At 36.1% G+C, this 57,671-nt stretch carries 53 protein-coding genes and 1 other RNA gene (1 of these 54 running past the window's edge); 37 read left to right on the forward strand and 17 right to left on the reverse strand.

Going from position 1 to position 57,671, the window contains the following annotated elements; genetic code table 11:
- Positions 1 to 156: 156 nt before the first annotated feature.
- The 3 genes from AC13DP_RS03440 to AC13DP_RS03450 all read right to left on the reverse strand — a co-directional run bounded on the left by AC13DP_RS03440 (position 157) and on the right by AC13DP_RS03450 (position 1,420).
- Complete coding sequence (locus tag AC13DP_RS03440) at positions 157 to 357, reverse strand: hypothetical protein (protein ID WP_013070688.1); 201 nt, start codon at positions 355 to 357, stop codon at positions 157 to 159.
- Entirely contained in the window at positions 350 to 598 is a 249-nt protein-coding gene (locus AC13DP_RS03445) for a DUF2007 domain-containing protein (protein ID WP_041578714.1), read from the reverse strand. The genes AC13DP_RS03440 and AC13DP_RS03445 overlap by 8 nt, the downstream gene beginning before the upstream one ends.
- 84 nt (positions 599 to 682) lie before the next feature.
- Positions 683 to 1,420: a hypothetical protein gene (locus AC13DP_RS03450; RefSeq protein WP_347406653.1), complete on the reverse strand. Its 738-nt coding sequence runs from the start codon at positions 1,418 to 1,420 to the stop codon at positions 683 to 685.
- Positions 1,421 to 1,737: 317 nt separating this feature from the next.
- On the opposite strand from AC13DP_RS03450, the gene AC13DP_RS03455 reads away from it, so the two are divergent.
- On the forward strand, positions 1,738 to 2,322 hold the full coding sequence (locus AC13DP_RS03455; protein WP_083759741.1) for a DUF4136 domain-containing protein: 585 nt from the start codon (positions 1,738 to 1,740) through the stop codon (positions 2,320 to 2,322).
- Between the two features lie 77 nt (positions 2,323 to 2,399).
- Here the strand turns inward: AC13DP_RS03455 and pheT are convergent, their stop codons facing one another.
- Together pheT and recG are read right to left on the reverse strand one after the other, a co-directional pair.
- Positions 2,400 to 4,826: a phenylalanine--tRNA ligase subunit beta gene (pheT, locus tag AC13DP_RS03460; protein ID WP_483067311.1), complete on the reverse strand. Its 2,427-nt coding sequence runs from the start codon at positions 4,824 to 4,826 to the stop codon at positions 2,400 to 2,402.
- A gap of 98 nt (positions 4,827 to 4,924) precedes the next feature.
- The gene (gene recG / locus AC13DP_RS03465) at positions 4,925 to 7,024 is read right to left on the reverse strand and encodes an ATP-dependent DNA helicase RecG (protein ID WP_483067312.1); all 2,100 of its coding nucleotides are present in this window, start codon (positions 7,022 to 7,024) and stop codon (positions 4,925 to 4,927) included.
- Between the two features lie 164 nt (positions 7,025 to 7,188).
- Here recG and AC13DP_RS03470 point away from each other — a divergent pair, with 164 nt between their 5' ends.
- Genes AC13DP_RS03470 through AC13DP_RS03480 form a run of 3 tightly spaced genes read left to right on the forward strand, consistent with a single transcriptional unit; the run spans position 7,189 to position 11,141 of the window.
- Complete coding sequence (locus tag AC13DP_RS03470) at positions 7,189 to 9,306, forward strand: M1 family metallopeptidase (protein ID WP_483067313.1); 2,118 nt, start codon at positions 7,189 to 7,191, stop codon at positions 9,304 to 9,306.
- A gap of 12 nt (positions 9,307 to 9,318) precedes the next feature.
- Entirely contained in the window at positions 9,319 to 10,221 is a 903-nt protein-coding gene (locus AC13DP_RS03475; RefSeq protein WP_013070697.1) for a patatin-like phospholipase family protein, read from the forward strand.
- Complete coding sequence (locus tag AC13DP_RS03480; protein ID WP_347406649.1) at positions 10,221 to 11,141, forward strand: patatin-like phospholipase family protein; 921 nt, start codon at positions 10,221 to 10,223, stop codon at positions 11,139 to 11,141. The genes AC13DP_RS03475 and AC13DP_RS03480 overlap by 1 nt, the downstream gene beginning before the upstream one ends.
- Positions 11,142 to 11,725: 584 nt before the next feature.
- Here AC13DP_RS03480 and AC13DP_RS03485 read toward each other — a convergent pair.
- The 3 genes from AC13DP_RS03485 to AC13DP_RS03495 all read right to left on the reverse strand — a co-directional run bounded on the left by AC13DP_RS03485 (position 11,726) and on the right by AC13DP_RS03495 (position 13,934).
- Positions 11,726 to 11,956, reverse strand: a complete 231-nt coding sequence (locus AC13DP_RS03485; RefSeq protein ID WP_013070699.1) for a PLD nuclease N-terminal domain-containing protein — start codon at positions 11,954 to 11,956, stop codon at positions 11,726 to 11,728.
- A gap of 134 nt (positions 11,957 to 12,090) precedes the next feature.
- Positions 12,091 to 12,612, reverse strand: a complete 522-nt coding sequence (locus AC13DP_RS03490; protein ID WP_272959390.1) for a DUF7935 family protein — start codon at positions 12,610 to 12,612, stop codon at positions 12,091 to 12,093.
- A gap of 95 nt (positions 12,613 to 12,707) precedes the next feature.
- Complete coding sequence (locus AC13DP_RS03495; RefSeq protein WP_233421406.1) at positions 12,708 to 13,934, reverse strand: amidohydrolase; 1,227 nt, start codon at positions 13,932 to 13,934, stop codon at positions 12,708 to 12,710.
- 231 nt (positions 13,935 to 14,165) lie between these two features.
- On the opposite strand from AC13DP_RS03495, the gene AC13DP_RS03500 reads away from it, so the two are divergent.
- The 4 genes from AC13DP_RS03500 to AC13DP_RS03515 all read left to right on the forward strand — a co-directional run bounded on the left by AC13DP_RS03500 (position 14,166) and on the right by AC13DP_RS03515 (position 18,163).
- Positions 14,166 to 16,487: an ATP-dependent helicase gene (locus AC13DP_RS03500; RefSeq protein WP_013070702.1), complete on the forward strand. Its 2,322-nt coding sequence runs from the start codon at positions 14,166 to 14,168 to the stop codon at positions 16,485 to 16,487.
- A 3-nt stretch (positions 16,488 to 16,490) separates the two neighbouring features.
- Positions 16,491 to 17,105, forward strand: a complete 615-nt coding sequence (locus tag AC13DP_RS03505) for a potassium channel family protein (RefSeq protein ID WP_013070703.1) — start codon at positions 16,491 to 16,493, stop codon at positions 17,103 to 17,105.
- A 222-nt stretch (positions 17,106 to 17,327) separates the two neighbouring features.
- Complete coding sequence (locus AC13DP_RS03510; RefSeq protein ID WP_041579685.1) at positions 17,328 to 17,540, forward strand: hypervirulence associated TUDOR domain-containing protein; 213 nt, start codon at positions 17,328 to 17,330, stop codon at positions 17,538 to 17,540.
- Positions 17,541 to 17,542: 2 nt separating this feature from the next.
- Positions 17,543 to 18,163: an L-threonylcarbamoyladenylate synthase gene (locus AC13DP_RS03515; RefSeq protein ID WP_272959543.1), complete on the forward strand. Its 621-nt coding sequence runs from the start codon at positions 17,543 to 17,545 to the stop codon at positions 18,161 to 18,163.
- A 278-nt stretch (positions 18,164 to 18,441) separates the two neighbouring features.
- Here AC13DP_RS03515 and clpB read toward each other — a convergent pair whose 3' ends face one another.
- Positions 18,442 to 21,048, reverse strand: coding sequence for an ATP-dependent chaperone ClpB (gene clpB, locus AC13DP_RS03520; RefSeq protein WP_013070706.1), 2,607 nt, complete (start codon positions 21,046 to 21,048; stop codon positions 18,442 to 18,444).
- Positions 21,049 to 21,230: 182 nt separating this feature from the next.
- Between clpB and ytxJ the strand changes: the two genes are divergently transcribed.
- Positions 21,231 to 21,623 (forward strand): bacillithiol system redox-active protein YtxJ, encoded by a 393-nt coding sequence (gene ytxJ / locus AC13DP_RS03525; RefSeq protein WP_347406647.1) that lies wholly within the window; start codon positions 21,231 to 21,233, stop codon positions 21,621 to 21,623.
- 121 nt (positions 21,624 to 21,744) lie between these two features.
- Entirely contained in the window at positions 21,745 to 21,957 is a 213-nt protein-coding gene (locus AC13DP_RS03530) for a hypothetical protein (protein WP_347406646.1), read from the forward strand.
- 56 nt (positions 21,958 to 22,013) lie between these two features.
- Here the strand turns inward: AC13DP_RS03530 and fahA are convergent, their stop codons facing one another.
- On the reverse strand, positions 22,014 to 23,303 hold the full coding sequence (gene fahA / locus AC13DP_RS03535) for a fumarylacetoacetase (protein WP_347406645.1): 1,290 nt from the start codon (positions 23,301 to 23,303) through the stop codon (positions 22,014 to 22,016).
- A gap of 108 nt (positions 23,304 to 23,411) precedes the next feature.
- Between fahA and glyA the strand changes: the two genes are divergently transcribed.
- A complete protein-coding gene (glyA, locus tag AC13DP_RS03540) occupies positions 23,412 to 24,686 on the forward strand; it encodes a serine hydroxymethyltransferase (protein WP_228252404.1) in 1,275 nt (424 codons plus the stop codon).
- 69 nt (positions 24,687 to 24,755) lie between these two features.
- Here the strand turns inward: glyA and AC13DP_RS03545 are convergent, their stop codons facing one another.
- On the reverse strand, positions 24,756 to 25,100 hold the full coding sequence (locus tag AC13DP_RS03545) for a DUF6249 domain-containing protein (protein ID WP_228252405.1): 345 nt from the start codon (positions 25,098 to 25,100) through the stop codon (positions 24,756 to 24,758).
- A 148-nt stretch (positions 25,101 to 25,248) separates the two neighbouring features.
- Here AC13DP_RS03545 and AC13DP_RS03550 point away from each other — a divergent pair, with 148 nt between their 5' ends.
- Together AC13DP_RS03550 and AC13DP_RS03555 are read left to right on the forward strand one after the other, a co-directional pair.
- Entirely contained in the window at positions 25,249 to 25,830 is a 582-nt protein-coding gene (locus tag AC13DP_RS03550) for an RNA polymerase sigma factor (RefSeq protein WP_483067314.1), read from the forward strand.
- Positions 25,820 to 26,263: a hypothetical protein gene (locus tag AC13DP_RS03555; RefSeq protein WP_483067315.1), complete on the forward strand. Its 444-nt coding sequence runs from the start codon at positions 25,820 to 25,822 to the stop codon at positions 26,261 to 26,263. The genes AC13DP_RS03550 and AC13DP_RS03555 overlap by 11 nt, the downstream gene beginning before the upstream one ends.
- Here AC13DP_RS03555 and AC13DP_RS03560 read toward each other — a convergent pair.
- The gene (locus AC13DP_RS03560; protein WP_347406642.1) at positions 26,260 to 26,673 is read right to left on the reverse strand and encodes an acyl-CoA thioesterase; all 414 of its coding nucleotides are present in this window, start codon (positions 26,671 to 26,673) and stop codon (positions 26,260 to 26,262) included. The two genes, AC13DP_RS03555 and AC13DP_RS03560, sit on opposite strands and share 4 nt — an antisense overlap.
- Positions 26,674 to 27,741 carry a glutaminyl-peptide cyclotransferase gene (locus AC13DP_RS03565; protein ID WP_483067316.1) on the reverse strand — a complete coding sequence of 356 codons (1,068 nt, stop codon included), beginning with the start codon at positions 27,739 to 27,741 and terminating at the stop codon, positions 26,674 to 26,676.
- An 88-nt stretch (positions 27,742 to 27,829) separates the two neighbouring features.
- On the opposite strand from AC13DP_RS03565, the gene ffs reads away from it, so the two are divergent.
- The 3 genes from ffs (at position 27,830) to fsa (ending at position 29,511) form a co-directional block, all read left to right on the forward strand.
- Positions 27,830 to 27,928, forward strand: an RNA gene (gene ffs / locus AC13DP_RS03570) — signal recognition particle sRNA small type.
- A gap of 42 nt (positions 27,929 to 27,970) precedes the next feature.
- Positions 27,971 to 28,789 (forward strand): SDR family oxidoreductase, encoded by an 819-nt coding sequence (locus AC13DP_RS03575; RefSeq protein ID WP_347406640.1) that lies wholly within the window; start codon positions 27,971 to 27,973, stop codon positions 28,787 to 28,789.
- A 65-nt stretch (positions 28,790 to 28,854) separates the two neighbouring features.
- On the forward strand, positions 28,855 to 29,511 hold the full coding sequence (fsa, locus tag AC13DP_RS03580) for a fructose-6-phosphate aldolase (protein WP_013070718.1): 657 nt from the start codon (positions 28,855 to 28,857) through the stop codon (positions 29,509 to 29,511).
- Between the two features lie 148 nt (positions 29,512 to 29,659).
- On the opposite strand, the gene AC13DP_RS03585 is transcribed toward fsa, so the two are convergent.
- Positions 29,660 to 31,075: a TlpA family protein disulfide reductase gene (locus tag AC13DP_RS03585; protein ID WP_483067317.1), complete on the reverse strand. Its 1,416-nt coding sequence runs from the start codon at positions 31,073 to 31,075 to the stop codon at positions 29,660 to 29,662.
- A gap of 168 nt (positions 31,076 to 31,243) precedes the next feature.
- On the opposite strand from AC13DP_RS03585, the gene AC13DP_RS03590 reads away from it, so the two are divergent.
- A complete protein-coding gene (locus tag AC13DP_RS03590) occupies positions 31,244 to 32,860 on the forward strand; it encodes an ABC-F family ATP-binding cassette domain-containing protein (protein WP_483067318.1) in 1,617 nt (538 codons plus the stop codon).
- A gap of 108 nt (positions 32,861 to 32,968) precedes the next feature.
- On the opposite strand, the gene AC13DP_RS03595 is transcribed toward AC13DP_RS03590, so the two are convergent.
- Positions 32,969 to 35,323, reverse strand: a complete 2,355-nt coding sequence (locus tag AC13DP_RS03595) for a TonB-dependent receptor (protein WP_483067319.1) — start codon at positions 35,321 to 35,323, stop codon at positions 32,969 to 32,971.
- Positions 35,324 to 35,726: 403 nt separating this feature from the next.
- Here AC13DP_RS03595 and AC13DP_RS03600 point away from each other — a divergent pair, with 403 nt between their 5' ends.
- Positions 35,727 to 36,089 carry a CoA-binding protein gene (locus AC13DP_RS03600; RefSeq protein ID WP_013070722.1) on the forward strand — a complete coding sequence of 121 codons (363 nt, stop codon included), beginning with the start codon at positions 35,727 to 35,729 and terminating at the stop codon, positions 36,087 to 36,089.
- On the opposite strand, the gene AC13DP_RS03605 is transcribed toward AC13DP_RS03600, so the two are convergent.
- Complete coding sequence (locus tag AC13DP_RS03605) at positions 36,060 to 37,523, reverse strand: sodium:solute symporter (RefSeq protein ID WP_013070723.1); 1,464 nt, start codon at positions 37,521 to 37,523, stop codon at positions 36,060 to 36,062. The two genes, AC13DP_RS03600 and AC13DP_RS03605, sit on opposite strands and share 30 nt — an antisense overlap.
- Before the next feature lie 83 nt (positions 37,524 to 37,606).
- Here AC13DP_RS03605 and recR point away from each other — a divergent pair, with 83 nt between their 5' ends.
- The 16 genes from recR (at position 37,607) to AC13DP_RS03685 (ending at position 54,443) form a co-directional block, all read left to right on the forward strand.
- Positions 37,607 to 38,224, forward strand: coding sequence for a recombination mediator RecR (gene recR / locus AC13DP_RS03610; protein ID WP_013070724.1), 618 nt, complete (start codon positions 37,607 to 37,609; stop codon positions 38,222 to 38,224).
- A gap of 184 nt (positions 38,225 to 38,408) precedes the next feature.
- Complete coding sequence (locus tag AC13DP_RS03615; protein WP_347406637.1) at positions 38,409 to 39,749, forward strand: dihydrolipoamide acetyltransferase family protein; 1,341 nt, start codon at positions 38,409 to 38,411, stop codon at positions 39,747 to 39,749.
- Positions 39,750 to 39,844: 95 nt separating this feature from the next.
- Entirely contained in the window at positions 39,845 to 40,618 is a 774-nt protein-coding gene (locus AC13DP_RS03620) for a 3'-5' exonuclease (protein WP_228249988.1), read from the forward strand.
- A gap of 3 nt (positions 40,619 to 40,621) precedes the next feature.
- Complete coding sequence (locus tag AC13DP_RS03625; protein ID WP_272957204.1) at positions 40,622 to 41,566, forward strand: carboxypeptidase-like regulatory domain-containing protein; 945 nt, start codon at positions 40,622 to 40,624, stop codon at positions 41,564 to 41,566.
- A gap of 10 nt (positions 41,567 to 41,576) precedes the next feature.
- Positions 41,577 to 42,191: a fumarylacetoacetate hydrolase family protein gene (locus AC13DP_RS03630; protein ID WP_013070729.1), complete on the forward strand. Its 615-nt coding sequence runs from the start codon at positions 41,577 to 41,579 to the stop codon at positions 42,189 to 42,191.
- Positions 42,192 to 42,196: 5 nt separating this feature from the next.
- On the forward strand, positions 42,197 to 42,535 hold the full coding sequence (locus tag AC13DP_RS03635) for an Hpt domain-containing protein (RefSeq protein WP_013070730.1): 339 nt from the start codon (positions 42,197 to 42,199) through the stop codon (positions 42,533 to 42,535).
- Positions 42,535 to 43,785: a competence/damage-inducible protein A gene (locus AC13DP_RS03640; RefSeq protein WP_272957196.1), complete on the forward strand. Its 1,251-nt coding sequence runs from the start codon at positions 42,535 to 42,537 to the stop codon at positions 43,783 to 43,785. Before AC13DP_RS03635 ends, AC13DP_RS03640 begins: the two co-directional genes overlap by 1 nt.
- Positions 43,786 to 43,925: 140 nt before the next feature.
- Positions 43,926 to 44,165, forward strand: a complete 240-nt coding sequence (rpmB, locus tag AC13DP_RS03645; protein ID WP_013070732.1) for a 50S ribosomal protein L28 — start codon at positions 43,926 to 43,928, stop codon at positions 44,163 to 44,165.
- 26 nt (positions 44,166 to 44,191) lie between these two features.
- The gene (gene rpmG / locus AC13DP_RS03650) at positions 44,192 to 44,374 is read left to right on the forward strand and encodes a 50S ribosomal protein L33 (protein WP_013070733.1); all 183 of its coding nucleotides are present in this window, start codon (positions 44,192 to 44,194) and stop codon (positions 44,372 to 44,374) included.
- An 8-nt stretch (positions 44,375 to 44,382) separates the two neighbouring features.
- Positions 44,383 to 44,532, forward strand: a complete 150-nt coding sequence (locus AC13DP_RS03655; RefSeq protein ID WP_013070734.1) for a DUF4295 domain-containing protein — start codon at positions 44,383 to 44,385, stop codon at positions 44,530 to 44,532.
- Between the two features lie 139 nt (positions 44,533 to 44,671).
- Positions 44,672 to 45,622: a signal recognition particle-docking protein FtsY gene (gene ftsY, locus AC13DP_RS03660; protein WP_013070735.1), complete on the forward strand. Its 951-nt coding sequence runs from the start codon at positions 44,672 to 44,674 to the stop codon at positions 45,620 to 45,622.
- Positions 45,623 to 45,793: 171 nt separating this feature from the next.
- Complete coding sequence (locus AC13DP_RS03665) at positions 45,794 to 47,452, forward strand: amidase family protein (RefSeq protein WP_483067320.1); 1,659 nt, start codon at positions 45,794 to 45,796, stop codon at positions 47,450 to 47,452.
- Entirely contained in the window at positions 47,452 to 47,730 is a 279-nt protein-coding gene (locus AC13DP_RS03670; protein WP_228249992.1) for a hypothetical protein, read from the forward strand. The genes AC13DP_RS03665 and AC13DP_RS03670 overlap by 1 nt, the downstream gene beginning before the upstream one ends.
- Positions 47,731 to 47,867: 137 nt before the next feature.
- A complete protein-coding gene (locus AC13DP_RS03675) occupies positions 47,868 to 51,104 on the forward strand; it encodes a S41 family peptidase (RefSeq protein WP_347406635.1) in 3,237 nt (1,078 codons plus the stop codon).
- A gap of 20 nt (positions 51,105 to 51,124) precedes the next feature.
- On the forward strand, positions 51,125 to 53,392 hold the full coding sequence (locus AC13DP_RS03680) for a GH92 family glycosyl hydrolase (RefSeq protein ID WP_347406634.1): 2,268 nt from the start codon (positions 51,125 to 51,127) through the stop codon (positions 53,390 to 53,392).
- Between the two features lie 172 nt (positions 53,393 to 53,564).
- Positions 53,565 to 54,443, forward strand: a complete 879-nt coding sequence (locus AC13DP_RS03685; RefSeq protein WP_483067321.1) for an aminotransferase class IV — start codon at positions 53,565 to 53,567, stop codon at positions 54,441 to 54,443.
- Between the two features lie 181 nt (positions 54,444 to 54,624).
- Here AC13DP_RS03685 and AC13DP_RS03690 read toward each other — a convergent pair whose 3' ends face one another.
- Complete coding sequence (locus AC13DP_RS03690; protein ID WP_483067322.1) at positions 54,625 to 55,755, reverse strand: P1 family peptidase; 1,131 nt, start codon at positions 55,753 to 55,755, stop codon at positions 54,625 to 54,627.
- A 113-nt stretch (positions 55,756 to 55,868) separates the two neighbouring features.
- Here AC13DP_RS03690 and AC13DP_RS03695 point away from each other — a divergent pair, with 113 nt between their 5' ends.
- The 3 genes from AC13DP_RS03695 to AC13DP_RS03705 all read left to right on the forward strand — a co-directional run.
- A complete protein-coding gene (locus AC13DP_RS03695) occupies positions 55,869 to 56,120 on the forward strand; it encodes a hypothetical protein (protein ID WP_228249997.1) in 252 nt (83 codons plus the stop codon).
- A gap of 95 nt (positions 56,121 to 56,215) precedes the next feature.
- Complete coding sequence (gene rimO / locus AC13DP_RS03700; protein WP_483067323.1) at positions 56,216 to 57,565, forward strand: 30S ribosomal protein S12 methylthiotransferase RimO; 1,350 nt, start codon at positions 56,216 to 56,218, stop codon at positions 57,563 to 57,565.
- Between the two features lie 61 nt (positions 57,566 to 57,626).
- A protein-coding gene (locus tag AC13DP_RS03705; RefSeq protein WP_483067324.1) for a hypothetical protein crosses the window boundary here: on the forward strand, positions 57,627 to 57,671 show its 5' end (the start). Its footprint extends 372 nt past the window's final position; the window shows 45 of its 417 coding nt (coding positions 1–45); the start codon lies at positions 57,627 to 57,629; its stop codon lies beyond the right edge, outside the window.

Consider the following 57,671-nt stretch of genomic DNA (forward strand, 5'->3'; position numbering starts at 1 on the left):
AAGATACAAAAAACAAAGAATAAAAGCAAGTTATTTATCTGATAACCAGTAGGTTATTCATATATTTCCTTCGGTATTATAATTAAGAAAAAAGTCTTTATAACAAAAAAGTCGGAAGAATAATCTTCCGACCATGACTGGATTTGGGCCGCTTTTTTATTTCAAAGATTTAAAGAATCTATACATGCAAATTATACCAGCAGTAATAAAACCTATGGCTAGGGCAAATTGCAGTTCGTACTTTTGATAATTGTCGTATAAGCTAATTACACGATATGCGCCATAGCCCAGAGAGAAAATCCCTACGGCTAAATACGCATAATTTCTTCCTTTAGAAGGTGAATTTTGTTTACTCATATTCGGCAACGTCACTAGGGAATGCCGATTTTACTATAGCAACAGCTTCATCAAAATGACTTTTAATTACAAAAAGCTGAACCTGTCCTGGTACACCTCCACCAAATCCTGCTCTTAGCCCAGATTCCATATCGTTTCTAACGCGATTAGAAATTCCAGATTTATTAAATAATTCCTGTAAATATTGCACATTTACATCGCTTCCAGTGTATACTCTTTCGTATGTTTCGTCGGTACTCATAATAATAGTTTATGATACTAAAATACGAAGATAAGATATTTTAAAAGCTTTATTTAATTAGAGTTTAACGTTATCAAATCCTTACTAAGCATTATAATATTTGCTGTTCCAAATCGATTCGCTAAAGTTTTTGCCCTTTTTGAAGCCATAAAAAATCGCAAGACCGCCAATCCATTTAAATACAAAAAATAAAATCATAAAAAACTCTGTGGTGGTTTGCTGTCCCCCATGCGCAAACATACCCTTTGGTATTAAATAAGTGATGGCAAGGCTAAGTAAAAACATAGAGAAGATAAAGTTCTCTAATTGCTTAAATGGCCACATTAATAGTTTTCTTAGGGGATGAAGATCGTTCCCCCACTTGTGTACCAAATAATAATAATCGTTGCCCATGGGTGCCATTAATAATGGATCATCGGCATTTTCTAATTTAAATAATCGTGCAGGAGCGATAATTTTAAACCCGGATAGTTTAGTATTTTGGTTGTTTTCCAACTTTCGGATAGCCATAACCGCCTCGTAAGGAATTTCAGCTTTAAAATAGGAAGAACTTAAAAATCGTAAACGATAATCAATGCATATTTTCTGGATATCACTAATATGAAAAATTCGATTAGATTCTAACAGTTCGAAGTTGAAAGAATTTGAGATATTTTCCCCATCAGCAGTATTTTTTAATTGCTGCATAATATTCTGATCTCTATGCTCATTTTCCTTAAAAATCGCATTGATTTCTTTTAGGAAAAGATGTTCAGATTTACGCTTATTTCTGGATTTTAAAAGTTGGATTTCAACGTTGGTGCGGGGAAAGTTCTTCATCATCAGTCACTTTGCATGAGCTACTAAAATATATAATATCCATGTAATTCGCAATTCTGTAAACGTTAATCATTTAAGGGATAATAGAGATTAAATGCTTGGCTTCCGTTTTCAGGAGTAGGAAACATCCCGAAATAAAATAAAACTGCCTCATGTGTTTGCTATGAGCTAGATTACAACTAGAATTTTTATTGATAAAAAAATCTATCTGAACGCAATTATACATTTCTAAATGGCTGTTAAATTTATCTCTAAACTTTGCTAAATCATTTTGTTTTGCCGTGCAAAGCTATTAATATGCGGCAAAAATTTAAAATATTATGAAATTACTTAATTGGAGTGCACTATTATCAATTTTTATCCTCCTTACAAGTTGTGGTGGGAGTAAGTCTACACAAGTGGGTGAAAATCCGAAAGATTTAAAGAATTATACAACGTATGCCTTTCTACCTAATAAAAATAAAATTACCACTCCGGGTTATAATAATCTGGAAATTAATACCGAGATTGTGAATACGATTAACGAAAATATGAAAGATGAGCGTTATCGCTATGTCGAAGATCAGCCGGAAGTTTTAATCTATGTTCATACCATGTTTGACGATAAAGCAGAGGTAAACGCCGATCCTGTATACACCAGCTATTCTTATTATCGTCCAGATTTTTATATTGGAGATTATTATAAGCCCTATATGTATAAGGATTATTACACGATTCAGCGTATTACAGGAGAGAATATAGATCAGGTTCCTTATAAATCAAAATCTATAGTGATTGATTTCATCAATCGTAAAAACAATAAAATTATTTGGCGGGGTACTACAGATAAAGTAGAAATAGACAATCGTCGTACAGCTCGTGATGTAAGAAAATATGTAGATGAAATTTTTAAACAATTTCCATAATACTCAAATAATATTTAAAACAACAAAGGCTGAAATTCTAAAATTTCAGCCTTTGTTGTTTATGAAAATTTCAAGGACTATCGTAATTCAGCTTTCAGTTCGTTTTCGAATCTATACTGAAGTTTACTCATGATTTTATCTATTTGCTTATCGGTCATGGTTTTGTTTTCATCCTGAAAGGTAAAACTCACCGCATAACTTTTCTTACCTTCGGGCAGGTTGTCCCCTTGGTATACATCAAAAAGATTCACTTCTTTAAGTAATTTCTTTTCTGTTTGGGCAGCAATTGTCTCAATTTCAGCATAAGATACCGTTTCATCTAAGAGTAATGCAAAATCACGTCTTACTTCGGGGTATTTTGGAATTCCAACAAATTTATTCGACCGTGTTTTAGTAATTTCTATCACTGCATCCCAGTTGAAATCTGCAAATAAAACTTCCTGATCCACGGCAAAATGTTTTAATATCGATTTTTTAACTACTCCAAATTCTACCAATTTCGCTTTTGCAGAACTCAACATTAAACCTTCAGCAAAAACATCGTTTTTAGAAGCAGCGGCTTTTAAATTCTTGATGCCTAATCTTTGAAAAATCACCTCTATAACTCCTTTTAGATAAAAGAAGGTTCCTTTTTGTCCAGCTGAATTCCAGCTTTCTCCAGATTGATTACCACTTACAAAAATAGAAAGATGTTTATTTTCAACGCGACCACTTACATAGCTGTGATAAGTTTTACCAAATTCAAAAAGCTTAAGATCTCTTCTTTTGCGATTTAAATTATAGCGAATACTTTCTAGACCACTAAATAACATAGATTGCCTCATTACCGAAAGATCACTACTAAGTGGGTTCAGCATTTCAACATTATATTCGCTTTTTAATTGCTCGCTGAGTTCTATATGCGATGGCATGGTAAGAGAATTAGCCATGGTTTCATAGAATCCTTGTCCAACCAGCTGATTAGCAATTATATTTTGAAGTTTGTAATCTTCGAATTTCGATGAAATTGAAACCGAAGCATTAAACTTTTCATTGATTTTTATATTGTTATACCCATACACTCTAAGAATCTCTTCGATCACATCAGACTCTCGCTGTACATCCACACGATAAGAAGGAATTGTTAATCCCATTCCCGTTTCGGTAACATTATTTACACGGATTTCTAAAGAAGCCAGGATTGATTTTATGGTTTCTTCTTCAAGGTTTTCACCAATTAATTTATTTACCTTCTCGAAGGTTAAGAATACCTGGAAATCTTCAATTTTCTTAGGATAAAGATCGTCGATATCACTGGTGATTTCCCCTCCGGCCAGTTCAGTAATTAAAAGTGCGGCGCGTTTTAGGGCATATTCAGTAATGCTAGGATCTATACCACGCTCAAAACGAAAAGAAGCATCGGTATTTAAGCCATGCCTTTTAGCAGTTTTACGAACACTTACCGGGTTAAAATATGCGCTTTCAAGGAAGACCTGATTGGTGTTTTGGGAAACACCGCTATTTAAGCCGCCAAAAACTCCGGCAATGCATAGTGGCTTTTCTTTATCGCAAATCATAAGGTCTTCTTCGTGAAGTTCTCTTTCTACTTCATCTAAAGTGGTAAATTTGGTACCGGTCTCTAGCGTCTTTACATGAATCTCGTTCCCTGTTATTTTTGCAGCATCAAAAGCATGTAGCGGTTGTCCCAGTTCATGCATTACATAATTGGTCACATCTACAATGTTATTTTTTGGAGTTAGCCCAATTGCTTTTAAACGATTCTGCAGCCATTTTGGAGATTCCTGAACTTTTACATCACTAAGGGTAATGCCGCAATAGCGAGGTGCTAAAGAAGAGTCTTCTACAAAAATGGGTATTCTTAAACTACGGCTGTCTACATGAAAATTACTTACCGATGGAGTGATTAGTTCTAAACTTTTACTTTGTTGCTGGTAACCCGCTTTTAAGTCTCTGGCGACTCCCCAATGTCCCATCGCATCTGCACGGTTTGGGGTTAAACCAATTTCAAAAACTTTATCATTTTCAACTTCAAAAATTTCAGCAACAGGTGTGCCTGGGATCAGGTCGTCTTTCATCACCATAATTCCTTCGTGACTACTACCAATACCAATTTCTTTTTCAGAACAGATCATCCCGAAACTACTTTCACCTCTAATCTTTCCTTTTTTGATCTGCCATTCTTCACCTTTCTCATCATAAAGAACAGTACCTATGGTTGCAACCGGAACTTTTTGCCCGGCAGCGATATTAGGGGCGCCGCATACAATTTGTACTTCTTCGCCATTACCAATATTTACTTTGGTAAGGTTAAGTTTATCGGCATTTGGATGTTTTTCGCAACTAAGTACATGTCCCACCACAATACCTTCTAAACCACCTTTTACACTTTGAAAACTATGAATCCCTTCAACCTCTAAACCAAGATCGGTTAGTAATTCGCCGGTTTTTTCGGCATTTTCAGGTAGCTTTATAAATTGTTTTAACCAGTTGTATGAAATCTTCATCTAAGTAATTTTACAATCTACAAAGATAGTATTACCAATTATTTTGGCATAATCTAAGGTTTGTAAAATTCACATAGATTTTTAGAAGTTTTCGGGAATCAGGAAATATAATTCCAAATGTTTTGATGCTTGGCTAGTTGCCCGTAAGTAAAGCGCAATACTTTATTCTTTTCTAAAGCCAGTTTTGGATCTTCTTTAAGTACTTTTTGAGCAACGTGACGAGCGGTTTTTAAGAGATCATTATCCTTTACAATATCGGCAATTTTAAGGTTGAGTACGCCGCTTTGCTGCGTGCCCATGATATCCCCAGGGCCACGTAGTTTTAAATCGACTTCCGCAATCTGGAAACCATCATTGGTAGCGGTCATGGTTTCCAGACGGGTTTTACTATCGTTAGATAATTTATGGCCGGTCATTAAAATGCAATAACTCTGCTCGGCACCACGCCCAACACGTCCACGAAGCTGGTGTAATTGTGAAAGGCCAAATCGCTCGGCACTTTCTATCACCATTACACTGGCATTGGGTACATTTACACCAACTTCAATCACTGTTGTTGCCACCATGATTTCGGTCTTGCCTTCAGCAAAACGCTGCATTTCATAGTCTTTATCTTCAGGTTTCATCTGGCCGTGTACGATCGAAATTTGAAAATCAGGAAATTCACGGGCAATACTTTCGTAACCATCCATTAAATCTTTATAATCCATTTTTTCAGATTCTTGAATTAATGGATAGACCACATAAACCTGTCGGCCTTTATCGATTTCTTCTTTTAGGAAACGGAATACCTTTAATCGGTTACTATCAAAACGATGCACGGTTCTAATCGGTTTTCTTCCCGGCGGTAATTCGTCGATTACTGAGATATCCAAATCTCCATATAAACTCATCGCTAAAGTACGAGGAATGGGAGTAGCCGTCATCACCAAAATATGAGGTGGAATCTTATTTTTTCGCCACAATTTGGCCCGTTGCGCTACACCAAAACGATGTTGCTCGTCGATGATTGCCAGGCCCAGATTATGGAACTTCACCTTGTCTTCTAAAAGAGCATGTGTGCCGATAAGAATGTCGATCTCACCATTTTCCAGTTTTTCGTGTAGTTCGCGGCGATGTGCTTTTTTAGATGATCCGGTAAGCAAATAAATAGAAAGTTCCATTTTTTCACACAATTCTACTAATCCCTGATAATGCTGAATCGCTAAAATCTCTGTAGGCGCCATTAAACAGGCCTGAAAATTATTATCGATGGCAATAAGCATGCTCATTAAAGCCACAATGGTTTTTCCTGAACCTACATCACCCTGTAATAATCGGTTCATTTGGGCGCCTGTTCCCAGATCTGCCCTAATTTCTTTGATCACTCTTTTTTGTGCGCCGGTAAGATCAAAGGGCAAATGATTTTTATAAAACCCACTAAAATATTCACCAATTTCGCCAAAAACAAAACCTTTTATTTTTTGTTTTCGAAGCTGGTTTTTTAGTAGTAATTGCAACTGAATGTAGAAAAGCTCTTCAAACTTTAAACGAAATTGCGCTTTCGCAAGTAACTCGGCATTTTTAGGAAAATGAATATTAAAAAGGGCCTCAGCTTTTGATATTAACCTAAATTCGTTTCTAATTTCTTCGTTTAAGGTGTCAAAAAATCGTGCTTTGGTTTCCACAAAAAGCTGTTGTAACATTTTATTCACCACGCGATTGGTAATCCCTTTTTTTTGTAATAATTCGGTAGACGGATAAATAGGTTGCATTGCCGCACGTAATTGCTTTTTAAAGTCGGCCAGCGTGTCCATCTCGGGATGCGGCATGCTGAACATTCCATTAAACCAGTTGGTTTTTCCAAAAACCACATATGGAGTATTGAGCTTCAGGTTTTCACGGACCCATTTATGGCCTCTAAACCAAACCAGTTCCATACGTCCGGTTTCATCCACAAAATCAGCAACCAGGCGTTTGCCGCGTTTTTGTTCAACAGTTTTAATATGAGTGATTTTTCCTACCACTTGTACTTCAGCCGAGTTGCGTTGTAATTCAGCAATCTTATAAAACCGGGTTTTATCCAGGTAGCGGTTAGGGAAAAAATTCACCAGATCCTGATAGGTGTGAATCCCTAGTTCTTTCCGTAGGACATCGGCGCGGTTAGGTCCTACGCCTTTTAAATAATCAATCGGAGTTTGAAGAATATTAGGATTCATAAAAACGAAGATATTAAAATGCGTAATTTTAGAATTATTTCAGGCACATTTTATGCTATTTCTTTTTAAGAATTGCGAATCAAAGCCGAAAGATTCGGTAATAAGCGAATCCTCTGGCATTAAATTTTGTAATTTGGCAGTACCAAAAACGACAGTTTTTAATAATGAAGAACATATTTTTTCCACTTTTATTTTTAAATGCCTATTTAGCGATAGCACAATCGATCTCTCCTGAGAATCAAATCGAATTTGTAGATTTTAAAACGGTAAATGCGGAAGTAAGTATTTATCCCGAATCGGCCAAAATTGATGGGGATGTTAACTATTCTTTTGAAGTACTAGAATCGGTAGATTCTATTTTCATAGATGCTGAAGATATGAGCTTTAAAGAAGTAAAAGTAAATGGAAAAGAAGCTGATTTTCGCTTAGCTAAAGACAAAATTTGGATTCAAAAGAAACTATCACCTTCTAAGGAAAATACACTGCAGCTAAAGTATTCTGGCTCACCAAAGCAAACCATGTATTTTATTAATTGGGATCTAGGAAATACAGAAGAAATAAGCAAGCAGGTTTGGACACAGGGACAGGGGCGGTACACCTCGCATTGGTTACCAAGTTTTGATGATATGAGAGAAAAGACGATTTTTAATTTAAAAATCAATTTTAAAAAGGACTATCAGGTTATTGCTAACGGAAAATTGGAAAGCGAAACAATGCTAAATGATTCGATTAAGCAATGGAGCTTTAGCATGCAAAACCCTATGAGTAGTTATCTGGTGGCAGTCGTTGCCGGAAATTATAAAAGTAAAGAATTACAAAGTGCTGGCGGAGTCCCTATTTCTTTATTTTATGAGCCAAAGGATAAAAATCTGGTAGAACCTACTTATCGATATTCAAAGCAAATATTCGACTTTTTAGTAGATGAGATTGGGGTAGCTTTTCCCTGGCAAAATTATAAGCAAATTCCGGTAGAGGATTTTCTTTATGGAGGAATGGAAAATACGGGGACTACTATTTTTTCTGAATCTATGCTTACAGATAGTATTGGCTTTAAAGATCGTAATTATGTAAATATTAACGCACACGAACTGGCACACCAGTGGTTTGGCGATCTGGTTACCGAGACTGAAGGAAAGCATCATTGGTTGCAGGAAGGTTTTGCCACGTATTACGCGTTATTAGCCGAAAAGCAGATTTTTGGTGAAGACTATTATTATTGGAAGTTATATGAAACTGCCGAGCAGTTAAAAAAACTCAGTGATCGCGGTGAAGGGGAAGCCTTACTTAACCCTAAAGCCAGTTCGCTTACATTTTACCAGAAAGGAGCATGGGCCTTACACATTTTGCGAGAACAATTGGGAAACGAAGCTTTTAAAATCGGGATAAAAAACTATTTGGAATTATATAGTTTTAAGAATGTTTCTACAGAAGATTTTCTGAAAGTAATGGAGAATGCAAGTGGGCAGGAGTTATCACAGTTTAAAAAAGATTGGTTAGAACAATCGGCTTTTAAAGCAAACGCAGCATTAAATTCTTTGGAAAAATCAGCATTTATTAGAAAATATTTAGACGTTGCTGCAGTTAGGGAACAAAGTGTGGGTACAAAATATAATATTTTAAATGGCGCGCTGGATTTTCCAGTTAACGATTATGTAGGCCAGGAAGCCGTTATGCAGCTACAGGGAACCACTGCCCAGGAAGCCTTAGATTTGTATAAAAAAGCTTTTGAAACCGGGAACATTTTTGTAAGACAGGCTATTGCATCTAGTGTGAAAGAAATTCCGCAACCTTTAAAATCAGAGTTTGAAAATTTATTGAATGATGATTCTTACTTAACAAAAGAATACGCCCTAATGACGCTTTGGACTAATTTCCCCATGGATCGCGCTAAGTATTTAAGCAAGACCAGGAATATCCAGGGCTTTTATGACAAGAACGTGAGAATGCTTTGGTTAACCCTTAACTTGGTAACACCAGAATATGATGCCGGTAATAGTCAGACGAATTATGCAGAGCTTTCTGGATATACCCAAACAAAATATCCTATGGAAATTCGACAAAATGCCTTCAGTTATTTATTTCAGATCGATGCATTTTCAGATCAGAATTTAAAAGATCTCATGCAAGGAACACAGCACTATGCCTATCGATTTAGAGATTTTTGCAGGCAATTGCTAAAGGAGTTATTAACACATGAAAAATATTTGGAAAAATTCCAGCAATTATCAGATTCGCTTCCTAAAACAGAACAAGAATATTTGCAATCTCAATTTTCTAAATAACTTTATACATATATGAAGGCATTAGTGATCTCGGGTGGTGGCAGTAAAGGTGCTTTTGGAGGTGGTGTGGCACAGTATTTAATTGAAGAAAAAAAACGAGATTACGATTTATATGTGGGTACGTCTACCGGAAGTTTACTAATTTCTCATTTAGCCCTAAAGGAAGTAGAGAAGATAAGGAAGGTGTATACTTCAGTAAACGAATCAAGTATTTTTAATAACCGTCCATTTTTAATTAAACATAAACACGGCGTAGACCATATTAGTATTAATCACTTTAATGTAATACGTAATTTTTTACAGGGTAAAAAGACCTTTGGTGAAAGCAAAAATCTTAAAAAATTAATTTTAAATACATTTTCAAAAGAAGAATTTCAGCAATTAAAGGCCTCAGAAAAAGATATTTTAGTGACCGTTTCAAATTTATCTTTAAATGATGTGGAGTATAAATCTATTAAAGATTTTGATTATCAGGATTTTGTGGAGTGGATTTGGATCTCCTGTAATTACACGCCATTCATGAGTTTAGTACAAAAAGATGGTTGTGAGTATGCCGATGGCGGATTTGGATCAATGGTACCCATCGAAGAGGCTGTGAAACGTGGCGCCACAGAAATAGACGCCATTATTTTGAAAACTGAAGTAAGTCATTTAAACCGAATGCCTTCTAAAAATGTTTTCGGCTTGATTACCAACTTATTTAATTTTATAACAGATAGGGTTGAAAATCAAAATATTAGAATAGGGAAGTTCGCTGCGGCGAATAAGGATGTAATTATTAATTTTTATTATACTCCCACAGTTTTAACCACGAATTCTCTTATTTTTGAAGAAGAGAAGATGAAGCGATGGTGGAAAAGCGGATTCAATTACGCAAAACTTAAGAGTGAAGAATTAAACCAAATCGAAGTTTAATGCGAGCATTGGTGATTTCGGGCGGCGGCAGTAAAGGAGCATTTGCAGGCGGAGTAGCCCAGTATTTAATGGAAGCCGAAAAGAAGAAGTATGATCTTTTTTTAGGTACATCCACCGGTAGCCTTCTAATTCCGCATCTTGCGGCCGGTAACATAGAAAAAGTTTACGAGCTGTATACCAATGTGAATCAGCGTAAAATCTTCAGTTTAAATCCCTTTATAGTAAAGAAAAAAGAAGGCCGGGAATATGTCACGATCAACTACTTTAACATGTTTTGGCAGTTTTTAAAAAAGAAGCGCACTTTTGGAGAAAGCAAAAATCTTTTAAAGCATATTAGGCGTAATTTTTCAAATGAAAATTTTAAAAACTTAAAGGATAAAGTAGGGGATGTTGTGGTAACCGTTTCTAATTTATCTAAAAATAGGGTAGAATATAAATCGATTCATGATTTCTCATATGAGGATTTTTGCGAATGGATTTGGATTTCCTGTAACTATATTCCGTTTATGAGCCTGGCTAAAAAAAACGGATTTGAATATGCCGATGGAGGTTTAGGATGTGTAGTGCCCATTCGAGAAGCTATAAAACGTGGCGCTACCGAGGTAGATGCCATAATTTTAGAAGCTGAAAATATGGAATATAACAAGGTGCTGGGTAAAAATCCTTTTAGTTTAATGCTCAATTTATACAGTTTCGTGCTCGATCAGGTAGAATATCACGATGTGATTGAAGGAAAACTGGCAGCACTGAATAAAAATGTAAAACTGAATATTTATTACACTCCCACAAAACTTACCGAAAATTCACTGGTCTTCAATAAAAAATTAATGACAAAGTGGTGGAAGCAGGGTTATGATTATGCCGCTACCAAGGTAAAAGAAGATAAAGAAAACACCAAAAAGACCAAAGTTGAGTTGTGATGGAAGCTAGATTTTAGTAGTGAGTATTTAGATGAGAGAAAAGGTAGACTTGAGAAATAAGATAATTTAAGAATGTCTTGATGGGAAAATCAAGAATAAACAACTTTAAACCTTAAATTTTTTGAACATTGAACTCTGTTCTCCATTACCCTAGGCTTCACCTGCCTGCCGGCGAGGCAGGGTCGAAATGACCTCAATGTATGTTATCCTATGCTTGTGAAGGTCAGATTTACGAGAAATAATCAATAGATTTCAATAGAAGAAGGGAAAGTAATAAACCGGGTGCTGTCATCTCGACCGTAGTGGAGAGGTTTTTTTTGCAGATTGATTTCGAAATTGAGATTTCTCGACTCGTACCTCGCTCGAAATGACAAGGCTTTTGAAGCTAACTGATAGCTGAATACCAATTTCTAAGCAACTAAAATAAACTCGCAATTAAATTGTTCAAATAATCCCAATTAGAAAAAATAGTGTAAAAAACTAAAAAGCTCAATCCTAGTAATAAAATATTAGTCCTTTCTTTTGGTTTCTGAGTTGTTTCTCTTTTTTTATTGTTCTATCTAATTTTAGAAAACAAAGATTTATTAATTCGGCTTAGCCTTACTAAAATCTGGTTTGAATTTTCGTTCTTTTATGGTGAAATTTTTCTTGAGCTGAAAATAAAATATTGATCCTAATACAGGAAATAAGAGCACGGCTAGCAGCCATGCCAGTTTTAAATAAGTATTTTCGAATCGAGATCTCGAAACATCCCAGATGGCCCAAAACCATAGCAAAAGGATTAAAATTACAGCGATAATCAGTAAAATATCCATACCCTAAATTAATGAATTTTTGATAGCTTTTTGTAAACCTTTAATCGTAAACTTTTAAAAACCAAAAATTTAAATTGCAGATTTTAGGAAGCATTTTTTAGCTAAAAGCTAATTGCTAGAAAACCTAAACTATACTACATAATTTCCTTAACCTCATTTTTTACATAGGTTAGTGCAGCAATGGTAGGGGCGTCTTCATCCATTAAAATGGTGAGAACCTTTTCCTGCAGCATCGCTGCATTTTCTACTGTGTTATCGGCAGCCGACTGTCGAATTAATGAAATAGTAGCATTTTTAGCTGTTTTTATATAATTCCAGCATTCATTAGAAATATAAATCTGTTGCGCTAAATTATGTTCGAATTCCTGGTCGATGGCGGTAACCAAAGTGTTGGAATACTGAATTTTATCTGAAGATTCAGGTTTAATCCTTATCAATAAATTCCCGGGAGAAATACGCTCCAGAAATAAAGCCATTCTTTCATAAGCCTGGAGCTTTAAAGGTAGTGCTGTTTTTTGATTTTCCTGATGTAATAAAAATCGACGTCTCCGATTTTCGTTTTCAGAAAAAGTTTTAAAAAAATAAAAGGACACACCTGCAACAATTAATGCTGGTAGGATATTATAAAGTAGTTGCAATAAATCGGTATCGCTCATGCTGGTTCGTTCTAAAAATTGAAAGGTACTTTTTCTTAGTTAAACGTCAAAGTTAACGAAAAAGTACCTTATTAATTTTATAGAATGCCGTCGCTTTATTTTGGAGGATCAAGGTAATCCAAAGCCAATTGAGTCATAGCCTTTACTCCAAGCAATAAGCCACTTTCATCAATAAAAAAATCGGGAGTATGATGTGGTGCCGGTTCCTTACTATCCAAAGGTTGCCCGCCCAGGAAAAAATATAATCCGGGAACTTCTTCCTGAAAATACGAAAAATCTTCCCCACCGGTGGTGGCTTTAACCAGTTCTACATGATCTTCTCCGGCTACTTTTTGCAGACTTGGTAGCATTTGGTTGGTTAAAGCAACATCATTAAAGGTTACTGCGGTGTTATTTTGTAGTTCTATAGTAGCTTCTCCGCCATAAGCTTCAGCAAGTTTAGGAACCATTTCCTTCATTCGGGTTAGAATTTTTTCTCGCATTTTTGGTTCTAAAGTCCTCACTGTTCCAATCATTTCAGCACTTTCAGGAATAATATTAAAACGTACTCCACTGGTGATTTTTCCTACGGTAATCACGGCGGCGGCATCGATCAGTTTAGAATCTCTGCTAATAATGGTTTGTAAACCATCGATAATTTTTGCTGAAATAAGAATAGGATCGGTTCCGCTCCAGGGTTGCGAGCCGTGTGTTTGCTTTCCTTTTACCGTAATAACAAAACGTTCTACTGCTGCCATTGTACCTTCAGGCTTATACCGGATGGTGCCCACGGGAGTTTCTGAATTGATATGCAAACCAAAAATGGCATCCACATCAGGGCTTTTTAACACCCCCTCTTTAATCATCAATTTAGCACCACCTTCTTCTCCAGGCGGTGGTCCTTCTTCAGCCGGTTGAAAAATAAATTTTATGGTTCCATGAATTTTATCCTTGTGCTTGGCTAAAACTTCAGCGGTACCCATTAAAATAGCGGTATGTGTATCATGGCCGCAGGCGTGCATTACACCGGTTTGCGAACCTAAAAACTCGGTAGTAACTTCAGATTTGAAAGGAAGCTCGTTTCTTTCGGTCACTGGTAAAGCATCTATATCAGCTCTTAAAGCCACAACTTTGCCGGGATGGTCCCCTTTAAGTAGAGCTACGACTCCGGTTTTGGCAACTTCGGTCTCGACCTTCAAACCTAGATTTTTTAAATGTTTTGCGATTTTTTCGGCGGTTTCAAATTCGCGATTTGATAGCTCGGGATGTTCATGAAAATCCCTTCGCCATTCAATGACTTTTTCTTCTACGTTAGCGATATCTTTTTTAAGATCGGCATCCATTTGCTGACCATAACCGAAAATTGAAAATAGAATAAGGGGTAGGTAGTAAATTTTCTTCATAGAAATGTGTTAAAAATGATGGTTGTATTTATTTAAACTGTAGTTTTCTTAAAAATACTAAAAAATATAAACTATTTGAAATTCGCTTACCACTGTTTAAAAGTATTAACAGGCTGGGTTTAGAAATTGATTGATTTTGGTTAAATTCACCCTTTTAAAATTTGAAGGAAATTGGAAGCTTATTTAGCCGAATTAAACGACGCCCAAAGGGCGCCAACATTGCAGATTGATGGTCCTATGATCGTAATTGCCGGAGCAGGTTCTGGTAAAACCCGGGTACTTACCTATAGGATCGCATACATGATGAGTAAAGGGATCGATGCCTTTAATATTCTAGCTTTAACCTTTACTAATAAAGCGGCGCGTGAGATGCAGCACCGTATTTCACAGATTGTGGGTAGAAGTGAAGCCAAGAATCTGTGGATGGGAACATTTCATTCAGTTTTTGCCAAGATTTTGCGCTTTGAGGCAGATAAATTAGGTTACCCTTCTAATTTTACAATCTATGATACTCAGGATTCGCAAAGTGTGATTAGGGCGATCATCAAAGATATGCAGCTTGATAAAGATGTTTATAAGTATAAACAGGTTTATAGCCGTATTTCGTCTTATAAAAACAGTTTGATTACCGTAAAAGCCTATTTTAACAATCCAGAATTGATGGAGGCCGATGCAATGAGCAAAAAGCCGAGAATGGGCGATATTTATCAGGAATATGTGCAGCGTTGTTTTAAAGCCGGGGCGATGGATTTTGATGATTTATTGCTAAAAACCAATGAGCTTTTAAACCGTTTTCCTGAAGTGCTTCAAAAATACCAGAATCGTTTTCGCTATATTCTGGTAGATGAGTATCAGGATACCAATCACTCACAGTATTTAATTGTAAAAGCCCTGTCTGACAAATTTCAGAATATTTGTGTGGTTGGGGACGATGCACAAAGTATCTATGCTTTCCGCGGTGCCAATATTAATAATATCCTGAATTTCCAGAAAGATTACGATGGAGTTGAAATGTACCGTTTAGAACAAAATTACCGCTCTACCGGAAATATTGTTAATGCTGCAAACTCAATAATCGATAAAAACCAAACCAAACTTGACAAAGTGGTTTGGACAGCAAATGATGATGGTCCAAAAATAGTGGTAAACCGATTATTAACCGATGGTGAAGAAGGCCGATTTGTAGCGAGTTCGATTTTTGAGAATAAGATGCAACAGCAAATGGCTAATGGCGATTTTGCAATTTTGTATCGAACCAATGCACAAAGTAGGGCAATGGAAGATGCTCTGCGAAAGAAAGATATTCCCTATCGAATTTATGGAGGTTTATCTTTTTACCAGCGTAAAGAAATAAAGGACGTTCTGTCCTATTTACGTTTATTGATTAATCCAAAAGATGAGGAAGCCTTGAAGCGGGTGATTAATTATCCTGCCCGGGGTATTGGAGCAACAACCATGGATAGGTTGAGTATCGCTGCCAATAAATATGGGAAATCGATCTTTGAGGTTTTGGAAAATCTGGATCACCTTCCCGAACTTAAGATCACTAAAAGCACACGTACCAAGCTGGATAATTTTGTAAATATGATCAAACATTTTACAATTTTGGCGCAGAATGCCGATGCTTTTACGGTTGCTGATACGGTTACCAAGAAAACCGGACTGGTGCAGGAATTAAAAAAGGATGGCACACCTGAAGGAATTGCCAGAATTGAAAATATTGAAGAATTATTAAACGGGATTAAAGATTTTGTTGAAGAACAAAAAGAGTTGGCTGATGCTAATGGATCGATAGCTGAATTTTTAGAAGATGTGGCGTTGGCAACAGATATGGATAAGGATACCGAAGATGAAGATCGTGTAGCGCTAATGACCATTCACCTGGCGAAAGGATTAGAGTTCCCTTATGTCTATATTGTTGGAATGGAAGAAGATCTGTTTCCTTCGGCAATGAGTATGAATACTCGATCTGAGTTGGAAGAAGAACGCCGTTTATTCTATGTTGCAGTGACCAGAGCAGAGAAACAGGCGTTTTTAACCTATACGCAAAGCCGATATCGTTGGGGGAAATTAGTAGATGCCGAACCAAGCCGGTTTATTGAGGAAATCGATGATAAGTATTTGGATTATATGATTCCGCAGGATGATTATAAATATAAGCCGCTTATCAATACAGATATTTTTGGCGACGAAGTTGATAAATCTAAATTACGCCAAACCAAACCAAAAGCAGGAACTCCACCTGCGCATAAGCCAACTGAAGAACAGCTAAGAAAGCTAAGAAAGTTAAGACCGGCAGCTTCAGAGCCCGAGAAAGCCTCAAATGCTATTCAACTTGACGTTGGGAACGAGGTAGAACATATGCGTTTTGGTAAAGGAAAAGTTTTGGGGATAGAAGGTGTTGGCCAGGATAAAAAAGCCGAAATCGATTTTGAAAATGGAGGCATCAAAAAACTATTGCTAAGATTCGCTAAATTGAATATACTGAAGTAATAAATGGTCATAGCAAATATTATTGTAAGTCTTCTTTCAATATTTAGCATAGTTCTGCTATCCATAACATTTTTTATTCCGGTCGAATCAGAATTATATAAACTCATTGGCTATTTTGATTTTCTACTGTGTATAGTTTTTCTGTGCGATTTTTTTTCACAGTTGTTTGTTGCTAAAAGTAAATGGAAATACTTCTATACTGTTGGATGGCTTGATCTCTTGTCTTCCATACCGATTATTTACCAATTCAGGTTTATCAGGGTTTTTAGGATTTTTAGGGTGCTGCGAATCATAAAATCAATAAAATTATTGATCATTTTCATAAAAAAGAACAAAGCAACATCGCTTTATGGGTTTATAGTATTTTCTGCCTTTATCACTTTAGTGCTATGTACAACCGCAGTACTGTATATAGAAAAAGACGTAGGCAACATTAAAACTGCTGAAGATGCCCTATGGTGGAGTTTTGTGACAATTACAACGGTAGGTTATGGAGATTTATATCCGGTGACCAATATAGGTAAAGTACTTGCGGCTATTCTTATTTTTTGTGGTATAGCTTCTTTTGGTGCAGTAATCTCTTTTGTAAATAGATTAGCCAGTTCGTTTAGGGATTAAATTTCTATTTACTTCTTTAATTAAGACACAATAGGTTATTAATGTTTAGAATAGAACTTTAGGCTAACTTCATTATGATCTTTGGCTTGAAAATTCTTTGCTTTATTCTAACTTTACTTCTTTTAATGATTAGTTAATTACTCCAGTATCTAGTTTTCGAGTTAAACTTGTGTTATTCAGATTCGCCAAATGCGGCTTTCTTTTTATCTTCAAAAGAAAAAGATGATTCAGAAAGGAAGTAAGGTTAAGTGGGAATGGGGTAATGGCACCGCCACCGGTAAAGTAACTGAAACTTATACCAAGGAAGTGACAAAAACTATTGATGGAAGTAAAATTACCCGTAAAGGAGAACAGGGAAATAAAGCCCTTTATATCGAGCAGGAAGACGGTAGTAACGTCCTTAAGCTAGAAAAAGAAGTTGAAAAAGCTGATTAAAAATGGCAGAAATTATTCGTATTTATAACGAAAATCCAAATCCGCGTGAAATTACCAAAGTGGTAAAAACCCTTCGAAATGGCGGACTAGTTATTTACCCTACCGATACCGTGTATGGGTTGGGTTGTGATATCACCAATAATTCGGCGTTAGAAAAGATCGCTCAAATTAAAGGAGTCAAACTAGAAAAAGCCAATTTTAGTTTTATTTGTCACGATCTTAGTAATCTTTCAGATTATGTAAAGCAAATCGATACCTCGACTTTTAAAATATTGAAACGTTGTTTACCTGGTCCTTATACTTTTATCCTGCCGGGAAATAATAATCTGCCTACGGTATTTAAGAAAAAGAAAACGGTAGGTATAAGAGTTCCCGATAACAATATTTGTAGAGCTATCGTAGCAGAGCTTGGTAATCCTATCGTTTCTACCTCTATAAGAGATGAAGATGAGGTGATAGAATATACCACAGATCCTGAGTTAATTCAGGAAAAATGGGATAATCTGGTAGATATCGTGATTGATGGTGGTTATGGTGATAACATACCAAGTACGGTAATCGACTTAACAACAGATCAACCTGAAGTAGTTAGAGAAGGTAAAGGAAGCATAGAAATTATGTAGATGAGATTTTCGTAATATCATAAGTATCGATAGCAGCTAAAAATAGCACTCTTTTTATTGTAACAGCTAAATACTATGTGCCCGGAACTTGATGATTATCACAACACCTCGAAGTCTTAAAATTGTAAAATGGTTTTCTTTTTAATACCCTAGAAGATTTTAATCAGGCGCTTGTTTACTTTGAAAATTTTGGAGTGAGTAACAAATAAAAAAAGTCGCTAAGCAGTTTTATTACTAAGCTTAGCGACTTCTTTTTTAATTCATCTTTCTCCTGTTTTTTATTCAGATGCTTTCAATTCTTCCTGATTTCTAAATACCAAGTGGTCATCAAATTCATCTAACAGGATGATACTATCGGTATGAATATGACCAGAAAGGATTTCTTTCGATAATTTATTCAATACTTCTTTTTGTACCGTTCTCTTTACCGGTCTTGCACCAAATTGTGGGTCGAAACCGCGTTTAGCTAAGAATGCCAGTGCCTGCTCTGTAGCATCTAAAACAATATTCTGTTTGGCTAGCATTTTCTTTACTCCCTTTAATTGCAGATCGACAATTCGTTTAATGTCTTTCTGGGTTAAAGGTGAGAACATCACAATGTCATCGATACGGTTTATAAATTCTGGTCGTACACTTTGTTTTAGTAAAGCAAGTACTTCAGTTTTGGCTGCTTCCATCGCTGTTTCAATATCCTGAATAGCCTCAAATTTATCCTGGATAATCTGGCTTCCCATATTAGAAGTCATAATGATGATTGTATTCTTAAAATCAGCCAGGCGTCCTTTATTGTCTGTTAGTCGGCCTTCATCCAATACCTGTAAAAGGATATTGAAAGTGTCTGGATGCGCTTTTTCGATCTCATCCAAAAGTACCACTGAATAAGGTTTACGTCTCACCGCTTCGGTTAACTGTCCGCCTTCATCATAGCCAACGTATCCCGGAGGTGCACCCACTAATCGGCTTACCGAGTGGCGCTCCTGATATTCACTCATGTCGATTCTGGTCATTGCCGATTCATCATCGAATAAATATTCGGCCAGTGCTTTCGCTAATTCGGTTTTACCCACACCTGTGGTTCCCAGGAATAAGAAAGATCCAATGGGTCGATTTTGATCCTGTAATCCGGCGCGGCTTCTACGTACAGCATCGCTTACCGCCACGATTGCTTCTTCCTGTCCTACTACACGGCGGTGCAGTTCTTCTTCTAATCGAAGCAATTTCTCCCGCTCGCTTTGCAGCATTTTAGTTACCGGAATACCGGTCCATTTCGCAACTACTTCAGCGATATCATCATTGGTAACTTCCTCCTGAATTAAAGACTTACCGCTTTCTCTTTCCTTAACTTCTTTTTGAAGACGTTCCAGTTTTTCCTGAGCTTCTTTTATTTTACCATAACGTAATTCGGCTACTTTCCCATAGTCGCCTTCACGTTCGGCTCGTTCGGCTTCCAGCTTATATTCCTCGATTTCAGCTTTCGCACCCTGGATATTATCGACAACTTCTTTTTCGTTTTTCCATTGTGCGTGGATTTCATTACGTTCTTCTTTAAGATTCGCTAAATCTGCCCGTAAAGATTTTAATTTCGCTTCATCTTTTTCGCGCTTAATAGCTTCGATCTCAATTTCAAGTTGCATGATCTTACGGTCCAGCACATCTAACTCTTCCGGTTTAGAGTTAATTTCCATACGAAGTTTAGATGCCGCTTCATCCATTAGGTCGATGGCCTTATCAGGTAAAAAACGGTTGGTAATATAACGTTGCGATAATTCTACCGCGGCAATAATTGCCTCATCTTTAATCCTTACTTTATGGTGTTGCTCGTATTTATCTTTAATACCTCTAAGAATGGAGATTGCACTTTCGGTATCTGGTTCTTCTACCATCACTTTCTGAAAGCGTCGCTCTAAAGCTTTATCTTTTTCAAAATACTTCTGATATTCATCTAAAGTGGTAGCTCCAATGGCTCTTAGTTCTCCACGAGCTAAAGCAGGTTTTAGAATATTCGCAGCATCCATAGCCCCCTGGCCACCACCGGCCCCAACAAGCGTGTGGATCTCGTCAATAAATAATACGATATTACCATCGCTACCGGTTACCTCTTTTATTACCGCTTTTAATCTTTCTTCAAATTCTCCTTTAAATTTAGCTCCGGCAATTAATGCCCCCATATCTAAAGAAAATATTTGTTTTTCTTTTAAGTTTTCTGGTACGTCACCAGCTACAATTCGATGTGCTAAACCTTCAGCAATCGCCGTTTTACCGGTCCCCGGTTCACCTACCAACATGGGATTGTTTTTGGTTCTTCGGGATAAGATTTGTAAAATTCGGCGTATTTCTTCATCCCTGCCAATCACCGGATCCAGTTTTCCGGTTTCGGCTAGATGGTTAAGGTTTTTTGCATATTTGTTTAAGGAATTGTAGGTTTCTTCAGCGCTTTGTGAAGTTACGCGATCTCCTTTTCTTAATTCTTCGATGGCTGCTTTTAAGCCTTTTTCTGTAGCTCCCTGATCTTTTAAGATTTGCGCTACTTTACTTGAAGACTTAAATATCGCTAATATTAAATGTTCAATAGAAACATATTCATCGTTCATTTTCTTAGCAATACCCGATGCTTCGTTTACCGTTTTACCGGCTTCCCGACTCAAGATGATATCGCCGCCGCTAACTTTAGGGAAACTCTGAAGGGTATTGTCCAGAATTTGATTAAAAAGATTAACGTTAATGTTCAGTTTTTTTAGCAAAAATGGTGTTACATTTTCGTCTACCGTAGTAATCGCTTTGAACAAATGTTCGTTTTCAATTTGCTGATGGCCCATCTCCTGAGCAAGCTGTTGTGCCTGCTGGATCGCCTCCTGTGATTTTATGGTGAAATTATTAAAGTTCATTTTGTTTTATATTTTTTTAAATTCTAAATAGCAAATGCTATACCTTCCGAATAATTAGACAAAATGGCATTGTTTTTAAAAAATTTAAAGACAAATCGGCGGTTTTTGTGTTTATATTGAAAATCTTATATTGTGGAATAATCATCTGATTTTAAGCTGTATCTTTGCAAAAAAATTGAAATATGGGAATTTTTGATAAAATGTTTGGTGGAGAAAAGGAATCGAAAAATGAATCTAAAATTAATTGGATTCCTTTAGTTGAAGTGACGCAATTAGAGGAAGCTATGCAGCAGTCTGAGCAGCATCTTGTAGGGGTTTTAAAACATTCTACGCGTTGTGGTATTAGTAAGATGGTGTTAAGACAATTTGAAAATTCTTACGACCTTCCTAAAGAAGCTCCAGTTGATCTTTATTTTCTGGATTTGTTGAGTTATCGAGATATTTCTAATGAAATAGCCAAGCGTTTTAATGTAAGGCATGAGAGTCCTCAGCTTATTTTATTTCAACAAAAAAAAGTAGTTCATCATAGTTCTCATCAGGATATAGATGTAGAGAATCTTAAAGAATTTTTATAGAATTTGAATATTTTATTTTTTTAAATTAAATTTAGAAACCTTTGTTAAAGATTATTAATCAATCTGGTGAAATATATGGCTATTTGTAATTTTGATCCAGAGAAAAAGATTAATTAAAGTTATGGATAAAGAGATAGATTTTAAAGAACTCGAAAGAAGATGGGAAGCCATCAAAAAGGGTCAGGAAACTGAAAGACAAAAACGAGAGTTCCAGGATCACAGTGAAGCTATTTTGCCCGAAGATCGAAAGAATGGCGGTAGCATTGACGAAAAGAAAGCTGCGGAAGCGGCAATGCGTGAGTCGAGGGGATTTAGAAGTTATAGTCGAGTATAAAATAAAAAAGCTGCCATGATCTGGCAGCTTTTTTATTATCAATATTTAGGTATAGCTTACTTTTTCTTTGGTTCGAAAACAGGTAATATTTTGGTATTAATTTCACCAAAACCAATTCTTATGCTCTCATTTTCGCAGTAACCTTTCATAATTACGGTATCATTATCTTCTATAAAACTGCGAAGACTACCATCTTTTAGTTGCACAGGTTTTTCCCCACGCCACGAAAGCTCTAACATACTTCCATAAGTATCTGGTGTTGGGCCAGAAATGGTTCCTGAGGCCATCATATCTCCTGAGTTTACCGGGCATCCGTTAATAGTGTGATGGGCCAGTTGCTGACTCATATTCCAGTACAAATATTTGTAGTTTGTTTTGGATAGTAGATTTTCTTCTCCATTTTCAGGTTGTAAGAATACCTCAAGGTTGATGTCAAAACTTTTCTTTCCGGTATATTTTAAATAAGACATTAATTTTTTTTCCGGTTCAGGTCCTTTGGTTCTAAATGGCTCTAGAGCATCCATGGTGACAATCCAAGGAGAGATAGAAGAGGCAAAATTTTTAGCTAAAAAAGGGCCTAGCGGTGCATACTCCCATTTCTGGATGTCACGAGCACTCCAGTCATTAAACATCACCATACCAAAGATATAATCTTCAGCCTCGTCTACCGGGATAGGTTCGCCAAGCAAATTAGCATCTGTAGTGATAAAAGCCATTTCCATTTCGAAATCGATCTGCTTTGAAGGACCAAATACTGGTTCTTTAGCCCCTTCAGGCATGGTTTGCCCTTTTGGACGATGAATGGGAATGTGACTGGTAACTATAGAAGAGCTTCTACCATGATAGCCAACAGGGATATGTAGCCAGTTTGGCAAAAGTGCATTTTCTTTATCCCTAAACATACTCCCCACATTAGTAGCATGCTCTTTACTGGAATAAAAATCGGTATAATCGCCTACCTGTACCGGCATTTGCATTTCGATTTCATCTAAAGTGAATAGTACGACATTGCGGTGCTCCTGATTGTTTTTTAATGCGTCATTCTTCTCGTCAAAAATTTCGGCAATACGATTTCTCACCAAACGCCAGGTTTTTTTGCCGTCTGAAATAAAATCATTTAAAGTATCCTGAAGAAAAATATCATCGGTTAAAGGAATACCTTCAAAATAACCAAGTTGGTGTAAAGCGCCAAGATCGATAGCAAAGTCACCGATTCTCGTTCCGATAGTGATGATATCGTCTCTGGTTAAAAACACCCCAAAAGGAATATTCTGAATTGGAAAATCAGTGTTCTTGGGAATATCCAGCCAGGTTTTTCTTTTAGGATCGTTTGCAGTAATAGACATAGAAAAATAAAAATTTGTTAAAATCTGATTGATTCAAATATATTATTTTCCTGTAATTAACCGAATGTATTTATTACTTTTGATGAATATTTAACGTAAATATTTAAGATGCAACGAGATACAATAATTTTTGATTTAATCGAGAAGGAAAAAAAGCGTCAACTGCATGGTTTAGAGCTTATTGCAAGTGAGAATTTTGTTAGTGACCAGGTGATGGAAGCTGCCGGATCTGTACTTACCAACAAGTATGCAGAAGGTTATCCCGGTAAACGTTATTATGGAGGTTGTGAGGTTGTTGATGAAGTAGAGCAGTTAGCGATCGATCGCTTAAAAGAACTTTTTGGAGCCGAGTATGCCAATGTACAGCCACATTCGGGTTCACAGGCAAATACTGCTGTTTTTCAGGCTTGTTTAAAACCGGGAGAAAAATTCTTAGGATTTGATCTTTCTCATGGAGGGCATTTAACCCATGGTTCTCCAGTAAACTTTTCAGGAAAATTATACGAGCCGGTGTTTTATGGAGTCGATAAAGAAACCGGACGTATAGACTATGATAAAGTTGCCGAGATTGCCGAAAAAGAAAAGCCAAAAATGATTATTGCTGGGGCTTCTGCTTATTCTCGTGAGATCGACTATAAACGTTTTAGAGAAATTGCAGATAGTATTGGTGCTATTTTATTTGCAGATATCGCGCATCCTGCAGGTCTTATTGCTAAAGGAGTGATAGGAGATCCTATACCACATTGTCATATCGTAAGTTCTACTACCCACAAAACCCTTCGTGGGCCAAGAGGAGGAATTATCATGATGGGTAAGGATTTTGATAATCCTTTTGGAGAGAAGCTTAAGAATGGAAATCTCAAGAAAATGTCTGCTCTTTTAAACAGTGCCATTTTCCCAGGAAACCAGGGCGGTCCTTTAGAGCATATTATCGCCGCTAAAGCAGTAGCTTTTGGAGAGGCTTTAACCGATGAGTTTTTACACTATGCCGTACAGGTAAAGAAAAATGCCAAAAAAATGGCGGAAGCTTTTGTAGAGAAAGACTATCAAATTATTTCTGGAGGAACCGATAATCACTGTATGCTTATCGATCTTAGAAATAAAGGAGTAAGTGGGAAAGAAGCTGAGGAAGCTTTAACGAAAGCCGATATTACCGTAAACAAAAACATGGTGCCATTTGATGATAAATCACCATTTGTAACTTCAGGAATTAGAATTGGTACTGCAGCGGTAACTACAAGAGGTTTGGATGAAGAAGATATGCCAAGAGTTGTGGAGCTTATCGACAGAGTCATTAAAAATATTAACAATGACGCAAAACTAGCTGAAGTGAAATCTGAAGTGAATGCTTTAATGCACGGTCGCCCATTATTTAAAGCTTAATCGATAGATACGATATAAATAAAAAAAAGCTACCAATTTGGTAGCTTTTTTTATTCGTTTATGGGATTATTAAAGTTTTAGTTTTCGTGTGAGATAGAACCCTAGAAGTAAAAATGCTCCAGGAGTAAAGAATAAACTGGCAATGTATCCTAAATCGTCGTTTAATACCGTATAAGCTTCTATTAAATTTCCTATTAGAAAACCAAAACCTACCCCCATTAAAACAAGCGATAGATTAAGTAAGATTACAGCCCAAACCGGTGATGATCTATCTTTTCTAAACTTGAATATTGAAGCATCTTTATCATGTTCGATAAGGGCTAGACGTTCCTTATTTCTCGTTTGAAAAAACAGAAAGAAAATACCAAAGATGCACGCAAAAAAGGAAATAGATATAATAATAGCAGGATTCATATTTTTAATTTTATTTGATTAATGACTAATTTTTAAGCGCTTTCTGAAGTTAAGACGATACTTTACAAAAACAGGTTACAAATAATTTAAAAAAAGAAAGAATAAATTTATTGTAACCAGATTTATCCAATTGTCGTCTTATAATCAAATGACCATCAAAAAAGACCAATTAATCATCGATCAAATACTGGGCGGAGATAAGCAATTATTCTCGGTACTGGTAGATCGTTATAAAAATTTGGTGTTTACTTTGTGTTTAAGGTTGCTGAAAAATAGGGAAGAAGCCGAAGAGCTTGCGCAGGATAGTTTTGTGAAAATCTATAAATCTTTAAGTAAATTTAAAGGAGAGGCAAAATTTTCGACTTGGATATATCGGGTGACTTATAATAATTGTCTCGATTTCCTAAAGGCCAAGAAACGTAAGTTTAAGGAGTTAAGTGTAGATGCTTACGATGGTTTCGAAATTGAAGATTTAGATAGTGCGATTAATAATTTAGAAGAAAATGAGCGAAAAACGGCTATTCTGGACTGTATAAATATGCTGAGTGAAGATGATGCTTTTTTGCTAACTTTACATTATTATGAGGATCAATCAGTGAAAGATATTGCTGAAATTATGAAGCTGTCTGTGGCTAATGTAAAAGTGAAATTGTACCGAAGCCGTAAACAACTGGCGGTTATTTTGAAGAGAAGGTTGTCGAATGATATGTTGCTGAATTATGGAAAATAAAGAAAAGAAATTAGACGAATTTACGAAGAAAATTTTCAAGGAATCCAGCCTGGAAATTCCTTCTTTCGATTTTACTGATAAGGTAATGACTAATCTTCCTGAAATTGAAATAGCCAAAGCAACTAGAGTAAATACTTCAGCAAAGAAAATAAAATACGAGCCATTAATCTCTAAAAAGGGCTGGGTGATGATCGCAGCGTTTGTAGCGACATTGTTAAGTTCTCCGTATTTTTATTCAGGCGGAGAAGCTTCAGATTTGGTAGTAGATAAATGGATTAAAATGAAATCTATTTTCAATTTATCTATTGAAATGCCCAATATAGGTGTTTTAAATTCAGATGTTTTAGCAATTTCCGCAGCTCTTTTTACAGTTTACTTTTTATTGGAAATTTTTCTATTGAATAACTGGATGAATAAAAGGAGATTTTACTAATTAGATTTTTGCTGAAATAAAACCTTCATGTTTTCATCGATTCTTGCCGGGCGTTTAGAGTCATGACTCATTAAGCACCAGGTGGTTTTTGCTTTAGCTAAGATTTTATCGTTTTTTTTGTTTTTAATGAGTACGTGCCTTATCGAAGTGACATTCGTAATTTCATCTACATAGGTTTGCAGTATAATAAGATCGTCTAAAAAAGCCTGCTGTTTATAATCGATTTCGTGCCGAACCACAACCCAAAAGAATTTTTCTTTCTGTGAAGCCGATGCGCGATCTTCCCAATGGCCTTTAGCGACATCCTGTATCCATTGCACATATTGCACGTTATTTACATGGTTTTGTTCATCAAGATCACTTGAGGTAACCTTGAGCTCCATTTCAAAAATCTGGGGCGTGGTGATCATTTATTTTTCTACGATTTTAACCTCGAATAATTTATCCCAGTGTTTTCCGGTTACAAATAATTGTTTAGTGTGAGGATTATAGGCGATACCATTAAGAACATGGTTTACTTCGTTAAGATCTTGTTCGTTACCCAGTTTATTTCTTAAACCTCTAAAATCAATAAGGCCAACAATCGCTCCATTTTTAGGATTAATGATTGCTACACCATCTTTTTGATAAGTGTTTGCATAAATAAGTCCGTCAACCCATTCCAATTCATTCATTTTAGAATTAATACTTTTATGGGTAGCAATCTGAATATAATCTTTTTCAGCCAAAGTTTCGGGATCTAACAACCAGATTTTTTCGGTGCCGTCACTTTTGTAAATATGCTCACCGTCATTACAAAGCCCCCAGCCTTCTTTACTTTGATTATAACTAAAGGTCCCTTTTTTCTCGAAGGTATCCAGATCATAGATATAGCCTTCTTTAGCCCTCCAGGTAAGTAAAATAATCTGATCATTAAAAATCGTTAAGCCTTCACCAAAAACAGAATCATCCAAATCGATCATTTTTAAAACTTCCCCTGTTTTTAGATCTACTTTTCTAAGATCAGATTCGCCATATTCTCCCGTACTTTCATATAACGTATCATTTAAAAATTCTAATCCCTGGGTATAAGCTTTGGGGTCGTGAGGGTAGATATTTACAATTTCGTAGGTGTAGGCCTTTGGCGGCGTATCATTATAAATTTTGATCGACGTATTGGTAGTATCTTTTTGACCTTCGTAAAATACTTCGGCTTTTAAAGTTTGATTTCCTAAAAGCTGATTTTTAAGCGGAATATCAAAGGACCAGTTAGGTGACTTTGCGATTACTTTTTCAGCATTCAGATAAACAATAACCGAGTCGATACTTAGCTCTTTTTTGTTTTCAATTTGCCCTGAAATATGCTCGCCAAGCTGAAATTCCTTCTTATTTTCATCAGTTTTTATACTGAAATGAGATTTTTTAGCGCCAGAATTACTTCCGCATGAAAAATATAAAAAAGCTAATGTTAAGATTAACAGAGATTTAAATTTCATCATCTTTAAAAGTCATATTTTATATGGCTAAATTAACCAATTCTGTTTAAAAAATGCTTGCCAGAAGTACTAAAGATTGTATATTTGCACCCGGCAAGTCCCACACAACCAGCTCCTGCTGAATCCCCCAGGGCGGGAACGCAGCAAGGGTAGGCGGTCGTAGCGGTGTGATGTGGGTCGCTTGCCTTTTTTTGTATCTGGAAATTAGCAAAATTAATCGCATATTTGCCTTATGAAAACAGATACTCTTTCTCATAAAGTCGTTTTAATTACCGGTGGTTCTTCAGGAATTGGTAAAGCAATTGGCGACTACTTAAATCAACAAAATTTTAAGGTGTACGGTACCAGTAGAAATTCTACCGGAAAATCATCAAATTTTAATCTTATAGATTTAGATGTTACTGATGAAGATAGTATCTTTAAAGCGGTAAAATTTGTTTTAGAAAAAGAAAAGCGAATTGATGTTTTAATTAATAATGCCGGGGTTGGAATTACCGGTCCGATAGAGGAGACGCCCACACCCGAAATTCGTAATGCTTTTGAAACCAACTTTTATGGTCCTATAAATGTTTGTAAAGCTGTTTTGCCCGTAATGCGTAAGCAAAATGATGGTCTTATAATTAATGTAACATCCATCGCAGGGTATATGGGACTACCGTATCGCGGAATCTATTCGGCTTCTAAGGCAGCGCTGGAAATTGCAACCGAAGCCTTTAGAATGGAGGTGAAAGGGTTTAATATAAAAATGACCTGCGTGGCCCCTGGTGATTTTGCCACCAATATCGCTGCTGGAAGATATCATGCTCCGGTTTTGGATAATTCTCCTTATAAAGAACCATATGGTGATTCTTTAAAATTGATGGATGAGCATGTAGATGCCGGTCTGGATCCCGATATGATGGCGAAAGCGGTGCTAAAAATTATTAAAGATAAAGCGCCAAAAGGGCATTACAAGGTAGGGGAGCTTTTGCAAAAAGCAAGTATTGTTTTAAAAAGAATCTTACCCGATAAGACTTATGAAAGAATGCTGATGAATCATTATAAATTATAAAAAGTGTATTTAATGTGTTATTTTTACACTTAAATAAATAAAAATAAACTTATAAAACTTGCAATATGAAATTTTTTATTGACACCGCTAACCTCGATCAGATTAGAGAGGCACAGGAATTAGGGGTTTTGGATGGTGTAACGACCAACCCTTCATTAATGGCAAAAGAGGGAATTACCGGTAAGGAGAATATTATTAATCATTATAAAAAAATCTGTGAAATCGTAACTGGGGATGTAAGTGCCGAGGTTATTTCTACAGATTTTGAAAATATCGTAAAAGAAGGAGAAGAGCTCGCAGCACTTCACGATCAAATTATCGTAAAGGTACCAATGATCAAAGAAGGTGTAAAAGCAATTAAATATTTCTCTGATAAAGGAATTAAAACCAATTGTACCTTAGTGTTTTCTGTAGGACAGGCCTTATTAGCGGCTAAAGCAGGGGCAACTTATGTATCACCTTTTCTTGGTCGTTTAGATGATATTTCAACCAATGGTCTTAATCTAATCGAAGAAATTAGATTAGTGTATGATAACTATGGTTTTGAAACCCAAATTTTAGCGGCTTCTATTCGTCACACGATGCATGTAATTGATTGTGCGAAGATTGGTGCAGATGTAATGACCGGTCCTTTATCTTCTATAGAAGGTTTATTAAACCATCCTTTAACAGATATCGGATTAGAGAAATTCTTAGCAGATTATAAAAAAGGAAACCAATAAGAATAAGTTTTTTTCTTATTATTATATAAAAAGCTGCCTTTCGGCAGCTTTTTTATGTTTAGAATTTATTTTTTATTCTTTTGAAAATGGGATTCAAATTATAACATCTAATTCTATTGTTTTTGGTTTGCGATTTATTTCTAAAATGTTACTGATTAATAAATTGTAACAACTGCGATTCAAATTCTGCTGAAGAACTAAGTGCAACATCGCCTCTCACAATCACGGCATTTTTGTCAAGGAAGTTTAAGCGATATAAATACTTTGTAGCATAGTCATTGCTAAATTTTCTTTTTGAGAGTTGATATTGATTCTTTTGATCGTAATTATTTTCATTTAAAATACGCAACCATCTTTTTTCATGACCAATATCCAGGTTGACTCCGATGAAATCTAATTCTGGGTATTTTTCTTCAAGCTTTTTAATAGTTCTAAATTGCCAAATATAGCGTCTAATATTATTAGCAGACCAGAAATAAATAATCGTCTTTTTATTTATAATATCCCCATAGGTAGTTTCCACACCATTAGTGTTTAAAAGAGTAAAATTTGCCAGGGATTTGCCTGTAAAATAATTTTTTTGAATACTGGAGAGCTGTTTAATTTGATCGATTTGCTGGTAATCCAGAGATTCGGCTAAATTCATTACTTTTTTAAGGTCTTCATCATTTGAAGAGATGGTAACCGCCTTACTAAGCAATATATCAAGGAATCTGTTTTTTATGGATGGAGTGCTGGATAACGAATCTATTAAAATAGCCCGTCTTTGTATATTATCAAAATCCGATACGTTAAAGCAATCTCTATCTTTGTGCTTATCTATACAGTATTCTACAGCACGAGTGCGTAGGTAATCATCAATGGTATTGGTGTATAAATAGTAGTTTTGAAGTAGCCCATTATTAAAGTCTATACTGTCTCTATAATTGTTAAAATCTTTAGGGATAAGTTTTGCATATTCCGGGTAATATTTTTTAATGAGATAAGTATAGCGCTCACGAAGATCGTAGTATTCATAATCGATACTTTGCCGGGCCATATTTTTGAAATCATCGCTAAAGTTCCGTTGTGAAGAGATTAGATTAAATTCTTCAAGTCTTTTTTGATGAATAGAATCACTTATTTTTTCAAACTTTTCGGGCTTAATTTTATAATAATTAAGGACAAGATCATTGTTGGCCCTATTCTGCAAAAAGAGATTTAATAAAAATGAACTTTCCTTGCTGCCACGCCCACTAAAATTAAGAGACTCATCAAAAGCATATGTATTAACCCAAATCATGATGCTGTCACCGGGTTCTAGATACACCACCTGATTTTCCGGGTTATGTTGTAGAGTATAAATCCCAGGGTCGATATTTTCAAGGTACTGGCCAAACTGATTGTTTTTGTCCAGTCCCAAAGTATCTATAATATCTTCGTCCCTGGATAGGATGATGTAATCTAAATTTGGATTTACAATTTTCCCGCCAATGTATACTTTATCTGTATTGGTGCTTTTATTCTTGCAACCTATAAATGAAAATATGGTATAAAAAATACTTAGCAGTAATAATCTTCTCATTCAAATAGTTATAAATCCATTATCTCCTTTATGATTTCTAGTGACCAACAAATATAATTTGTGGCTAAAATCTTGAATGTTAACCACGAGTTAAAAGGAATTTTCTAAACGTTAATCTTTTAGAAAGTGTACAATATATGCTACTTTTGCGGAAAATTAGAGGAATTTATGCTTTCAGTTTCAAATCTTTCTGTCCAGTTTGGTAAAAGAGTCCTTTTTGATGAGGTGAATACTACTTTTACTGAAGGGAATTGTTATGGGATTATCGGCGCCAACGGTGCAGGTAAATCTACATTTTTAAAAATCTTATCTGGAAAATCCGATCCAACTTCTGGTCATGTTCATTTAGAGCCAGGAAAACGTATGTCGGTACTGGAGCAAAATCACAATGTATATGATGATTATCCTGTTTTAGAAACCGTTTTAAGAGGAAATAAACCGCTTTTTGAAATTAAGACAGAGATAGATGCTTTATATGCTGATTATTCTGATGAAAACGCTGATAGAATTGGTGAGCTGCAGGTGCAGTTTGAAGAAATGGATGGTTGGAACGCCGATAGCGCCGCCGCATCATTACTTTCTAACCTGGGGATAAAAACAGAACTTCATTATACTCTAATGAAGGATCTTGATGGTAAGCAAAAAGTAAGAGTTTTGTTAGCGCAGGCTCTTTTTGGAAATCCAGATGTATTGATCATGGATGAGCCTACCAATGATTTGGATTACGAAACGATTAACTGGTTAGAGAATTTCCTGGCAAATTATGATAACACGGTAATCGTGGTTTCTCACGACCGTCACTTTTTAGATGCGGTTTGTACACATATCTCTGATATCGACTTTGGGAAAATAAACCACTTTAGTGGAAATTATTCTTTCTGGTATGAGTCTTCTCAATTAGCAGCAAGACAACGAGCGCAACAGAATAAAAAAGCTGAAGAGAAAAAGAAAGAATTACAGGAATTTATTCAGCGTTTTAGTGCAAACGTGGCGAAATCTAAGCAGGCTACATCTCGTAAAAAGATGATCGATAAGTTAAATATCGAAGAAATTAAGCCTTCAAGCCGTCGTTATCCTGCAATTATTTTTGACAGAGATCGTGAGGCTGGAGACCAGATTTTAAATATTGAAAAATTAGAAGCTTCTATAGAAGGAGAAACGCTTTTTAGCGGAATAGATATTAATCTTTCAAAAGGAGATAAAATCGTTGTGTTTTCTAGAGATAGCCGTGCTACTACTGCTTTCTATGAAATTATAAACGGTAAAGAAGAGCCTGTTGCAGGGAAATATACCTGGGGAGTTACTACATCACAATCATACCTTCCGTTAGATAACTCAGAGTATTTTGATAATGATCTTACTTTGGTAGACTGGCTAAGACAATATGCTAAAACCGAAGAAGAAAGAGAAGAAGTTTATATTAGAGGTTTCTTAGGGAAAATGTTGTTTAGTGGTGAGGAAGCTTTAAAAACCAGTAATGTGTTATCTGGAGGAGAAAAAGTACGCTGTATGCTAAGCCGAATGATGATGATGAGAGCAAACGTATTGATGTTAGATGAGCCAACTAACCACCTGGATCTGGAGTCGATCACTGCCTTTAACAATTCACTTAAGAATTTTAAGGGAACTGTAATGCTTACTACGCACGATCACGAATTTGCGCAAACTGTTGCAAACCGTATTATCGAGCTTACTCCAAAAGGAGTGATAGATCGTTACTTAACGTTCGATGAGTATATGAGCGATCCAAAAATTAAGGAGCAACGTGATAAAATGTATTCTTAATTTATAGAATATTAACTTATGAAAATATGAAAGCCTGAAGTGTTAACTTCAGGCTTTTCTTTGGCTAAACAAACAAATTTTTATCTAAAATGATATAATTTGTTTTCCTTAAAACATTCCGCCACCCTGGGCTTCATCGTTATCTCTTTGTTTTCTTTTTAGTTTTTTTCCATTGTTTCCTCCAAAACGATAGCTAAATCCTACATATACATTTTGGAATTCGCTTTTAAAATACCCGTTCTGCTCGTAAGGAAGTGTGGCACTAAACCTATATTCCTGAGTGCCAAAAACATCATTAAAGTTTAAACTAAGCGTAGCTTTTTTATCCAGGAAAGTATAGCGTCCGCCAAGGTTGGCAAAAAATACATCTTCGTTTTTAAACTGAAGTTCTTCGCTTGGTCCTTGATAAAACCCGAATAATTGTAATGTTAAATTTTCGGTAACAGTAAAACTATTGTTTACTCTCGCTGTGTAAACTGTGTTATCTACTTCAACACGGCTTGTACCTACAATTCCGCTTTGTGTTTGTTGGTACAATTCAAAACTTCCATTGGCACTCCACCATTCGGTAAACTTATAGTTAGAAGACAGTTCAACTCCGTAAGCATTGGTGTCATCAAAGTTTGCAAAAGATATAAGAAGGCTTGCAGGATCTGATGGATCTTCTTCGATTAACTGGTTAATATTATCATTAATATTTCTGAAGAACACCCCACCGGTTAAACTACCATGTTTTAATTTTCTCGTATAATTAAATTCTACGGAGTTCGTAAATTGTGGCTGTAGATTAGGATTTCCGACTACGGTGATTGTAGGCGTGCTCACCTCTCTTACCGGGCTTACCTGCCCTAGGCTAGGACGATCTATCCTGCGGCTATAGCTTACCTGGTAACTGTTTTTATCATTTGGGGTGTAATTGAAAAATCCTGAAGGGTATAACGTGATATAATCATCACTAAATACGTTTTCACCATTTACTTCAGCATCTATATTAAAGCTTTCTAAACGAGCCCCAAGCTGATATGAGAATTTTTCAAAAGATTGTCCAAATGTGCTGTATAACGAATAGATATTTCGGTTGTAATCGTAATCGGAGTTTTGTGCTGACGGATTGTTAGTATCATAATCCTGAGTATTATTTAATAACCTGGCTTCAGCTCCGGCTTCAAATTTCGACTTATCGCCAATAGGCAGGCTATAGTCGATATTAGTGATTAAAGTTCCACGATTCTCGTTCACGTTTTCAGAATAAGAAGCAAAACTTGCATTTTCACTAAAGTTTGCTGCAAAATCCTCATCGCCATCGTAATCATTATAATCAGCCTCAAATAATATTTCGTGTCCTTCTTGTGGGAATAAATGCTTGTAAGCAAAGTTATAAGTAGCATTCAAATTCCTTGCATCCAGATTTAAAAACTGTTCGAAATTATTCGAAGGATTATTAAGGTAAATTGCATTTATCGTAGCGTCTACCCCGCCATTAAACAAATTTTGATTGGTGTAAAAGCTAAATGTATTGTTATCGTTTAAAAAATAATCTACTCCAATTTTATATAAATACGATTCGTTATCGTTTAACATATCCAGGTTTTGCTTAGCATTTCTACCGGTTAAATTGATGTCGTTAATATTTTTCCTTTTGCCAAAGTTGCTTCCAAGGTTTGCGTAGAGGTTTAATTTTCCTTGGCGGTAATTCATGTCTAAAGAACCATTAAAACGTGCATTTTCCCCATAGGTTAAGCCGGTATTTATATTACCGTTAAATCCGTTATTGGCGTTTTTGTGCAAAACGATATTTATAATTCCACTCATCCCTTCAGGATTGTATTTTGCGGAAGGATTAGTAATAAGTTCGATTTTTTTTATCGAGCTGGAAGGGATTTGTTTTAGTAATTGAGCAGCATTCATATTAGTTGGTTTCCCATCAATTAATATGCGTACATTCGTGTTTCCACGCAAAGCGATGTTTCCATCCTGATCTACATTTACGGATGGTATATTATTCATGATGTCTGAGGCGCTGGCGCCTGCAGTAGTAAGATCTTTACCAACGTTAATTACTTTTCTGTCAATACGCTGCTCGATGGTAGAGCGTTCTCCCACTACTACCACTTCATCCATTTCAGCAACATCAGGATCCAGATTAATAGTACCTAACTCCATGAGGCCGCTATTACCTTGTACAACAATTTCTTTACTGAATTTCTTGTAGCCAATAAATTGAATACTTAGGATGTAATTGCCAGATTTTACTTTTTTGATGATGAATGACCCGTCTTCTTCAGAAGTTGTACCGGTGATGATGTTACCTTCAGTATCACTTAAGCTAATAGTTGCATAGGGAACCGGTTCTTTTAAATTATGATCTATAATTGTACCTGTAATCCTCGCAAAAACTTCGTTATTTGCGACGGAATTAAAAGTGCTTAACGTAACAATGATGATTAAAAATAACTGTTTCATTTTTTGATTGATGTTTGATATTGATGGTTATGATGTTATAAATAATACTTTGTATTGCATAATACTTAAAAGTATATTTCTGCAATTTTGATGATTTCTACTATAAAGACGACGCCAAAAAAAGAATGTTACAAAATTTTTCAATTAATTCAGAAAAAAGTTCGCGCCTTGCAAATAGCGCGAACCTTATCAAGCAATACTATCTTCTAACCATCAAAAAAAAGATAGCAATGCATTTTTAGACTAGTCTTACTATAAAGACTGATAAGTTTAAAACTTGTTACACTAAATTTTAAAAAGTATTTTTACTCGATAATCGAGATTATATGATTTGAGCTTTGGCTCAACATAAAAATTAATTTCAAAAAACAGATCAGGGGTTGGCCCTGAGTTATTTAACCATATGAAAAAGAAAACATTAGTAATAGGAGCTTCTACCAACACTGCACGATATTCCAATATGGCGATAAAGAAATTGGTAGACAAGCAGCAGCCGGTGGTTGCTTTAGGGTTACGAAAAGGAGAAGTTGAAGGGGTTAAGATAGAAAACGAGCAAATTCTTTTCCCAGATATAGATACCGTAACTTTATACGTTGGACCAAAAAATCAACCAGAATATTATGACTATCTTGTTGCACTAAATCCAAAACGCGTCATTTTTAACCCCGGGACAGAAAACCCTGAGCTTTATGGAGTCTTAGAAAAAAATAATATTAAATTTCAGAATGCCTGTACTTTAGTGCTGCTTGGTACGAATCAATATTAATCCCAAAAACGTAATTGCACCGTTTACGATTAGTAATTCGTAATTAAAAACATAACCTCCAAGATATTCAGGAGGAAGGTTTCCTAGGATAAAAGTTGTCACCACAGAAACTAAAGCTACGATCCATACCAGATGATCTTTTATTTGCATTTTTGTAAAAATTCCAAAAGCAAAAAGTCCAAGTAAAGGGCCGTAAGTATAACTGGCAGCCTTTAAAAGTAAATCGATCACGCTACTATCCAGTAAGTATTTAAATGCGATGATCACGATGACTAAAAGTATGCTAATTAAAATATGAGCTCTTTTTCTAATACTGGTTTGCGAACTGGGTTCACGTTTTTCGATATTTAGGAAATCTACGCAAAAACTGGTGGTTAGGCTGGTTAATGCACTATCGGCACTAGAGTATGCCGCGGCAATTAAACCAAGTAAAAAGATAATCGCAAGACCAATACCCATCTCGGCATTCAAAGCGATCTCGGGAAAAAGAAGGTCGGTTTTTTCCTTTCCGTCGAGTACCGGCACGCTAATTCCGTTTTGTTCCGCATAAATAAATAAAAGTGCTCCCAGAAAAAGGAATAAAATATTAACCGGAATGAACACCAGGCTGTAAGACATTACATTTTTTTGTGCATCTTTTAAACTTTTACAGGTTAAATTCTTTTGCATCATATCCTGATCGAGTCCCGTCATACAAATGGTGATAAACATCCCGCCAAAGAAAGCTTTCCAGAAATAGTCTTTTTCCAGAAAATTATCAAAATGAAAAGTTTTGGTATATGGGGCAAGTTCTGGTGCTGTAAAAAAGTCGTTAAGGGTCCAGTTTAATTCTTGTGAAACAAAATAAATGGCAATACCTACCGATCCCAGCATAAAAAGGGTTTGCAATGTATCTGTCCATACAATAGTTTTAATTCCGCCGCGAGACGTGTAAATCCATATCAATAAAATGGAAAGAATCACGGTAACCACGAAAGGAATGTTCCATGCTTCAAACACAAAGTATTGTAATACGGTAGCTACGAGGAAAAGCCTGAAAGAAGCCCCCAATACTCTGGAAATAAAAAAGAAAAAAGCACCGGTTTTGTAACTCACATTACCAAATCGATTATTTAAATACTGGTAGATAGAAGTTACATTAAGACTGTAATAAATGGGGAGAAGCACAAAAGAAATCACCAGATAACCAAATAAATAACCGGCTACTACCTGCATATAGCTAAATTGGGAATCTCTAACCCAACCCGGTACAGAGATAAAGGTAACTCCAGATAAGGAGGCGCCTACCATCCCAAAAGCTACGATATACCAGGGAGATTTGCCTTCTGCCTTAAAAAAAGCATCGTTGCTGTCTTCTTTTCCGGTGAAATAGGATATTAACAGTAAAAGACCAAAATAAAGCGCAATGAGTAATACAATATGTATAGGTTCCATAAATACGAATTTAACCAAAACATTTGCAAACTTAGCATATTACTAACTATTTGCATCGGTTTAAAAATTGTAAATTTGCGGTTATGGATTTTTCTTCGAAATTATTGGAGCAGGCTGTAGACCAAATGTCGCAGTTGCCCGGTATAGGAAAACGTACCGCGCTTAGATTGGTTTTGCATCTATTAAGACAACCTGAAACGCAAACCGAACAACTTACCAAAGCACTTTCTAAGCTACGGGCCGAAATAAAAAGATGTAGAAATTGTTATAATATTAGCGATACGGAGCTTTGTGATATTTGTGCAAATCCTTCCCGCCAGGAAGATCTTGTTTGTATTGTAGAAGATGTACGCGATGTGATGGCGATAGAAAATACAGGGCAATATCGTGGTATGTACCATGTTTTAGGAGGGAAGATTAGTCCTATGGATGGAATAGGCCCTTCCCAGCTTACCATTAAGCCTTTAATCGAAAAAGTGAGAGATGGTAAAATTCAGGAAATTATTTTTGCGCTAAGCAGCACTATGGAAGGGGATACAACTAATTTTTATATTTATAAACAACTAGAGGGTAGCGGCGTTAAAACATCGACCATTGCCAGGGGAATTAGCGTTGGTGATGAATTAGAATATGCTGATGAGGTAACTTTAGGAAGAAGTATTACCAATCGTATACCTTTTGAAAATAGCCTTAAAAGTTAAAAAGCTTTGGGGATAGGCTTTCAGGTTGAAAGATGAAATTGTAATTTTACACAGGAAATTAGTTAGAGACAACTTAAAAATATTTTCAGTGAATTTATATTTTATTGATTTTTTAATATTTAAAAACCTTAATTTTAATTAAATTCGCAAACGAAATAATAAAAATTAGCTTTCAAATAACGATATGGCAAAATTTGAACTGAAATTACCTAAAATGGGAGAAAGTGTTGCTGAGGCAACCATAACCAGCTGGTTAAAAGAAGTAGGCGATACCATTGAAGCAGACGAACCGGTACTTGAAATTGCTACAGATAAAGTAGATAGTGAAGTGCCAAGTGAAGTAGATGGCAAACTTATAGAAATACTTTTTGAAGCTGATGATGTAGTTGAAGTAGGCCAAACTATTGCTATTATTGAGACTGACGGTGATGTGGAGCAGGAAGATGATCTTGATCTCGATTTGGAGGATGATGAAGATGAAGAAAGTACTACAGAGACAGAACAACATGTAGCTGAAGCTGAAGCTGCCGTTGAAACTGCCAAGGAGACTGCTGGAGGTAGCGACTATTCAGAGTCAGATCGTTTTTATTCTCCTTTGGTAAAAAATATCGCCAAAGAAGAAAATATTAGTCTTAAAGAATTAGAAACTGTCAAAGGAACTGGTAAAAACGGTCGGGTAACCAAAGACGATATTTTAGCCTATGTTGAAAATCGCAGCAGTAAGTCGGAAGAAAATTCAGGTACTCATAAGTCAGCTTCGAAACCAGATCATTTAGAGCCCGCTTTTAAAAATCAGGAAAGTACGGTGAGTTCAGGAGAAGACGAGATTATCGAAATGAGCCGTATGGGTAAAATGATAAGTAAGCATATGATCGATAGTGTGCAAACTTCGGCTCATGTACAATCTTTTATAGAAGTAGATGTAACTAATATTTGGAACTGGAGAAACAAACATAAAGCGGCATTTCAGAAAAAAGAAGGTGAGAAATTAACATTTACACCAATATTTATGGAAGCCGTAGCGAAAGCCATTCGTGATTTTCCACTAATCAATATTTCCGTAGACGGGGATAAGGTAATTAAAAAGAAGAATATCAATCTTGGTATGGCGGCAGCGCTTCCCGATGGTAATCTTATTGTACCGGTAATTAAAAATGCAGATCGATTAAATCTTGTAGGCATGGCCAAAGCGGTAAACGATTTGGCGAATAGGGCACGACAAAATAAACTGAAGCCAGACGATATACAGGGGGGGACTTATACGGTAACCAATGTAGGTACATTTGGTAGTATTATGGGAACGCCAATTATCAATCAGCCTCAGGTAGGGATTCTGGCTTTAGGTGCAATTAGAAAAATGCCTGCGGTAATTGAAACTCCAGAAGGTGATTTTATCGGGATTCGATATAAAATGATCTTATCTCACAGTTACGATCATCGTGTTGTAAATGGTGCGCTAGGTGGGCAATTTGTACAACGTGTAGCACAATATTTAGAAGGATTCGACAAAAATAGAGTATTATAAAATTTATGTATATAAAGAAAAACCGGGGTTGCTTTTTATAGGGCGATTCCCGGTTTTCTTTTTATATTGCTATAAGAATAAACAAATTTTAAAAAATGGAATTAAAGCTTACAAAACCTATTTGTTTTTTCGATCTGGAAACTACCGGAACGAACCTTGCCAAAGATAGGATTGTAGAAATAGCGATATTAAAAGTATATCCTAACGGAAATAAAGAAAGTCGTACCTGGTTGGTGAATCCAGAAATGGAAATCCCAAAAGAAGTCATTGCAATTCATGGAATTTCTAATGAGAAAGTAGCGAATGAACCGACTTTTAAAGAATTATCCAAACAAATCTATGATATGATAAAAGGCTGCGATTTGGGAGGTTATAATTCCAATCGCTTTGATATTCCGTTGTTAGCCGAAGAATTATTACGTGCAGATATCGACTTTGATATGAAAAATATGATGGCCGTAGATGTACAAACGATATTCCATAAAAAAGAGCAAAGAACTCTGGCGGCTGCTTTTAAGTTTTACTGCGGGAAAGAACTTATAGATGCACATAGTGCGGCTGCAGATACTGAAGCAACTTACGAAGTATTAAAGTCTCAATTGGATAAGTATGACGATCTGGAAAACGATATTAAATGGCTATCACAATACAGTGCCCGTAAAAGCTTTGCCGATTTTGCCGGATTTATAAGTTTTAATAAAAAGGGAGAGGAAATTTTTTCTTTTGGTAAATATCGAGGGAAGCTGGTAGAAGAAGTTCTGGAAAAAGAGCCTGGTTATTTCGGGTGGCTTCAAAATGCCGATTTTCCCCTTTACACTAAAAAGATACTCACAGCCATAAAATTACGTAAACTAAATACCAAACTTTAAAGAATGCGCATCCTGCTTACGGTATTCCTTCTTATTTCAGTTTGCACTTTTGAGCAAACTACAAGAGCCGTAGGACAGGTGGTAGATGCCAAAACTTTAGAGCCTTTACCGTATGCGAATATAGTTCTGGAAAGTAAAAAAAGGGGAATTTCGACAGATGAAGAGGGGCGATATTCTTTTGTTATAAAAGAGGTTAGTGAGAATGCTATACTTAAATTTAGTTATGTAGGTTACGAATCTCAATGTTTAGAGCTAAAAGAGTTAAAGGGAAAAGTAATAAAATTAAAACCCAGCATACATCATTTGACTGAGGTAAAGATTTTTAATGTTAAAAATAGAAAGACTAAAAGAATCAATAATTTTTTGTTATCGGAATCTGTTGGTTTAGGGAATTTTAGTGGTGGGCAGTATCCTAGTACGGTGGCCAGGTTTTATGAAAGGCCGGACAAATTTGAAGAAGCCTGTTATTTAAAACAGGTTGAAGTTCGGTATTTTATTTTAAAAGAAACGTTATCCCGCAGCGCAAAATACAGGTTAAGGATTATGGCGGTAGATAAGGAAGGGAAACCTTCTTACGATCTTTTAGATAACGGACTAATAGTTGAAAAAGAACCAAGCGAATATCGTACTAAAATCGATCTGTTACCTTATAAAATTCGCATTCCTGACCAAGGCTTTTTTATTGCTGTAGAACACCTTTTTATAAAAGAAAATGCTTTTATGGAAAGGAAAGATTATAGGGTAAATGATACTATGGTGTATAAGGATGTGGAATTACGCAAATATGCGCCGATTTTTAAAGGGGTTTTAGAAAAGGATAATGAGGATTTTAAATCTTATTATAAAGACATCAATGGATGGCGAAAAATGAATAGTTTGGATAATTCTAATAGCGTATTTTCCGGAAAATTACCAGCCCCGGCATTCAAAATAACATTAACCGATTAAAAGATTGTAAATGAAACTTATTTGTATAGGTAGAAATTATACCGATCATATTGCCGAGTTAGAAAATGAAAAACCAGAAGATCCTGTAGTCTTCCAAAAGCCGGATACGGCGATACTATTAAAAAAACAGCCTTTTTTTATTCCAGATTTTTCTAAAGATGTACATTATGAGGTAGAGTTGCTGGTGAAGATTACAAGGGTGGGAAAACATATTCAACCTAAATTTGCCCATAAATATTATGATGAAATAGGGCTTGGGATCGATTTTACAGCGCGAGACCTTCAGGCAAAGTTAAAAGCTAAGGGGCTTCCCTGGGAGAAAGCAAAAGGCTTTGACGGTGCTGCAGTAATCGGTGAAAAATGGCTGAATAAAAATCAATTTTCAGATTTAAACAATATTAATTTTAGCCTAAAAAAGAATGATGAGATTGTACAAAATGGCAATAGTTCTTTAATGCTATGGAAAATTGATGAACTAATTGCTTATATTTCAACTTTCTTTACGTTAAAGATAGGCGATATTATTTTTACCGGAACACCTGCTGGAGTTGGTGCGGTAGCGCCACAAGATCATTTAACCGGATTTATTGAGGACCAAGAAATTTTTTCTATAAATATTAAATAATCCCCATGAGTAGCTACGATTTAAAAGATGTAGAAGAAATGGCAGACGGCGATCAGGACTTTATACTGGTGGTAGTAAAAACTTTTCTTGAAGAAATCCCGCCAGATGTGACTGCCATGAATGAAGCCATAGATAGTGATAATGCTAAACTTGCTTACAGTTATGCCCATAAAATGAAACCTAATCTAAAGCTTTTTGGGTTAGAATTAATGCCACAAATAACTATTATAGAGCAGTGGTCTAAACAGGGTAAAAATAAAGCGGAAGTACCGGGTGCCGGTAAGGTCATTACGGGAAAGGTAGAGCAGGTTTGTGAAGAATTAAAAGAAGATTTTAATCTGTAATGAACGCAGAGATTATAACCATTGGCGATGAAATTCTTATCGGCCAGATTATCGATACCAATTCGGCTTTTATAGCCAAGGAACTTAATAAAATAGGGGTGAGTATTCATCAAATAACTTCAGTAGAAGATGAATGGAACCATATTTTAACCACCTTAAGTGACGCTCAAAAAAGAGCAGATATAGTCATCATTACCGGCGGACTTGGCCCTACTAAAGACGATATTACCAAGAAATGCCTTTGTGAGTTTTTTAATGATACGCTGATTAAAGATGAAGCGGTTTTGGCGCATATCGAAGAACTTTTTAAAAAATATATTGATACTCCTATTTCAGATTTAAACCGGCTACAGGCCATGGTGCCTTCAAAGTGCGAAGTCCTTATGAATAGGTATGGTACTGCTCCCGGGATGTGGTTAAAAAAAGAAGATACTATTTTTATTTCTTTACCCGGTGTACCCTACGAAATGAAAGCTTTAATGCAGGATGAGGTCATTCCCCGAATAAGGGATCGTTTTAAAAGACCATTTATTCTGCATAAGACCGTACTTACCTTTGGGATGGGAGAAAGTGCTATTGCAGAAAAAATAGAATCCTGGGAAGAAGCCTTACCGGCTCACATAAGACTGGCATATTTGCCAAACCTGGGTAAAGTACGTTTGCGATTAAGCACAAAAGGCAGTGATCCCATTAATATGGAAAAGGAGGTGAACGATCAGATAAAATCGCTTAGCCAGATTATTGGGGATATTATTAAAGGGATAGAGGAAGAAGATCCTATTGAAGTGCAGATAAGGAATCTACTCATCGCAAACGACGCAAGCCTGGCTACAGCTGAAAGTTTTACTGGGGGCAGATTAGCTGCAATATTTACAGGATATCCAGGGTCTTCCGCATTTTTTAAAGGCAGTGTGGTGGCCTATGCAACAGAAGCTAAAGTGAATATTCTAGGGGTGTCACCAGAACTTATAGAAAAATATTCTGTGGTAAGCAATGAAGTGGCTTGTGAAATGGCTAAAAAAGTAAAAGCTTTATACCAAACCGATTATGCCATAGCAACTACGGGAAATGCCGGCCCGGACAAAGGTGATAGCGATGCTGAAGTTGGAACCGTTTTTTTGGCAATTGCTACACCGCAACGCGTTTTTGCCCGGGAATTTAATTTTGGAAATCACCGGGATAAGGTCGTGGGAAAGGCTGTTAATAAATGTATGGAGATGATATTAGATGAAATTTACAGCCAAAAATAGGCTGGTTTGAGTCAATAATTTAATACTCAATAGCAACGAAAATAATATCGTAAATTTTTTTTGCAGAATGTGTTGTGAATTAGGGATAAAAATCGTTAATTTGCACCCTGTTTTGAAATAACGAGATAAAGTATAGAGCAATGTCAAGAGTTTGTGAACTTACAGGGAAAAAAGCGATGGTTGGGAACAATGTTTCTCACGCAATGAATAAGACCAAGCGTAAATTTAACGCTAACCTGGTAAAGAAACGTTTTTTTATTCCTGAAGAGGATAAATGGATCACTTTAAAAGTATCTACCTCTGCGCTTAAAAATATTAACAAGAAAGGAATCTCTGCCGTTATTAAAGAGGCTAGAGCAAAAGGATTTCTTCAAAAATAATCCTTTACCTATAAAAACAAATTAAGATGGCAAAGAAAGGAAACAGAGTACAGGTTATTTTAGAGTGTACCGAGCATAAAGCTTCTGGTCAACCAGGTACATCAAGATATATCACTACAAAGAATAAAAAAAATACGCCGGATAGAATGGAATTAAAGAAATTTAACCCAATCTTGAAAAAAATGACGGTTCATAAAGAGATTAAATAATTTGAGTCATGGCAAAGAAATCAGTAGCAGCATTACAAACAGGATCTAAGAGATTAAGCAAAGCTATTAAAATGGTTAAATCTCCTAAAACAGGTGCATATACTTTTGTTGAAGCTATTATGGCTCCTGAAGATGTAAACGATTATTTAAAAAAGTAATCGGATAAAAAATTTATATTTTTTTTAAATGGCCGTCCTGATTTGTTATCTGGACGGCTTTTTCTTTTTACGTATATTTACGGCTAATAACAAAGTCCTTTTTTTAAAGGACTATTCTCATTAAAACGAATAACCAAAAATGAGTTTATTTAAAAAGATCTTTTCAAAAGAAAAAAAGGAAACTCTGGATAAAGGGCTGGAGAAAAGTAAAAGCAGCTTTTTTTCTAAAATGAGCAAAGCTGTTGCCGGTAAGTCTAAAGTTGACGACGAAGTTCTTGATGATTTAGAAGATGTGCTGGTAAGTAGTGATGTTGGGGTAGCCACTACTATAAAAATTATAAACCGTATAGAAGATCGTGTAGCCAAAGACAAGTATTTGGGAACCGATGAACTTAACAAAATCCTAAGAGAAGAAATTGCCGGTTTATTATCCGAAACCAATTCTGGTAACGCTACAGATTTTACTGTACCCAATAAGAAACCTTACGTAATGATGGTTGTGGGGGTTAATGGTGTAGGGAAAACAACAACTATCGGGAAACTGGCCAATCAATTTAAAAGCCGAGGCCTAAAAGTTGTTTTAGGAGCCGCCGATACTTTTAGAGCAGCAGCTATCGATCAATTACAGGTTTGGGCAGAACGTACCGATGTACCTATTATAAAACAATCCATGGGTAGTGATCCTGCTTCTGTAGCCTTCGATACCGTACAAAATGCTGTTAAAATGGATGCAGATGTTGTTTTAATTGATACTGCAGGAAGGTTGCATAACAAGGTAAACCTTATGAAAGAGCTTTCTAAAGTAAAAAGAGTGATGCAAAAAGTAATACCAGATGCGCCCCATGAAGTGCTTTTAGTTTTAGATGGTTCTACTGGGCAAAATGCTTTTGAGCAGGCTAAGCAATTCACTGCTGCTACTGAAGTTACCTCTTTGGCGGTAACCAAGTTAGATGGTACCGCAAAAGGTGGTGTTGTGATTGGGATTAGCGATCAATTCCAAATTCCGGTAAAATATATTGGTGTAGGAGAACGGGTAGAAGATCTTCAGGTTTTTAACAAGTTTGAATTTGTAGATTCCTTTTTTAAATAATAGGTATTGTTTTTCTTGAAGTTGAGTTATTATTAAGTAATTCAGCTATTTTTTTAAGCTTCGTGCTTGTACCGTGGAAATATTTGTTTTGAAGAAATTCTAATTCCGGATATGATTTTGTTCAGAAAAATATATGAATAAACTAATCAATAGTCAATTAGCTAATCCCACATGAAAAAGATTTTATTCCTTTGCAGTATTTTAGCCTTGGTAAGCTGCAAAAATGATAAAGCAAATAATAAAGACATTCAGGAAATTACAGACTCTAATTTTACTGAGGTAGAAGATGATCAAGAGCACGAGGTATTAGAGTTTAAAGTTTTAGATTCTAAATATCTTGAAAAAGATATACTCTGGTCTCCTTTTGAAATTGAGCTTTATAAAGTAACAGAAAAGAAATATGATAGTTTAAAATCAATAATTCTTGAAAAATCTGTTACAGAACTACAAAAAGCGATAGCCGAAGAACAACTTACCTACGAAGAGCTTACCCTGTTTTATCTTTACCGAATGAGAAAATTAGATCGGGAAAACGATCTTTCTCTCAATGCTGTTATTGCAGTTAATCCAAATGTTTTAACTGAGGCCCGACTTAAGGATAGAAACTATAAAAATACCGCGAATAAAAGTCCGATTTACGGTATTCCTGTATTGTTAAAAGATAATATCAATACGTCTACGATGCCAACAACGGCGGGAGCTGTGGCGTTGCAGGGAAATACGACCCCAAATGCTTTTATAACAAATAAGTTAGAAGAAAGTGGGGCGATAATTTTGGGAAAAGCAAATCTTAGTGAATGGGCCTATTTTTTCTGTAAAGATTGCCCAAGTGGATATTCTGCGGTGGGTGGACAAACCTTAAATCCTTATGGACATAGAATTTTTGACACCGGTGGTTCTAGTTCTGGTAGTGCTGTAGCCGTTGCAGCCAATTTTGCTCCTTTAGCCGTAGGATCTGAAACTTCAGGATCCATACTTTCACCATCAAGTCAGAATAGTCTTGTAGGATTAAAACCAACGATTGGACTTTTAAGTAGAACTGGTATTATACCAATTTCAAGTACTTTAGATACGCCCGGGCCAATAACCAAAACGGTTATGGATAATGCTATTTTACTAAGCGCAATGACTGGTAGAGATACGTCTGATACCAAAGTTTATGCAGATTCTATAAAAATACCTTCAGATTATTATTCGGCTTTAACCGATACGACAAGTTTACACGGAGTAAGATTAGGTGTGATCAAAGAACTTACTCAAGATTCGTTATATAGTCGTGCAATTAACGAGCTTAAAAAGATTGGAGCTCAAATAGTCGAATTTGAGGCTGAAGATATTAAGTTAGCTAATTTTCTAAGATTATTAAATCTTGATATGAAAAAAGATCTTCCTACTTATTTAGAACGTTATGGCAAAAGAGTAGATGTAAGATCTGTAGAAGATATTATGACTTTCAATATGGAGGATTCTGTACAGCGAGCACCTTACGGGCAGGGATTGTTTGAAGGAATTGTAAAGGATACCGCTTCAGCAGAAGAATTTCAGGCCATAAAAGATACCCTAAAAATACGCGGAAAACGATTTTTCGATATACCGATGAAAGAGTATGATCTGGATGGGATTCTTTCGATAAATAATTATCATGCCGGCTTTGCTGCGGTTGCAGAATACCCTGCGATCACGGTACCTATGGGCTATGACGATATTGGGGAACCTAAAGGTTTAACCTTTATTTCTATTCCTTATTCCGAACAAAATTTATTACGCTGGGCTTATGCTTACGAGCAGGAATCGCAGCAACGTAAACCACCAAAAGACTATTCCAAGTAATGGCACAACGATACCTGATTATCTTTACCAAACTTATATTTATTTATTGCCTTTTTTATGTGATCATGAAAATACTGGCCGTATTCCAGGGAGCATGGCTTTATGCCAATCTAATTATGGCGTTCCCGGTGCTCATATTGGGTCTTTTAGGCGCATATTTTGTTAAGATGAAAAAGTATAATTGGATCTATGTGATCATTTCTGCAATACTTATAAGTATTATCAGGTATTATGAGCAAGGCTGGTTATTAGGTTTGCATAACTATTTTAGCGTTTAAGATTTCTCATTACATAGTTTTAAGATTAAAATCCATCCTAACAAAAGTTTCGATGGATTTTTTATAGCCATTAAATTGCAATAGTTAGTATCTTAGTGCCACTCTGAAAATTTAGCTAAATTAAATTCAATTATTTTATGAGAAAATTTTATTTGCTGATCATGCTATTATTTGTTGGTGTGGCAGTTTCAGCACAAGAAAATGCAAAATGGTTACGATATCCTTCGATTTCACCAAATGGCGAAACTATCGTTTTTGGATATATGGGAAACCTTTATCGGGTTAGTAGTGATGGGGGCGTAGCCATTGCCATAACTACAGGAGATGCTTATGATATGCGTCCCGTTTGGAGTCACGATGGTAAAAGTATAGCTTTTGCCAGCGATCGCTATGGTAATTTTGATGTATATACCATGCCAGCTACAGGTGGAACACCTACAAGATTAACTTATAATAGCGCCAATGATTTTCCCTACGATTTTTCACCACAAGACGATAAGGTTCTTTATGGGAGTGGTCGTAATGCACCGGCATCAAGTGTAAGATTTCCAAGTCCCGGATTATTTCAAAATTTGTATACCATCCCTATAAAAGGTGGACGACCAGAATTACTTACCGCTGCGGGAGCAGAAGAAGCCCATTTTAGTAAAGATGGAACGCATTTGGTTTTTCAGGATAGAAAGGGTTATGAAGATGCCTGGAGAAAACATCATACTTCGGCAGTCACAAGAGATATTTGGTTGTATGATCTTGAGAATGATTCGTATAAGCAAATCAGTAATTTTGAGGGTGAAGATCGTGAGCCTGTTTTTAGTGCTGATGGAAAAAAAGTATTTTATCTGAATGAAAAGAACGGTACACAAAATTTGTACGTCAAAAATTTAAGCTCGGATTCCGAAGAAAAACTGACTAATTTTAAAGATTTTCCGGTGCGTCATTTAAGTATTTCTGATAGCGATAAATTGGCGTTTACCTGGAAAGGTGAAGTCTATACCATGACGCCAGGAACTCAACCTAAAAAACTGGAGATTAAAGTTCTGGATGATGCCGCTTTCGAAGCCATCAAAAATATGGATATCAATAGTGTAACCGAATTTGCGGTTAGTCCTAATAATAAAGAGATCGCTTTTGTAAATCGAGGCGAAGTTTTTGTGACCGGTGTAGACGATTCCCGTACAAAAAGAATTACCAATACCTCTACTCAGGAGCGTATGGTGAGCTGGTCCCCAAGCGGAAAAGAATTAATTTTTTCCGGGGAGAAGGATGGTAGCTGGAATGTATATAAAGCTACTTTAAACCGCCCGCAGGAAGAGTATTTCTATGCTTCGACCATTGTAGATATTGAGCCTTTAATTAACACGACTGCTGAAGAATTTCAGGCTAAAATTTCTCCAGATTCTTCTAAAATCGCTTTTATAGAGGAACGAAATATTTTAAAAGTAATGGATCTAAAATCTGGTAAGAAAACAGTAATTCTTCCTGAAGGTAGAAATCATTCGTATAGTGATGGAGATTGGTCTTTTCAATGGAGCCCAGATAGCCGTTGGCTAATGGTAGATGATCAAAAAGGTTATTTTTTTAATAATAATGTGGCTTTAATTAAAGCGAACGGTAACGGAGAAATTTTTCATCCTGTAAATAGTGGCTTTGGGGAATCTAACGCCAAATGGGCCATGGATGGTAAAATGATGACCTATACCAGTAGCCGCGAGGGTAGAAAATCATTAGCGAACCAGGGAAGTACCGAGCAGGATATCTACGCGGTATTTTTTGATCAAAAAGCATATGATCGATATACTCTAAGCGAAGAAGAATTTAAACTTTTAGAAGAGCGCGAGAAAAAGGAGAAAGAAGAAAAGGAAAAAGCAGAAGAAGACGGGAAAAAATCTAAAAAGAAAAAAGAAGAAAAAAAGGACGAACCTTTAAAACTTAATTTCGATAACCTGGATATCCGTAAAGTAAAACTTACAATTAACTCTGCCAGTATTAGTGATTATGTGTTGAATAAAGATGCGAGCAAAGTTTTTTATCTGGCATCTTTTGAAAAAGGATATGATCTTTGGGTAACCGAGCCAAGAACCAGAGAAACCAAGATTTTGGCAAAAATGGGCGGTTCTCCTAGCGGAATTGAAATTAGTGAAGATGGGAAATCCTTATTTTTAAGTAATAATGGACGTTTGGTAAAAGTAGATGCAGAAAGTGGTAAGGTAGAAAATATAGCTATCAATGGTGATATGGTGATTGATGCTGCTGCTGAAAGAGAATATATGTTTAACCATATGTGGAGACAGGTTACCAAGAAATTCTATGATCCGGAGATTCACGGAATCGATTGGCAAATGTACCATGACGAATATGCGAAGTTTTTACCGCATATCAATAATAATTATGATTTTCAGGAATTGTTAAGTGAGCTTTTAGGAGAGTTAAATGCTTCTCACACGGGGGGACGTTATTATGCCTCTGGTGCTAACGGTGATCATACCGCTTCTTTAGGAGTATTATATGATGAATCCTATATGGGAGACGGAATTAAAATCTCTGGAGTGATTTCAGGAGGACCATTAGATAATGCCGATAGCAAAATAAAAGCAGGTGATATAATTATCAAAATCAATGGTAAAACTATCAAATCTGATGAAAACTGGAATAAATATCTAAATAACATTCAGGATAAAAATACTTTACTAACCATTAAAAGCGGGAACTCCACTTTCGAAGAAACCATCAAGCCTGTTTCGGTAGGATCAGAGCGTGCTTTAATGTACAAGCGTTGGGTGCGTACCATGGAGCGTAAAACCGATAGCCTTAGTAACGGTAAACTGGGTTATGTGCATATCCAGGGAATGAATGATGGTAGTTTTAGAGATGTTTATGAAAATGCACTTGGTAAGAATTTAGAAAAAGAAGGTCTTGTGGTAGATACCCGTTTTAACGGTGGTGGATGGTTGCATGACGATCTTAATACTTTTTTAAGCGGGGAAGAATATTTAAAGTTCGCACCACAGGGAGAAGTTATTAAAGGGGGAGAACCCATGACCCGTTGGACCAAGCCCAGTATCGTTTTAATGAGTGAAGGAAATTATAGTGATGCTTTTATTTTCCCTTATGTTTACAAACAAAACGGAATAGGTAAACTGGTAGGGATGCCAGTGGCAGGTACCGGTACAGCGGTATGGTGGGAAAGACAAATAGATCCTTCGATCATATTTGGAATACCAATGGTAGCCACTATAGGTGCAGAAGGCGAACCAACAGAAAATATGGAGTTGCAACCCGATATAGAAGTAGCATTACCTTATACTGAATTTTTAAGTGGAAATGATCCCCAGTTGCAAACTGCAGTAAAAGAACTTTTAAAAGAAACCGAATAAGCTTAATTAACCCTAACTTAATGATCAAATTCTTAAAAAATAACTCGTTACCAGTACTGTTTATGCTGGTAACGAGTTATTCAACCTTTGCACAGGCCGTAAAAGAAAAAAGTCCGGCTGAATATGTAAACCCATATATGGGTAATATTAGTCATATGTTGGTACCAACCTACCCAACGATACATATGCCAAATAGCATGTTGCGGGTATATCCGGAACGTTCAGATTATAATGGCGATTTGTTAAATGGCCTGCCTTTGATGATTACCAGTCATCGTGGTAGTTCTGCATTTAATTTGAGTCCGTTTCAGGGAGCGCTTTCCGACATTAAACCGGTAATAAAATTTAGTTATGATTTAGAAGAAATTCATCCTTACAGTTACCATGTTTATTTAGATGAGCAGGAAACTACGGTAGATTATGGATTAGCATCACAGTCGGCTAAATATACTATTCATTTTGAAAAAGAAAAAGAAAGTCACCTTATCCTCAATTCGAGAAACGGTATGTTAACCTGGGATGGTGAAGCAATCTCTGGCTATCAGATTATAGGAAATAACACCAAAGTTTATATCTATTTAATTCCGAAGCAAAAACCCGAAAAAGTTCAGGTTTTGGATGAAAATACTACGCTTATTTCAGGTACTAAAGCAGAAGGTAGAAATGCCAGTATCGTATTAAGTTTCTCAAAATCGCAATCTAATTTAGAGTTGCCATACGGGGTATCTTTTATTAATGAGCAACAAGCTAAATCGAATTATCAAAGAGAGATAAAAGGTAGAACAGTGGCCGAGTTACAAGAACAGGGGAAACAGATTTGGGACGAAGCATTAGGTAAAATGCAGGTAGAAGGTGGTAGTGAAGCCGATAAAAATGTTTTTTACACATCGCTATATCGTTCTTACGAGCGCCCTGTTTGTATTTCTGAAGATGGGCGATATTACAGTGCTTTTGATGGCCAGGTGCATCAGGATAATGGAAGACCGTTTTATACAGACGATTGGATTTGGGATTCGTACAGAGCACATCATCCATTGCGTGTTTTGCTGAATCCTAAGCAGGAAGAGGATATTATTCATTCTTTTATTTTAATGGCACAGCAGATGGAGCATAACTGGTTACCAACCTTTCCTGAAGTAACGGGAGATAGTAGAAGAATGAATTCTAATCATGGTGTGGCGACTATTTTGGATGCTTCAGAAAAAGGCCTTGATAATTTTGATCTTGAAAAGGCTTATCAGGCATCTAAAGCAGCAATTACTGAAAAAACATTAGCGCCGTGGTCTGGTAAACCGGCCGGCGAACTAGATAATTTCTATAAAAGCAATGGATTTATCCCGGCTTTAAGGGATGGCGAAGAAGAAACCATTCCTGAAGTTAGTGGTTTTGAGAAGCGCCAGCCCGTAGCGGTAACATTAGGAACGGCTTATGATGAATGGTGTCTGGCGGTTTTAGCAAATAAATTAGGCCATAAGAATGACTATAAGCGCTTTATAAAAGAAGCACTAAATTATCGAAATTTGTTTAATAGAGAAACCAATTTCTTCCATCCTAAGGATAAAAATGGTGAATTTATAGCACCATTTGATTATCGTTTTTCTGGAGGCGTGGGTGCAAGAAATTATTATGGTGAGAATAATGGTTGGACATACCGATGGGACGTACAGCATAATGTTGCAGATTTAATTGATTTGATGGGAGGTAGAGAAGCCTTTATTGATAATCTTGATGCTACATTTGCTGAGCCAATGGGTAGAGGCAAAAGAGAGTTTTATACGCAGTTACCGGATCAAACTGGGAATGTAGGCCAGTTTAGTATGGCGAATGAGCCTTCACTTCATATCCCATACCTGTATAGCTATGCCGGTGAACCGTGGAAGACCCAGAAACGCATAAAAAAATTAATACATACCTGGTTTAGAAATGATTTTATGGGAGTTCCGGGAGATGAAGATGGCGGAGGAATGTCTTCTTTTGTAGTATTTTCTCAATTAGGATTTTATCCGGTAACGCCGGGGTTACCCATTTATGTGATTGGAAGTCCGTTTTTTGAAAAATCTGAAGTGACATTAGAAAATGGTAAAACTTTCACCATCATTGCAGAAAATTTCTCTGAGGACAATAAGTATATACAAAGCGCTACTTTAAATGGTAAAAACTGGGACAACCCCTGGTTTACGCATACAGATTTAGAAAATGGGGGGACATTAGTCTTAAAAATGGGTAACAAAGCAAATAAAGATTGGGGAAGTAAACCTGAAAATGCTCCACCTTCTTTTCAATTTTAGCTCTTTGTTGATCATTCTCGTTGTGATTTCATTTTTTCAGGTTGATTCCATCTAATTGCAACCTTGTTCATAAATGACTCTCCAAAAACTTATAAAACTGCCTTGTGAAATTTTTTTCCAGGGCAGTTTTTTTATATCGCGCAATAGTCTATTTTTAAGTTTTGCATTAAACATGAAACTAAGTTACCCCAGCAAAGTATATTTAAACGGAGAATGGTTAAAGCCCGAAGAGGCGAAAATCTCTGTTTTTGATCGTGGTTTTTTATTTGGTGATGGTATTTACGAAGTCATTCCTTTTTACAGCGGAAAGTTGTTTTTACTGAAAGAACATCTACAAAGGCTGCGATATTCTTTGAGAGAAGTCGAATTGCAATGTGATATAAGTGATTTTGAAAGCATTATTTTAAAAGCTATCGAATTGACGGAATTAAACGCAGCCGATGGCGCCATTTATATTCAGGTAAGTAGGGGAATGGCTCCAAGGACGCATTATTTTCCTGAAAATTACGATGCTACCGTGCTTGTATATGCTTATAAAACCAATCTTAGAGGTTTTCAGCATCAATTTAAAGATGTCCTGGTATCTAACGATCTGCGTTGGCATCGTTGCGATATCAAATCGGTTTCCTTAATGGCCAATATTCTGGCAAATACCGAAGCTAAGAAAAGTGATTTTTCTGAAAACATAATGATTAGAGATGGTTGTTTTACGGAAGGTTCGCACTCTTCATTGTTTTTTGTAAAAGATGAAAGCGTTTATACACATCCCAATGGTAAATTTATTTTACCCGGAATTACTCGAAATTTACTTATAAAACTGTGTAAGGAAAACAATATCGCAATTGTTGAAAAAGCACTTCCGGTCTCTGAGTTAGATGAGGTTACCGAAGTTTTTATTACCGGTACCACTACTCAGATTACCGCAATTAAAAATCTTCATTTTCCGGATAGGATTATAAACTTTGGGAACGACATTGGAAAAATTACCAGAAGACTTCAATTATTATTCTGCGAAGAAGTAAAGAAACGTACGGGAGTAGATATAAGCTGAGTTTAAAATTTCGAAAGTTTAAGAGGATGTTTTCTTCATTTTTAAATATTCTATTTTCAAATTAGTTTGTTGTCTAGTCTTGTTTCCTGACTCTTGATTCTTGAATTCTATGTTCTACATTAAAGCAGAAGCAAAATTCCCAGTGATCAGAAAGATCAGAAATTACGAAAGGCCTAAAATATTATTCACTTTCCAACACTCCCTGTTCTTTCAGGATCGATAATACTTTATCTACGGGTAATTTTTTAATGTGATGGCCTTGATAACCGGTCATATCTTCAGCCATAAATAAGCTATTGATGATGGCTTCTTCGGTGGCTTCGTTTGCAGCCATAAATAATGGTGACATCCAATCGTTGGGAACACTTTTAGTTTTATATAATGCTTTGATTTGATAGGGAATTCTCACATCTTCCGAAGTAGAAAAAGCAATGATGTAATCTCCGCTGCCGTTAGAAGCAATTCCTCCACTTTGTGCCAGTCCCATAAAAGCACGTTTAGCAAGGCGTTCTAAATTTCTACTCGTCAATGGCGCATCGGTGGCAACCACTACCATACAACTACCATCTACGTTATTTTGTAATTCATCAGCAAAGGCGAAATTCTTTAATTTTTCCCCCATATTGACTCCGCCAATATCCAGGACTCCACCAAAGTTTGTTTGCACCAAAACGCCTACAGTATAACCGCCAAGATTTTTAGGCAATCTACGTGAAGATGTTCCTATTCCGCCTTTATAACCAAAACAAATCGTTCCGGTACCGGCACCAACATTTCCCTGTTCCGGCTTTTCTGTGCTTGCATTTTTTATCGCATTTAAAACATCTGTGGTAGAAACATGCTGCCCTCTAATATCATTTAGATAGCCATCGTTAGTTTCGCCAACAACAGCATTCACAGATCTTACCTGTTCATTTTCAGGGGAATGTAAAGTGTATTTAATAACGGCATCAATACCGGTAGCAACATTAAGCGTATTGGTAAGGATAATGGGAGTTTCGATGTTTCCAAGCTCGTTTATTTGTGTGGTTCCTGCTAATTTCCCAAAACCATTACCCACAAAAACTGCAGCCGGTACTTTATCCTGAAAAATATTTCCTCCGTGCGGTAAAATTGCAGTGACACCGGTTCTTATAGCGTCCCCTTTAATTAATGTGGTATGACCAACTTTAACTCCACTTACATCTACGATGCTATTGGTTTTTCCAACGGGCATTACGCCGGTTATAATGCCTAGGTCTCTGGCAGTTTCCTGAGCATTAAGTGATAAACTTGTAATGAAAAGAAGCAGAATCAAAAAATGTGATTTCATGGTTTGTGACAGATTTTTTTAAAGATACGCTATTCTTAAAAATAACCTCTTTGTCTATAAAATAATCAAAAATTAAGATCGTTCTAAAAGCCTAAAACCAAAAACTCAAAGCTATGTTAGATCGATTGTTCCTACGAAAACTAACACATAAAGGTAAAATTGCTTACTGGATTATTCAATTAGTGCTTGATGCCCTTTTTATTGGTTATCTCTTTATCTTTATGGACTACGATATGGATCATTTTGTTGGTGATGGTGCTGGAATAGTCATTGCCGGTGTTCTTGTTTCAATGCTTATTTCAGGAGTTATTTGCCTGGGACTATGGAAGAAACCTAAAGAAGAAATTAACTCTCAGGAAAAATAAACGGACTTAAATTGGTATCAACGCTAAATTTTGGCTGATATCCTTAGTATTTCGTTCATCTTCACTACTTTTGCACTCCTAAACGAAGATTTTACATGAGGACTAAATCGCTTAAAAAGAACAGGATAAATGTAGTAACGCTTGGTTGTAGTAAGAATGTTTACGACAGCGAAGTGTTAATGGGGCAGTTAAAAGCGAATAATAAAGATGTTGTTCACGAGGAGGAAGGTAATATTGTTGTAATTAATACCTGTGGATTTATCGATAATGCTAAAGAACAATCGGTAAATACTATTTTAGAATTTGTAGCGAAAAAAGAGCAGGGCGATGTAGATAAGGTTTTTGTAACCGGTTGTTTAAGTGAACGCTATAAACCCGATTTACAAAAAGAGATTCCAAATGTAGATCAGTATTTTGGAACAACAGAACTCCCGGGTTTATTAAAAGCCCTGGAAGCCGATTATAAGCATGAGCTTATTGGTGAGCGTTTAACCACGACTCCAAAAAACTATGCTTATTTAAAGATCGCTGAAGGTTGTGATCGTCCCTGTAGTTTTTGTGCTATCCCGTTAATGCGCGGGGGCCATAAATCAACACCGATCGAAAATTTGGTTACTGAAGCTAAAAAGCTGGCGGCAAACGGAGTGAAAGAATTAATCCTTATCGCCCAGGATTTAACCTATTACGGTCTTGATCTTTATAAAAAAAGAAATTTAGCCGAATTATTAGAGAATTTGGTTAAAGTTGAAGGAATCGAATGGATCCGTTTACATTATGCATTTCCAACGGGTTTTCCAATGGATGTGCTAGAGGTGATGAAACGGGAGCCGAAAATCTGTAATTATCTGGATATTCCTTTACAGCATATTTCTGATGATCTTTTAAAATCGATGCGTCGTGGTACTACTCATAAAAAAACCACCGATCTTTTATATAAATTTAGAGAGACTGTTCCAGAAATGGCGATTAGAACCACGCTGATCGTGGGATACCCCGGAGAAACCGAAGCGCATTTCCAGGAATTAAAAGAATGGGTGAAAGAAATGCGATTTGAGCGTTTAGGATGTTTTACCTATTCTCACGAAGAGAATACCCATGCGTATAATCTTGAAGACGACGTACCAGATGAGGTAAAGCAGGAGCGTGCTAATGAAATTATGGAAATTCAGTCACAAATTTCCTGGGAGCTGAATCAGCAAAAAATAGGGCAAACTTTTAAAGTGATTATCGATAGAAAAGAAGGTAATTATTTTATCGGAAGAACAGAGTTTGACTCGCCAGATGTAGATAATGAAGTACTTATAGATGCTACTGAAATTTACCTGAAAACAGGCGAATATTATGATATTAAAATCACTGATGCTGCCGATTTCGATTTATATGGTACTCCGTTAAATGCCGAAGCAAAACCAACGAGAAGAGAGTTAAAGATAAAAACGGTATAGACTAAAAAATTATAGGAAATATTAAAGGATTTCGGTATTTTTATATCGGAATCCTTTTTTTATGCAGAAAATCGAAAAACATAACGGCTTTTTTAGGAAACATTAT

It is taken from the genome of Zunongwangia sp. L-65, from assembly GCF_056859415.1.

Excerpts from the sequence above, each read along its gene's own strand:
- AC13DP_RS03585 (WP_483067317.1), bottom strand. The coding sequence starts at position 31,075 with ATGAGAAGATTATTACTGCTAAGTATTTTTTATACCATATTTTCATTT.
- ftsY (WP_013070735.1), top strand. The coding sequence starts at position 44,672 with ATGAGTTTATTTAAAAAGATCTTTTCAAAAGAAAAAAAGGAAACTCTG.
- AC13DP_RS03445 (WP_041578714.1), bottom strand. The coding sequence starts at position 598 with ATGAGTACCGACGAAACATACGAAAGAGTATACACTGGAAGCGATGTA.
- AC13DP_RS03630 (WP_013070729.1), top strand. The coding sequence starts at position 41,577 with ATGAAACTTATTTGTATAGGTAGAAATTATACCGATCATATTGCCGAG.
- AC13DP_RS03450 (WP_347406653.1), bottom strand. The coding sequence starts at position 1,420 with ATGATGAAGAACTTTCCCCGCACCAACGTTGAAATCCAACTTTTAAAA.
- fsa (WP_013070718.1), top strand. The coding sequence starts at position 28,855 with ATGAAATTTTTTATTGACACCGCTAACCTCGATCAGATTAGAGAGGCA.
- AC13DP_RS03505 (WP_013070703.1), top strand. The coding sequence starts at position 16,491 with ATGGTCATAGCAAATATTATTGTAAGTCTTCTTTCAATATTTAGCATA.
- AC13DP_RS03440 (WP_013070688.1), bottom strand. The coding sequence starts at position 357 with ATGAGTAAACAAAATTCACCTTCTAAAGGAAGAAATTATGCGTATTTA.
- AC13DP_RS03690 (WP_483067322.1), bottom strand. The coding sequence starts at position 55,755 with ATGAAATCACATTTTTTGATTCTGCTTCTTTTCATTACAAGTTTATCA.
- AC13DP_RS03455 (WP_083759741.1), top strand. The coding sequence starts at position 1,738 with ATGAAATTACTTAATTGGAGTGCACTATTATCAATTTTTATCCTCCTT.
- fahA (WP_347406645.1), bottom strand. The coding sequence starts at position 23,303 with ATGTCTATTACTGCAAACGATCCTAAAAGAAAAACCTGGCTGGATATT.
- recR (WP_013070724.1), top strand. The coding sequence starts at position 37,607 with ATGGATTTTTCTTCGAAATTATTGGAGCAGGCTGTAGACCAAATGTCG.
- AC13DP_RS03575 (WP_347406640.1), top strand. The coding sequence starts at position 27,971 with ATGAAAACAGATACTCTTTCTCATAAAGTCGTTTTAATTACCGGTGGT.
- AC13DP_RS03590 (WP_483067318.1), top strand. The coding sequence starts at position 31,244 with ATGCTTTCAGTTTCAAATCTTTCTGTCCAGTTTGGTAAAAGAGTCCTT.
- AC13DP_RS03495 (WP_233421406.1), bottom strand. The coding sequence starts at position 13,934 with ATGGATGCCGATCTTAAAAAAGATATCGCTAACGTAGAAGAAAAAGTC.
- AC13DP_RS03600 (WP_013070722.1), top strand. The coding sequence starts at position 35,727 with ATGAAAAAGAAAACATTAGTAATAGGAGCTTCTACCAACACTGCACGA.
- AC13DP_RS03695 (WP_228249997.1), top strand. The coding sequence starts at position 55,869 with ATGTTAGATCGATTGTTCCTACGAAAACTAACACATAAAGGTAAAATT.
- AC13DP_RS03490 (WP_272959390.1), bottom strand. The coding sequence starts at position 12,612 with ATGAGCGATACCGATTTATTGCAACTACTTTATAATATCCTACCAGCA.
- AC13DP_RS03550 (WP_483067314.1), top strand. The coding sequence starts at position 25,249 with ATGACCATCAAAAAAGACCAATTAATCATCGATCAAATACTGGGCGGA.
- AC13DP_RS03595 (WP_483067319.1), bottom strand. The coding sequence starts at position 35,323 with ATGAAACAGTTATTTTTAATCATCATTGTTACGTTAAGCACTTTTAAT.
- AC13DP_RS03560 (WP_347406642.1), bottom strand. The coding sequence starts at position 26,673 with ATGATCACCACGCCCCAGATTTTTGAAATGGAGCTCAAGGTTACCTCA.
- AC13DP_RS03665 (WP_483067320.1), top strand. The coding sequence starts at position 45,794 with ATGAAAAAGATTTTATTCCTTTGCAGTATTTTAGCCTTGGTAAGCTGC.
- AC13DP_RS03510 (WP_041579685.1), top strand. The coding sequence starts at position 17,328 with ATGATTCAGAAAGGAAGTAAGGTTAAGTGGGAATGGGGTAATGGCACC.
- AC13DP_RS03675 (WP_347406635.1), top strand. The coding sequence starts at position 47,868 with ATGAGAAAATTTTATTTGCTGATCATGCTATTATTTGTTGGTGTGGCA.
- AC13DP_RS03470 (WP_483067313.1), top strand. The coding sequence starts at position 7,189 with ATGAAGAACATATTTTTTCCACTTTTATTTTTAAATGCCTATTTAGCG.
- AC13DP_RS03680 (WP_347406634.1), top strand. The coding sequence starts at position 51,125 with ATGATCAAATTCTTAAAAAATAACTCGTTACCAGTACTGTTTATGCTG.
- clpB (WP_013070706.1), bottom strand. The coding sequence starts at position 21,048 with ATGAACTTTAATAATTTCACCATAAAATCACAGGAGGCGATCCAGCAG.
- AC13DP_RS03515 (WP_272959543.1), top strand. The coding sequence starts at position 17,543 with ATGGCAGAAATTATTCGTATTTATAACGAAAATCCAAATCCGCGTGAA.
- glyA (WP_228252404.1), top strand. The coding sequence starts at position 23,412 with ATGCAACGAGATACAATAATTTTTGATTTAATCGAGAAGGAAAAAAAG.
- AC13DP_RS03480 (WP_347406649.1), top strand. The coding sequence starts at position 10,221 with ATGCGAGCATTGGTGATTTCGGGCGGCGGCAGTAAAGGAGCATTTGCA.
- rpmG (WP_013070733.1), top strand. The coding sequence starts at position 44,192 with ATGGCAAAGAAAGGAAACAGAGTACAGGTTATTTTAGAGTGTACCGAG.
- AC13DP_RS03655 (WP_013070734.1), top strand. The coding sequence starts at position 44,383 with ATGGCAAAGAAATCAGTAGCAGCATTACAAACAGGATCTAAGAGATTA.
- AC13DP_RS03625 (WP_272957204.1), top strand. The coding sequence starts at position 40,622 with ATGCGCATCCTGCTTACGGTATTCCTTCTTATTTCAGTTTGCACTTTT.
- rimO (WP_483067323.1), top strand. The coding sequence starts at position 56,216 with ATGAGGACTAAATCGCTTAAAAAGAACAGGATAAATGTAGTAACGCTT.
- recG (WP_483067312.1), bottom strand. The coding sequence starts at position 7,024 with ATGAATCCTAATATTCTTCAAACTCCGATTGATTATTTAAAAGGCGTA.
- pheT (WP_483067311.1), bottom strand. The coding sequence starts at position 4,826 with ATGAAGATTTCATACAACTGGTTAAAACAATTTATAAAGCTACCTGAA.
- rpmB (WP_013070732.1), top strand. The coding sequence starts at position 43,926 with ATGTCAAGAGTTTGTGAACTTACAGGGAAAAAAGCGATGGTTGGGAAC.
- AC13DP_RS03635 (WP_013070730.1), top strand. The coding sequence starts at position 42,197 with ATGAGTAGCTACGATTTAAAAGATGTAGAAGAAATGGCAGACGGCGAT.
- AC13DP_RS03555 (WP_483067315.1), top strand. The coding sequence starts at position 25,820 with ATGGAAAATAAAGAAAAGAAATTAGACGAATTTACGAAGAAAATTTTC.
- ytxJ (WP_347406647.1), top strand. The coding sequence starts at position 21,231 with ATGGGAATTTTTGATAAAATGTTTGGTGGAGAAAAGGAATCGAAAAAT.
- AC13DP_RS03565 (WP_483067316.1), bottom strand. The coding sequence starts at position 27,741 with ATGATGAAATTTAAATCTCTGTTAATCTTAACATTAGCTTTTTTATAT.
- AC13DP_RS03605 (WP_013070723.1), bottom strand. The coding sequence starts at position 37,523 with ATGGAACCTATACATATTGTATTACTCATTGCGCTTTATTTTGGTCTT.
- AC13DP_RS03670 (WP_228249992.1), top strand. The coding sequence starts at position 47,452 with ATGGCACAACGATACCTGATTATCTTTACCAAACTTATATTTATTTAT.
- AC13DP_RS03620 (WP_228249988.1), top strand. The coding sequence starts at position 39,845 with ATGGAATTAAAGCTTACAAAACCTATTTGTTTTTTCGATCTGGAAACT.
- AC13DP_RS03530 (WP_347406646.1), top strand. The coding sequence starts at position 21,745 with ATGGATAAAGAGATAGATTTTAAAGAACTCGAAAGAAGATGGGAAGCC.
- AC13DP_RS03475 (WP_013070697.1), top strand. The coding sequence starts at position 9,319 with ATGAAGGCATTAGTGATCTCGGGTGGTGGCAGTAAAGGTGCTTTTGGA.
- AC13DP_RS03615 (WP_347406637.1), top strand. The coding sequence starts at position 38,409 with ATGGCAAAATTTGAACTGAAATTACCTAAAATGGGAGAAAGTGTTGCT.
- AC13DP_RS03545 (WP_228252405.1), bottom strand. The coding sequence starts at position 25,100 with ATGAATCCTGCTATTATTATATCTATTTCCTTTTTTGCGTGCATCTTT.
- AC13DP_RS03485 (WP_013070699.1), bottom strand. The coding sequence starts at position 11,956 with ATGGATATTTTACTGATTATCGCTGTAATTTTAATCCTTTTGCTATGG.
- AC13DP_RS03685 (WP_483067321.1), top strand. The coding sequence starts at position 53,565 with ATGAAACTAAGTTACCCCAGCAAAGTATATTTAAACGGAGAATGGTTA.
- AC13DP_RS03640 (WP_272957196.1), top strand. The coding sequence starts at position 42,535 with ATGAACGCAGAGATTATAACCATTGGCGATGAAATTCTTATCGGCCAG.